The 57,671-nt window shown below is 46.2% G+C and carries 51 protein-coding genes and 1 pseudogene (1 of these 52 only partly in view); 28 read left to right on the forward strand and 24 right to left on the reverse strand.

From position 1 onward, the window contains the following. Both AC6I8U_RS06070 and AC6I8U_RS06075 read left to right on the forward strand, forming a co-directional pair. A protein-coding gene (locus AC6I8U_RS06070) for an efflux RND transporter permease subunit (protein ID WP_234495656.1) crosses the window boundary here: on the forward strand, positions 1-1,177 show its 3' portion. It extends 1,925 nt beyond the left edge of the window; only the last 1,177 of its 3,102 coding nucleotides appear in the window; the start codon falls outside the window, past its left edge; its stop codon occupies positions 1,175-1,177. A 459-nt stretch (positions 1,178-1,636) separates the two neighbouring features. Further along, positions 1,637-2,242, forward strand: coding sequence for a DNA-3-methyladenine glycosylase I (locus tag AC6I8U_RS06075; RefSeq protein ID WP_498018004.1), 606 nt, complete (start codon positions 1,637-1,639; stop codon positions 2,240-2,242). On the opposite strand, the gene AC6I8U_RS06080 is transcribed toward AC6I8U_RS06075, so the two are convergent. After that, entirely contained in the window at positions 2,234-3,037 is an 804-nt protein-coding gene (locus AC6I8U_RS06080) for a fumarylacetoacetate hydrolase family protein (RefSeq protein ID WP_498018006.1), read from the reverse strand. The two genes, AC6I8U_RS06075 and AC6I8U_RS06080, sit on opposite strands and share 9 nt — an antisense overlap. A 112-nt stretch (positions 3,038-3,149) precedes the next feature. On the opposite strand from AC6I8U_RS06080, the gene AC6I8U_RS06085 reads away from it, so the two are divergent. Beyond that, complete coding sequence (locus AC6I8U_RS06085) at positions 3,150-3,830, forward strand: DNA-3-methyladenine glycosylase I (protein WP_394151484.1); 681 nt, start codon at positions 3,150-3,152, stop codon at positions 3,828-3,830. A 69-nt stretch (positions 3,831-3,899) separates the two neighbouring features. Here the strand turns inward: AC6I8U_RS06085 and AC6I8U_RS06090 are convergent, their stop codons facing one another. Continuing rightward, positions 3,900-4,415: a glycine cleavage system transcriptional repressor gene (locus tag AC6I8U_RS06090; protein ID WP_128648560.1), complete on the reverse strand. Its 516-nt coding sequence runs from the start codon at positions 4,413-4,415 to the stop codon at positions 3,900-3,902. A gap of 289 nt (positions 4,416-4,704) precedes the next feature. Here AC6I8U_RS06090 and AC6I8U_RS06095 point away from each other — a divergent pair, with 289 nt between their 5' ends. The 9 genes from AC6I8U_RS06095 to AC6I8U_RS06135 all read left to right on the forward strand — a co-directional run bounded on the left by AC6I8U_RS06095 (position 4,705) and on the right by AC6I8U_RS06135 (position 13,858). Further along, the gene (locus AC6I8U_RS06095) at positions 4,705-6,120 is read left to right on the forward strand and encodes a coniferyl aldehyde dehydrogenase (RefSeq protein ID WP_498018007.1); all 1,416 of its coding nucleotides are present in this window, start codon (positions 4,705-4,707) and stop codon (positions 6,118-6,120) included. Between the two features lie 19 nt (positions 6,121-6,139). Then, entirely contained in the window at positions 6,140-7,321 is a 1,182-nt protein-coding gene (locus tag AC6I8U_RS06100; RefSeq protein WP_498018323.1) for an iron-containing alcohol dehydrogenase, read from the forward strand. A gap of 105 nt (positions 7,322-7,426) precedes the next feature. After that, positions 7,427-7,831, forward strand: a complete 405-nt coding sequence (locus AC6I8U_RS06105) for a hypothetical protein (RefSeq protein ID WP_498018008.1) — start codon at positions 7,427-7,429, stop codon at positions 7,829-7,831. A gap of 9 nt (positions 7,832-7,840) precedes the next feature. Further along, the gene (locus AC6I8U_RS06110; RefSeq protein ID WP_498018009.1) at positions 7,841-8,263 is read left to right on the forward strand and encodes a tetratricopeptide repeat protein; all 423 of its coding nucleotides are present in this window, start codon (positions 7,841-7,843) and stop codon (positions 8,261-8,263) included. Between the two features lie 29 nt (positions 8,264-8,292). Further along, the gene (locus tag AC6I8U_RS06115; protein WP_498018010.1) at positions 8,293-10,035 is read left to right on the forward strand and encodes an arylsulfatase; all 1,743 of its coding nucleotides are present in this window, start codon (positions 8,293-8,295) and stop codon (positions 10,033-10,035) included. 103 nt (positions 10,036-10,138) lie between these two features. Next, positions 10,139-11,380, forward strand: coding sequence for an anaerobic sulfatase maturase (locus AC6I8U_RS06120; RefSeq protein WP_498018011.1), 1,242 nt, complete (start codon positions 10,139-10,141; stop codon positions 11,378-11,380). Between the two features lie 12 nt (positions 11,381-11,392). After that, positions 11,393-11,860, forward strand: a complete 468-nt coding sequence (locus tag AC6I8U_RS06125; RefSeq protein WP_498018012.1) for a hypothetical protein — start codon at positions 11,393-11,395, stop codon at positions 11,858-11,860. A 75-nt stretch (positions 11,861-11,935) separates the two neighbouring features. Then, positions 11,936-12,337: a DUF4345 domain-containing protein gene (locus AC6I8U_RS06130; protein WP_498018013.1), complete on the forward strand. Its 402-nt coding sequence runs from the start codon at positions 11,936-11,938 to the stop codon at positions 12,335-12,337. Positions 12,338-12,355: 18 nt separating this feature from the next. Continuing rightward, the gene (locus tag AC6I8U_RS06135; protein WP_498018014.1) at positions 12,356-13,858 is read left to right on the forward strand and encodes an arylsulfatase; all 1,503 of its coding nucleotides are present in this window, start codon (positions 12,356-12,358) and stop codon (positions 13,856-13,858) included. Positions 13,859-13,917: 59 nt separating this feature from the next. Here the strand turns inward: AC6I8U_RS06135 and AC6I8U_RS06140 are convergent, their stop codons facing one another. Then, positions 13,918-14,493, reverse strand: coding sequence for a TetR/AcrR family transcriptional regulator (locus AC6I8U_RS06140; protein ID WP_498018015.1), 576 nt, complete (start codon positions 14,491-14,493; stop codon positions 13,918-13,920). A 162-nt stretch (positions 14,494-14,655) separates the two neighbouring features. On the opposite strand from AC6I8U_RS06140, the gene AC6I8U_RS06145 reads away from it, so the two are divergent. The 4 genes from AC6I8U_RS06145 to AC6I8U_RS06160 all read left to right on the forward strand — a co-directional run bounded on the left by AC6I8U_RS06145 (position 14,656) and on the right by AC6I8U_RS06160 (position 18,440). Then, positions 14,656-15,897 (forward strand): CinA family nicotinamide mononucleotide deamidase-related protein, encoded by a 1,242-nt coding sequence (locus tag AC6I8U_RS06145; RefSeq protein WP_498018016.1) that lies wholly within the window; start codon positions 14,656-14,658, stop codon positions 15,895-15,897. A gap of 191 nt (positions 15,898-16,088) precedes the next feature. Continuing rightward, complete coding sequence (locus AC6I8U_RS06150; protein ID WP_042472241.1) at positions 16,089-16,328, forward strand: hypothetical protein; 240 nt, start codon at positions 16,089-16,091, stop codon at positions 16,326-16,328. 212 nt (positions 16,329-16,540) lie between these two features. Continuing rightward, positions 16,541-17,560, forward strand: a complete 1,020-nt coding sequence (locus AC6I8U_RS06155) for a DUF2804 domain-containing protein (protein WP_498018017.1) — start codon at positions 16,541-16,543, stop codon at positions 17,558-17,560. Positions 17,561-17,594: 34 nt separating this feature from the next. After that, entirely contained in the window at positions 17,595-18,440 is an 846-nt protein-coding gene (locus AC6I8U_RS06160; RefSeq protein WP_498018018.1) for a sterol desaturase family protein, read from the forward strand. Positions 18,441-18,464: 24 nt separating this feature from the next. Here AC6I8U_RS06160 and AC6I8U_RS06165 read toward each other — a convergent pair. The 6 genes and pseudogenes from AC6I8U_RS06165 to AC6I8U_RS06190 form a co-directional block, all read right to left on the reverse strand. Then, a pseudogene (locus tag AC6I8U_RS06165) lies at positions 18,465-21,164 on the reverse strand (cation-translocating P-type ATPase). 110 nt (positions 21,165-21,274) lie between these two features. After that, positions 21,275-22,114: a magnesium transporter gene (locus tag AC6I8U_RS06170; protein ID WP_498018019.1), complete on the reverse strand. Its 840-nt coding sequence runs from the start codon at positions 22,112-22,114 to the stop codon at positions 21,275-21,277. Between the two features lie 5 nt (positions 22,115-22,119). Then, a complete protein-coding gene (locus AC6I8U_RS06175) occupies positions 22,120-22,524 on the reverse strand; it encodes a hypothetical protein (protein WP_234495675.1) in 405 nt (134 codons plus the stop codon). A gap of 160 nt (positions 22,525-22,684) precedes the next feature. Next, positions 22,685-23,014, reverse strand: coding sequence for an SMR family transporter (locus AC6I8U_RS06180; RefSeq protein ID WP_252011912.1), 330 nt, complete (start codon positions 23,012-23,014; stop codon positions 22,685-22,687). 9 nt (positions 23,015-23,023) lie between these two features. Then, complete coding sequence (locus AC6I8U_RS06185; RefSeq protein WP_252011913.1) at positions 23,024-23,422, reverse strand: DMT family transporter; 399 nt, start codon at positions 23,420-23,422, stop codon at positions 23,024-23,026. A 98-nt stretch (positions 23,423-23,520) separates the two neighbouring features. Next, entirely contained in the window at positions 23,521-24,453 is a 933-nt protein-coding gene (locus AC6I8U_RS06190; protein WP_498018020.1) for a LysR family transcriptional regulator, read from the reverse strand. A 219-nt stretch (positions 24,454-24,672) separates the two neighbouring features. Here AC6I8U_RS06190 and AC6I8U_RS06195 point away from each other — a divergent pair, with 219 nt between their 5' ends. The 3 genes from AC6I8U_RS06195 (at position 24,673) to AC6I8U_RS06205 (ending at position 26,869) form a co-directional block, all read left to right on the forward strand. Beyond that, positions 24,673-25,755, forward strand: coding sequence for a baeRF10 domain-containing protein (locus AC6I8U_RS06195; protein WP_498018021.1), 1,083 nt, complete (start codon positions 24,673-24,675; stop codon positions 25,753-25,755). Between the two features lie 121 nt (positions 25,756-25,876). Continuing rightward, positions 25,877-26,116: a hypothetical protein gene (locus AC6I8U_RS06200; RefSeq protein WP_498018022.1), complete on the forward strand. Its 240-nt coding sequence runs from the start codon at positions 25,877-25,879 to the stop codon at positions 26,114-26,116. Between the two features lie 108 nt (positions 26,117-26,224). Then, positions 26,225-26,869 carry a Crp/Fnr family transcriptional regulator gene (locus AC6I8U_RS06205; protein ID WP_498018023.1) on the forward strand — a complete coding sequence of 215 codons (645 nt, stop codon included), beginning with the start codon at positions 26,225-26,227 and terminating at the stop codon, positions 26,867-26,869. Between the two features lie 14 nt (positions 26,870-26,883). Here AC6I8U_RS06205 and AC6I8U_RS06210 read toward each other — a convergent pair whose 3' ends face one another. Then, on the reverse strand, positions 26,884-28,416 hold the full coding sequence (locus tag AC6I8U_RS06210; protein WP_498018024.1) for a phospholipase D-like domain-containing protein: 1,533 nt from the start codon (positions 28,414-28,416) through the stop codon (positions 26,884-26,886). Between the two features lie 331 nt (positions 28,417-28,747). On the opposite strand from AC6I8U_RS06210, the gene AC6I8U_RS06215 reads away from it, so the two are divergent. Beyond that, positions 28,748-29,299: a metal-independent carbonic anhydrase family protein gene (locus tag AC6I8U_RS06215; RefSeq protein ID WP_498018025.1), complete on the forward strand. Its 552-nt coding sequence runs from the start codon at positions 28,748-28,750 to the stop codon at positions 29,297-29,299. Positions 29,300-29,396: 97 nt separating this feature from the next. Here the strand turns inward: AC6I8U_RS06215 and yfaE are convergent, their stop codons facing one another. From yfaE to ubiG, 4 genes are all read right to left on the reverse strand, one after another. Beyond that, positions 29,397-29,672, reverse strand: coding sequence for a class I ribonucleotide reductase maintenance protein YfaE (gene yfaE / locus AC6I8U_RS06220; protein WP_498018026.1), 276 nt, complete (start codon positions 29,670-29,672; stop codon positions 29,397-29,399). Then, on the reverse strand, positions 29,672-30,805 hold the full coding sequence (gene nrdB / locus AC6I8U_RS06225) for a class Ia ribonucleoside-diphosphate reductase subunit beta (RefSeq protein ID WP_234495685.1): 1,134 nt from the start codon (positions 30,803-30,805) through the stop codon (positions 29,672-29,674). Before nrdB ends, yfaE begins: the two co-directional genes overlap by 1 nt. Before the next feature lie 89 nt (positions 30,806-30,894). After that, positions 30,895-33,183, reverse strand: coding sequence for a class 1a ribonucleoside-diphosphate reductase subunit alpha (gene nrdA, locus AC6I8U_RS06230; protein ID WP_446567525.1), 2,289 nt, complete (start codon positions 33,181-33,183; stop codon positions 30,895-30,897). 507 nt (positions 33,184-33,690) lie between these two features. Then, the gene (ubiG, locus tag AC6I8U_RS06235; protein WP_128648901.1) at positions 33,691-34,401 is read right to left on the reverse strand and encodes a bifunctional 2-polyprenyl-6-hydroxyphenol methylase/3-demethylubiquinol 3-O-methyltransferase UbiG; all 711 of its coding nucleotides are present in this window, start codon (positions 34,399-34,401) and stop codon (positions 33,691-33,693) included. Positions 34,402-34,727: 326 nt separating this feature from the next. On the opposite strand from ubiG, the gene gyrA reads away from it, so the two are divergent. Further along, positions 34,728-37,361 carry a DNA topoisomerase (ATP-hydrolyzing) subunit A gene (gyrA, locus tag AC6I8U_RS06240; RefSeq protein ID WP_498018027.1) on the forward strand — a complete coding sequence of 878 codons (2,634 nt, stop codon included), beginning with the start codon at positions 34,728-34,730 and terminating at the stop codon, positions 37,359-37,361. A gap of 269 nt (positions 37,362-37,630) precedes the next feature. Here the strand turns inward: gyrA and AC6I8U_RS06245 are convergent, their stop codons facing one another. The 3 genes from AC6I8U_RS06245 to AC6I8U_RS06255 form a co-directional block, all read right to left on the reverse strand. Continuing rightward, positions 37,631-39,415 (reverse strand): ABC transporter ATP-binding protein, encoded by a 1,785-nt coding sequence (locus tag AC6I8U_RS06245; protein ID WP_498018028.1) that lies wholly within the window; start codon positions 39,413-39,415, stop codon positions 37,631-37,633. Beyond that, complete coding sequence (locus tag AC6I8U_RS06250; RefSeq protein ID WP_498018029.1) at positions 39,409-41,172, reverse strand: ABC transporter ATP-binding protein; 1,764 nt, start codon at positions 41,170-41,172, stop codon at positions 39,409-39,411. The genes AC6I8U_RS06245 and AC6I8U_RS06250 overlap by 7 nt, the downstream gene beginning before the upstream one ends. Before the next feature lie 136 nt (positions 41,173-41,308). Continuing rightward, positions 41,309-41,935: a DsbA family protein gene (locus tag AC6I8U_RS06255; protein WP_498018030.1), complete on the reverse strand. Its 627-nt coding sequence runs from the start codon at positions 41,933-41,935 to the stop codon at positions 41,309-41,311. Positions 41,936-42,081: 146 nt separating this feature from the next. Here AC6I8U_RS06255 and AC6I8U_RS06260 point away from each other — a divergent pair, with 146 nt between their 5' ends. Then, positions 42,082-42,717 carry an SDR family NAD(P)-dependent oxidoreductase gene (locus tag AC6I8U_RS06260; RefSeq protein ID WP_498018031.1) on the forward strand — a complete coding sequence of 212 codons (636 nt, stop codon included), beginning with the start codon at positions 42,082-42,084 and terminating at the stop codon, positions 42,715-42,717. 76 nt (positions 42,718-42,793) lie between these two features. On the opposite strand, the gene AC6I8U_RS06265 is transcribed toward AC6I8U_RS06260, so the two are convergent. The 3 genes from AC6I8U_RS06265 to cls all read right to left on the reverse strand — a co-directional run bounded on the left by AC6I8U_RS06265 (position 42,794) and on the right by cls (position 45,967). After that, entirely contained in the window at positions 42,794-43,108 is a 315-nt protein-coding gene (locus AC6I8U_RS06265; RefSeq protein WP_234495694.1) for a DUF6693 family protein, read from the reverse strand. Positions 43,109-43,162: 54 nt separating this feature from the next. Then, on the reverse strand, positions 43,163-44,368 hold the full coding sequence (locus tag AC6I8U_RS06270) for a cystathionine beta-lyase (protein ID WP_394151467.1): 1,206 nt from the start codon (positions 44,366-44,368) through the stop codon (positions 43,163-43,165). Between the two features lie 144 nt (positions 44,369-44,512). Further along, positions 44,513-45,967, reverse strand: a complete 1,455-nt coding sequence (gene cls / locus AC6I8U_RS06275) for a cardiolipin synthase (protein WP_498018032.1) — start codon at positions 45,965-45,967, stop codon at positions 44,513-44,515. 472 nt (positions 45,968-46,439) lie between these two features. Here cls and AC6I8U_RS06280 point away from each other — a divergent pair, with 472 nt between their 5' ends. The 3 genes from AC6I8U_RS06280 to AC6I8U_RS06290 all read left to right on the forward strand — a co-directional run bounded on the left by AC6I8U_RS06280 (position 46,440) and on the right by AC6I8U_RS06290 (position 49,525). Continuing rightward, entirely contained in the window at positions 46,440-47,783 is a 1,344-nt protein-coding gene (locus AC6I8U_RS06280) for a sodium-dependent transporter (protein WP_498018033.1), read from the forward strand. 105 nt (positions 47,784-47,888) lie between these two features. Then, complete coding sequence (locus tag AC6I8U_RS06285; protein ID WP_394151464.1) at positions 47,889-48,575, forward strand: TIGR01621 family pseudouridine synthase; 687 nt, start codon at positions 47,889-47,891, stop codon at positions 48,573-48,575. Positions 48,576-48,592: 17 nt separating this feature from the next. Continuing rightward, complete coding sequence (locus AC6I8U_RS06290) at positions 48,593-49,525, forward strand: class I SAM-dependent methyltransferase (RefSeq protein ID WP_498018324.1); 933 nt, start codon at positions 48,593-48,595, stop codon at positions 49,523-49,525. 64 nt (positions 49,526-49,589) lie between these two features. On the opposite strand, the gene AC6I8U_RS06295 is transcribed toward AC6I8U_RS06290, so the two are convergent. Continuing rightward, entirely contained in the window at positions 49,590-50,459 is an 870-nt protein-coding gene (locus AC6I8U_RS06295) for a patatin-like phospholipase family protein (RefSeq protein WP_498018034.1), read from the reverse strand. 192 nt (positions 50,460-50,651) lie between these two features. Next, positions 50,652-51,110, reverse strand: a complete 459-nt coding sequence (locus AC6I8U_RS06300; RefSeq protein ID WP_498018035.1) for an META domain-containing protein — start codon at positions 51,108-51,110, stop codon at positions 50,652-50,654. A 268-nt stretch (positions 51,111-51,378) separates the two neighbouring features. Between AC6I8U_RS06300 and AC6I8U_RS06305 the strand changes: the two genes are divergently transcribed. Beyond that, positions 51,379-51,633: a DUF1289 domain-containing protein gene (locus tag AC6I8U_RS06305; RefSeq protein ID WP_252011953.1), complete on the forward strand. Its 255-nt coding sequence runs from the start codon at positions 51,379-51,381 to the stop codon at positions 51,631-51,633. A 39-nt stretch (positions 51,634-51,672) separates the two neighbouring features. Here the strand turns inward: AC6I8U_RS06305 and AC6I8U_RS06310 are convergent, their stop codons facing one another. Together AC6I8U_RS06310 and AC6I8U_RS06315 are read right to left on the reverse strand one after the other, a co-directional pair. Then, entirely contained in the window at positions 51,673-54,138 is a 2,466-nt protein-coding gene (locus tag AC6I8U_RS06310; protein ID WP_498018036.1) for a hypothetical protein, read from the reverse strand. 92 nt (positions 54,139-54,230) lie between these two features. Beyond that, positions 54,231-55,427 (reverse strand): helix-turn-helix transcriptional regulator, encoded by a 1,197-nt coding sequence (locus AC6I8U_RS06315; RefSeq protein WP_498018037.1) that lies wholly within the window; start codon positions 55,425-55,427, stop codon positions 54,231-54,233. 280 nt (positions 55,428-55,707) lie between these two features. Here AC6I8U_RS06315 and AC6I8U_RS06320 point away from each other — a divergent pair, with 280 nt between their 5' ends. Together AC6I8U_RS06320 and AC6I8U_RS06325 are read left to right on the forward strand one after the other, a co-directional pair. Further along, positions 55,708-56,670 (forward strand): response regulator, encoded by a 963-nt coding sequence (locus tag AC6I8U_RS06320; RefSeq protein WP_498018038.1) that lies wholly within the window; start codon positions 55,708-55,710, stop codon positions 56,668-56,670. Continuing rightward, the gene (locus AC6I8U_RS06325) at positions 56,667-57,620 is read left to right on the forward strand and encodes a sensor domain-containing diguanylate cyclase (RefSeq protein WP_498018039.1); all 954 of its coding nucleotides are present in this window, start codon (positions 56,667-56,669) and stop codon (positions 57,618-57,620) included. The genes AC6I8U_RS06320 and AC6I8U_RS06325 overlap by 4 nt, the downstream gene beginning before the upstream one ends. Positions 57,621-57,671 lie beyond the last annotated feature (51 nt).

A 57,671-nucleotide genomic window follows, 5' to 3' on the forward strand; every position in this document is an offset into this window, starting at 1 on the left:
TAACTACGAAGAGTTGAACTCTTTGATGGAGCGATTCCGCGAGTATTTGGATGCGACGTTCCCAGAGATTAACTACAAGTTGAAACAGATTGAGTTAGGTCCTGGCGGCGGTGCGAAGATTGAAGCGCGTATTATCGGCTCTGATCCAACGGTGTTACGTAGTATTGCATCTCAAGTGATGGATATTATGTATGCCGATCCTGGTGCTTATAACATTCGCCATGACTGGCGCGAGCGCACTAAGGTACTAGAGCCAATCTTCAACGAGAGTCAGGCAAGACGTTACGGCATCACAAAATCCGATGTGGATGATGTACTCATGATGTCTTTCTCTGGTAAATCGGTCGGTCTGTATCGCGATGGTACGACTCTGATGCCAATCGTCGCACGCCTTCCAGATGCGGAGCGTGTCGATATTCGTAACATCGAAGGCATGATGATTTGGAGTCCTGCACTGAGCGAGTTCATTCCATTCCAACAAGTTACTCAGGGTTATGATACTCGATGGGAAGACCCGATCATTGTGCGTAAGAACCGTAAACGCATGCTAACCATCATGGCAGACCCTGATCTACTTGGTGAAGAGACGGCAGCTACGCTTCAAAAACGTCTGCAACCTCAGATTGAGGCCATAGAGCTTCCACCGGGTTACTCGTTGGAGTGGGGTGGCGAGTATGAGTCTTCTGGCGATGCTCAAGAGTCACTGTTCCAGACAATGCCACTTGGCTATCTGTTTATGTTCTTGATCACCATCTTCTTGTTCAATGCGGTGAAAGAGGCGCTTATCGTCTGGCTGACAGTGCCGTTGGCTGTCATTGGTGTAACGACAGGCTTGCTTGCCTTAAATACACCATTTGGTTTTATGGCACTGCTTGGCTTCTTGAGTTTGTCGGGTATGCTGCTGAAAAACGGTATCGTACTCCTGGACCAGATTGAGATTGAGATGAAGTCAGGTAAAGAGCCCTATTTGGCGGTAGTTGATGCGGCTTTAAGTCGTGTTCGTCCGGTATGTATGGCGGCGATTACCACGATTCTTGGTATGATTCCGCTATTGCCTGATATCTTCTTTAAACCAATGGCCGTAACCATCATGTTTGGTTTGGGTTTTGCGACAGTGTTGACGTTAATTGTTGTGCCGGTGCTGTATCGTATATTCCACCGTGTGAAGGTGGTATGAGGTTGAAGAGCCTTACCCCTCCCAGCCTCCCCTTAGCAGGGGAGGAGCTATTGCTCGCTATCGCGTAGCTTTTTGAAAAGGCGATACGACGACAGGAGCTAGCCTACGGTTCTCCCCCTTGATAAGGGGGAGTTAGAGGGGGTAATGCGGACTAACAACGACCGACTAACTATCGATTCATACTCGGCGTTTCACCCCTCCCAGCCGGCCAACTACGCGCCCCGCTTGCAAGGAGAGGAGCTAATGCTCGCTATCGCGTAGCGTTTTAAAAAGGCGATGCGACGAAAGGAGCTAGCCAGTAGTTCTCCCCCTTGATAAGGGGGAGTTAGAGGGGGTAATGCGGACTAACAACGACCGACTAACGCTCGATTTATACTCCGCGTCTCACGCCTCCCAGCCTCCCATTAGCAAAAGAGGGAGGCTCAACATTACAACCCCAACAACAAGGAGCCAACCCCAATGTCCACCCGCTGCCCATGGCTAGACGAAACCAAACCAGACTACGTCGAATACCACGACAAAGAATGGGGTGTCCCCGTCCTTGATGACAAAACTCTGTTTGAGTTCCTGGTCCTAGAATCCGCTCAAGCCGGTCTTAGCTGGTACACCATTCTCAAAAGAAGAGAAGGATACCGAAACGCGTTTGCAGATTTCGATGTTGAGAAAGTCGCCGCGTTTACCGAACAAGATGAAATTCGATTGCAGCAAGACACAGGCATTATTCGTAACAAGCTAAAAATAAGCTCAACCATTACCAATGCCCAGCACTTTATAGAGATTCAAAAAGAGTTTGGCAGTTTTCGCAGCTATCTTTGGTCTTTTACCAACAACAAGGTATTAGTGAGCAGTCACGAAACGCTAGAAGACTATCCTGCGACTTCGCAGGTTTCCGATGTATTAAGCAAAGACCTGAAAAAACGCGGCTTTAAGTTTGTGGGCTCAACCATAGTCTATGCGTATCTACAGGCCGCTGGTCTTATCAACGACCACAGCCTGGACTGTTATCGACGCCAAGAAGTCATCGATAGCTACCAAGCATTAGGTCTGGAATACGAGTTAGTTTGAGCTTTGGATGGTGTTGGTGACTTCACCAATACCTTCTATTGCTACGCTCACCACATCCCCAGCTTTAAGAGAGCGAGTTCTGCCAGGCGTGCCAGCGAAAATCAAGTCACCAGGATGTAGGGTGATATAGGTGCTAATGTAAGAGACAATAGCAGGAACATCATGAATCATGTTGGCGACACTCTCTTGCTGCATAACATTGCCGTTAAGTGTTGTTGTGATGACTTGGTCTTTAATGGCGATGTCACTCACGATAAAGTTAGAAACCGGCCCAAATCCTCGAGCTCCTTTCGCTCGCCACCATTGCAGATCTTGCCCTTGCCAGCTGCGCTCTGTGAGATCGTTACCCGCGAGATAGCCGAACACACATTCCAGTGCTGAAGATTTACTGACCTCTTGGCACTCCTTGCCAATCACAATGACGAGTTCACCTTCAAAGTGCACATTGCTGGCGCCCTTAGGGAAGGAAAGATCGCCACTTACTCGTACTGAGTCAACGGATTTAAAGAATATCTCTGGCTTAGCTGCACCAGAGTTTCCAGCATGGCTTCTAAAGTTGAGCCCAACAGCGTACACGCTGGCACTGGTTAGCGGGGCGATGAGCGTTGCTTCGGAGGCTTTGATGGTCTCTAGCGTTTTAGGGTTATCGAAAGGAGCATCAGACAAGATATCGTAGAGCTTTTGGTTTTCTTCGGCGACTTTGATCCAATGCTGGCTGCCTTCATAGTCAATCCGACCAAATTGTGCGGCTAGAACATTTAGCGGCAGTAGAACAAAAATTAAAAGCGCTCTCATAAAGGCTATCCTTAGCTAGATTCCAAGTGTCAGTAACGAGTATAGTTACGAAATGCATCTTTTTTGGTTCAATTTAGTCGTTTGCTATTTTGGCATTAGGTAATGGAAATATATGGAAAAGTTTGATTCGATTTATGCGAGAGCTGCAGAACGCAAAGGGGGAGAACAAGGACTTGAGTCTATCGTATCTAAGCCTCTTACTCGTGACGAAGTTGCCGCTATTCCGGAGGACCGTTGGTTGTCGGCGTTTTCTATGAAGGTGTTCCAAAGCGGTATCTCTTGGAAAGTCGTGCGCAACAAATGGCCGAACTTTGAGGAGCACTTTTTCCAGTTTCGTATCGACCCATTGTTGATGCTTTCAGAAGAACAGTGGGAGCAGAAAGCGCAAGATCCAAAAATTATTCGCCATATGACCAAGGTGATGTCGATTCCAGCCAACGCTGCGATGATCCAACGTGCGCGATTTGAGCATGACTCTTTTGCTCAAATGGTGGCAGATTGGCCAAAGGAGTCGATAACGGATTTGTGGGCGCATCTTAAAAAACATGGAGCGCGCTTGGGTGGAAATACCGGGCCTTACGCCTTACGACAACTTGGCGTTGACACCTTTATCTTGTCGAATGATGTAGAAGGGTATCTGCGTAATACCAACATCATTGATTCTGGTAGAGGCACAAAGCGTGCGATGACAGCTGCAAACAAAGCGTTTATGGAGTGGCATCAAGAATCAGGTCGCTCGCTGTCTGAGATTAGTCAAATTATTGCTTATGGGTTTGGCGATAATCGCGTCTAGTGGTTCTGAATCCGAAAAAAGGGCAAACAGTGTTTGCCCTTTTTTCGTCTCTGGTTGCTTAACTCCCGGTCACGATTCAAGAATCACACGAGTATCCTCACTCAGTGCTTCAAGTTCGCTTGCCACATCTTCAATTTGCATGGCTGACGGGATTTTCAGGGCCATGTTTGCAGTAAACAGGCTTGAACCAATACCACCGCCGCCTGCGATAAACACACGGTGGCAATCCATATCTAAAATGCGGATATCTTGACCATCTAAGAATTGGGTAATTTCATTGACGATACCTGCTCTGTCATTGGCGTCGAGTCGGAGCTGGAAAACCGTTTCTTGGTCATGTCGATGCGGGTCAGTATCTGAAATCTGAACGAGCAAACCTTGTTGGTTGTTGAAGGCATCTTTGACAACTTGCTCATTTTCGCTCGGAAGTTCGACTTTGATGACGGCTGCGACATTGTCTTCAATGAAGTTCACTTTACTCACCAGCCATTTCCCGCCATTTTCGTGGGTAACGGATGCAAGGTTTTTGATGGTGGCTGGGGTAGCTTGGCCAACAAAGTTGACGATAAAGGTACTACTGCTCATACGTTTCCCTCCACAGGTATAAAACCGATAACTAATTGATTAGTTAATTCCAGTTTAGATCTAAAACGGTGGTCTCGCATGACCAACCTCAAGGTTCACACCGAAAACAGCCATGAGTTTATTGAAGTGTAATTGGCCGCACAAAATTCAAGGTTTTTGCTTTGCTGACAACAAGTTATTGAGCCGATCTTGTATTTCGTGTTTTCAATTGACAGATCTCTGACATTTATTTACTAGACCGACCGGTTTGTTTTGTTTAGTGTGTAACCACTTCCAGAGGAGAAATGACATGCAAACCATATCGAATGAACAACTTGTCGCGATTCATAAAAGACTGAAAACGCACTATCAATGTACGCCAATGCCAAGCTTTGAGCAGCGCGTAGCAAAACTCAAAGCGCTTAAAAGTGCTCTGCAGCAATTCAGTCAAGATCTGTGTCTGGCTCTCGACAAAGATTATGGAAGACGCAGTCATCAGGACACCTTAATTGCTGATGTACTGCCATGTATCGGCAATATTGATCACACTCTGTCTCAACTGGACAGCTGGATGGCACCTTGTAAACGCAATCCGGGGCCGCTGCTCTCAAGTTCGACGGTTGAAGTGGTTTATCAGCCTAAAGGTGTCGTGGGTATTGTGACGCCTTGGAATTTTCCTGTGATGCTATCAATTGGTCCGCTTATCTCAGCTATCGCTGCGGGTAACCTAGCAATGATCAAGCTTAGCGAGTTTACGCCCCACACCAACCAAACCATTAAAAAGATGCTGGCGAGCTGCTTTAGTGAAAATGAAGTGGTTGTCATCGAGGGGGAGGCTGATATCGCAGCCTGCTTTACTAGTCTGCCTTTTGATCACTTGCTGTTTACTGGCTCTACTGGAGTTGGCCGCATGGTAATGAAGTCAGCAGCTGAGAACCTTACTCCACTGACGTTCGAACTGGGTGGCAAGTCCCCGGTGATTGTTGCTGATGATGTCGATATCGAGATGGCAGTTGAGAGGATCATTTACGGCAAGAGCCTCAATAATGGACAAGTTTGCGTCGCACCAGATTATGTGTTGCTTCCAGAGGGCAAAGAGCAAGCGTTCGTAGATGCATACTGCAGTCACTATCAAAAGCTGTACACCAACGGAATCGACTCCGACAGCCTGACAGGGCTTATCAACAAACGACAGTTTGATCGCGTTCAAACACTACTAGAACACGAAATTGCTGTAAACAGCAAAGTCGTCGCGTGTCACAGCAACTCGATATCAACAGACAGACAAATAATGGTCACTCATCTCATTGTGAATCCGAAGGTGGATTCTCCGGTTATGAGCGAAGAGATTTTTGGTCCTCTGCTTCCAATTATTACCTATTCAACGGTTGAACAAGCCATAGCGTTCATCACGGCAAGACCGCGACCTCTTGCGCTGTACCTAATGTCTGAGAATGAATCGCTACAGCACAAGGTATCTACTCAGGTTCATTCCGGCGGAATGTGTATCAATGACTGCGTGTTCCATTTAGCTGTCGATGATGCTCCGTTTGGCGGCATCGGTGAGTCAGGAAAAGGGGCGTATCACGGCAAAGAAGGGTTTCTTACCTTTTCTCATGCAAAGACCGTGATGAAAACGGATGCCAAGGCTCATAACGTGAGTCAGCTGCTAGGCCCTGAAGACAACGAATTCAAACGTGCAGTGCTCGCTTCACTGTGCGCCTAATTATTAGTTTGGAGATGAAATCATGAACAACAACTTTATGTTTAACATGCGTACCGTGGTCCTATCGGGTGAGGATTCAATCAGAGATATTCCGGCTCAGTTGGCAGCAAAAGGCGCACATCGCGTGTTGCTACTCAGCGATGTGGGACTTGAGAGCGTTGGTCTTGTTAACCAACTCATTGGTGTTTTCGAGGGCAACAAACAAGTCGAACTCGTTGGCGTGTATACCGATATAAAACCCGATGCGAGTTGCGATGACATCAATAAGGCCGTTCAATATGCCAACAAGGTTCAAGCGGACAGTATTGTGGCCCTCGGTGGGGGCAGCGTGATCGATGCATCGAAAGGCATCAAGTACTCACTTGAGCACCAACTCGATGATATTCGCGACGCGATTCGTGGCGGTGGACATATCGATGTAGGTCCTCACGTTAAGCCATTTACCGTTCCTCATATTGGCGTACCGACAACAGCGGGTACGGGCGCAGAAGCATCGCCGATTGCAGTGTTCTTTAATGATGTCGAGCAAGTGAAGGCGAGTTTAGTAGTGTCTGGGCTTGAGTGTGATATTGCGGTATTAGACCCGACTTTGACACTTGGGTTGCCAGTTTCACTTACGGTCTCTACAGCAATGGATGCATTGACTCACGCGATCGAAGCCGTTGCTTCTCCCATGAGTAACTGCTTTACCGACGCTTATGCTATTCAAGCCAGTCGTTTGATATTAGACAACCTTCCCAAAGTGGCATCAGACCCGAGCAACGTCAACGCGAGATCTGAACTGCTTCAAGCCAGCACCATGGCCATTTCGGCATTTTACTCCTCGTTAGGCGGTATACCGATTCACAACTGCGCGCATGCGTTTGGTGCCATTGCGCATATTCCGCATGGTGACGCAAACAGTGTATTGCTACCTGTGGTGATTGAGACGCTACCAGAGTTCTATCTGCCGAGTATCGATAAGCTAGCGGGGATTTTTGATGTACCTCAATCGCTATCGGCCGAGGAAAAGCATCGCGAAGTTGTGCTGTCACTGCGTGCTTTCCAAGCCCAAGTGAAGGCTCACCAGACTTTCACTAACTGGTGTCTAAGTGAAGACACGCAGCTTGAGATTGCACAGGGCATCGCAAAAGACATGAGCTATCAGTTTTATGCCATTCCAAAACAGAAGATAGAGCAGATCCTAGCGGCAGCGTGCTAGGTCTTCCATAAATGCGGCGCCAAGGATGGCTAACTTAACTGGGTAATCAAAAAGTGCGTTCAACAACTCATTCCAAAAACGCACCTAGCTCCTTGGAGATTAATTATGTTCTTTACTAAATACGTCGAAAAAATGTTGCTAATTACCGGTATCGGTACTGCCGCTGCACTCGCCTATGCGTTCTTCCCACAGTGGGCAGTGAGCAATATCGGTCAGCTACCTTACCTAGAGCAAGATTTCGTTTTCTATCAGCACTGGGGAATCATGGTAGGCATGATGGGTGTCATGATGATCGGCGCAGCCTTTAAGCCGCACTGGCGTGAAAGCATCATGCTTTATTCAGCGATTGAGAAGAGCTTTATGGTGATATTGCTGCTAACCAACCTAGGCAACCCCCATATCAATGGTTTTATATTGGCAGGCGTCATGGATACTGTGGTTGTACTTTGGACTTTGGGTTATTGGTGGGAGCAAAAAAGGGCAGCAGACGTTTCTATAGCGATGCGTTAGGGGGCTGAAATGGAGAACGCTAACCGTATTTCAATACTCAGTGTCTTTGCATTGTTAGTAGTAGGCATGACCTTTTTTGTTCACGCAAGAGACGATACGCCCCCCATAGATTCAAGCCTTGGCGTCAAATTTCAAAGCGGATATCAAGGTGACGCGAAAGCCCAGTATCAAATTGGCATGCACTATCTAAATGGTTTCGATAGTGGCAGTGCGTACCTAGAGCAGAATAGTGAGCAGGCGAGGGCTTGGTTGTCCCAATCAGCCCACAATGGTTATGCGGACGCTCAGCTGCAACTCGGTTTGCTTTACGCTTCTGGTACGGGTGGTGAGCAAGATGCCTCAATGGCAGTCAGTTGGATCGGCAAGGCTGCAGATCAAAATCATCCACAAGCACTGGACTTGCTTCACTGGATGTCTCAAAGCGCTCATTAATTGAGAGCTTATTATTCAAAGGTAACTCAATGAACAGTAACAAAACTCTATTGTGTACTGCAGTTGCCGCTGCGATTTCGCCAGCGGTAAACGCTTCTCAAGAACAACCGAATATCTTACTGATTGTCGGTGATGATGTTGGTTTCGCTGACACCCAGCCGTATGGCTCTGAGGTTGATACACCGAACTTGGTTGAATTGGCTGAAGAAGGGGTTAAATTCACCAACTTTCACGCCTCGCCAACATCATCGGTAACCCGCTCTATGATGCTCACTGGCGCAAACAGCCATGAGGTGGGGCTTGGTACGTTTGACTATGCCGTCTATCCCCCTGCAATCGGTAAACCGGGTTATGAGGGTTACTTGACCCACAAAGGTGTCACTGTCGCCACATTATTGCGAGACAATGGTTATCACACTTATCTATCAGGTAAGTGGCATCTAGGGCATGAGGATGGTTATCTACCTGATGATAGAGGCTTTGAAAGCAGCTACGGCATCTTGGCTGGTGGCTCAAATCACTTTAACCGCAATATGATGTTTCCTGCCAAAAATGAAGCGACGGCACTGGCGATTCAAGAGGGGAGAATGCCGGGTGTTGAACCTGAGCCTATTTATGAGAACGGGCAACGAGTGAAAGATAAGTACCCTGGGGAATACTCAGATCAAGGCTACACAGAAGAGTTGATCAGCATGATCGACAAGAATAAAGACTCTGGAAAACCCTTCTTTGCTTACCTTCCATTTACCGCGATTCACCTTCCACTTCAAGCGCCAAAAGAGTCGTTTGAAGATAAGGTCGATTATTACGTCGAAAATGGTTGGGATGTCGTGAGAAAAGATAGATTTGAACGTATGAAGGACATGGGCGTGATTCCTGAAGAAGCGCAAATTTCTCCACGGAACAGCCTAAGCCGACCATGGGATAAACTGACCAAAGAAGAGAAGGCGTGGTACGGCAAAAAAATGGCTGTTGCGATGGGGATGATGGAGCTCCAAGATCAACAAATAGGTCAGGTCACCGACTATCTGAAGAAGATTGGTGAGTATGACAATACTTACATTATCTACCTTGCCGACAATGGTCCCGAGGCGACAGATATTACAGGAGAAAATGTGAGTGATTTGATTCGCTCTTGGACTCATCACCATTTCGACAACAGTACTGAAAACTTAGGTAATGCGAACTCAAGTGTCTCTTTAGGCCCAGAATGGGCGAGCGCTTCAACCGGCGGCCTCTCGTGGTTCAAGGCATATACTGCCGAAGGCGGCATCCGTGTACCACTGATTATCAAGCCGGCCAAAGATGTGTTGGACAGCGAAGGGACGCTCGAGTCAGGAACATCAACCAATGAACTTGCTCAAGTGAAAGATCTCGCAGCGACCATCCTTGACGTCGCTAACGTTAATCATCCTGGTACAGAGTACAAAGGTAGAGAAGTTGCTCCAATGAGCGGGCAGAGCTTAATTCCGTACTTTAAGGGACAAAGCGACACCATTCATTCGGATGGCAATCCGATCCCGTTTGAACTCTTTGGTAGCGGCATCTTGCTGCAAGGTGATTACAAGATCATTCGAATCTCTGTTGGAATGGGCGGTGATAATCAATGGCATATGTACAACACGAAATTCGACCCAGCAGAAACAAACGACGTGAAGGCTCAGTATCCTGCTCTGTTCAAACAGATGCTGGCATCGTACAAGGAGTATGAAAAAGCGATGAATATCGTGCCAGTTGATGAGCAATGGAATCCGTTTGAGAACGTGAAATAAAAATTTTACGTCGTCATCATACCGACCAGTAGGTCTTGTGTTTGGCAAGGACGCCGTATTTTTAACAGGATGTCGATTCACCGTTTACTTGCAGGAGTGTTCTATGATTGAGCGCAACCACGTGTCGTTATCCGTACCCCAGTTTCGAGGCAAAGCGCACAGCAAATTTCAGGCGTTGGCTAAGCCGATTGGTGCTATCTGCAACATCAATTGCGACTACTGTTACTACCTTGATAAACAACAGCTACTCGCCTATCCAAAAGGTGAGGCGTACCGAATGACGGATGAGTTACTAGAGCGCTACATCAGGCAGTACATTCAAGGACAAAATACTGAGGAAATCATCTTCTCTTGGCATGGAGGCGAACCTACCCTCCTAGGGTTAGGCTACTTCGAGAGGATTGTTGAGCTGCAGAGAAAGTACGCACCTCAGGGCGTCAAGATCGTCAATGATGTTCAAACTAACGGCGTTTTGGTTGATGACAGGTGGTGTCAATTTTTCAAACAACATGACTTCTTTGTAGGCTTGAGTATTGATGGTCCCGAACATCTTCACAACCACTACCGGAAAAACCGCAGTGGGCGAGGTACGTTTGAAAAGGTGATGCGGGCGGTTGAAAAGCTAAAGGTCCACAAGGTTCGATTTGCGACCTTAACCTGCGTGAATAACCTAAACGCGAACCATCCGCTCGAGGTGTATCGGTTTCTAAGAGATATTGTGGCGCCGTCTCAGATCCAGTTTATACCGGTTGTCGACCCCAACGAGGAGGCAAGTTGGCTTCGTTATTCCGAGGCTGCGATTATTCCCGTCCCTTCAGCTACAACTCGATGGAGTGTTGAGCCCAAACAATGGGGAGCGTTCCTGACTAAGGTATTTGACGAGTGGATGGCACATGATTTTGGGCGCGTTCATGTTCCGTACTTTGAGAATTTCTTTGGGATGTGGATGGGTAAACCAAGCACCATGTGTACCCTTAATGACATCTGTGGAAAGGGCATTGCGGTTGAACCAAATGGTGATGTGTATGCTTGTGACCACTATGTACATCCTGACTTTAAAGTGGGCAATATCAATGATAAGTCGTTGGCTGATATTGCGTTCTCGAAACAGCAAATGGCCTTTGGTTTTGCAAAGCAAAAAGCACTGCCAAAGCAGTGTAACGAGTGCCAATATCGGTTTGCTTGCCATGGTGAGTGCCCAAAGAACAGAATAAAAAACGACCGGTACGGTAATCCAGGTCTGAATTATCTGTGTGAGGGCTGGCAACAAATATTTCATCATATCGACCCAATTATTACGCATATACTTGCGTTAAATGGGCTTGAAATCTCTGCTAACCGCTAAAGAGAGACTGTGATGGAAAGTTACCTGCTATTAGGTTTAGCCATGGCGTTATTGAGTATCTGGAAGACCTATTCCGGTCCGGCATTGGCAGCTTTTGTCGGTTTTAGCTACCCGGAAATGTTGCTGTTCAATGCGCTACCAGCGTTTCTTGCGGGTTACTTTGGTTGGTTTGCTGGGAGATATTCGTTTGTTCTTTACTCGCGCAGAAATCTACGACCCTTCAGACCTAGACTGCGCCGCTTTGTTATGGCTTGGAAGCGCTATGGCAACGTGACCATGGCGGTACTCGCACCCGTTCTGGTTGGCATCCCTCTTTACACATTAATCGCTAAACGGCTGCGCCAATCCCACAGTGCCACATTTGCCCTGCTTATCGCATCCATAATTTGGTGGAGTGGCTTGAGTTATGGGTTAGTGAGTGCATTTGACCTTGGGCAACAGCTAAATCTTCAGGGCTTACTCGACAAAGTTAGCCTTTAACCGACTGGTATGTATTTAGAAATTTGAATTTTTGGCTACAACTTCTAGTCTCTTAATTAACAGAGGAGGCGCAACATGACGCATACGCAAAAGTTCTTGTTACTAGCCGCTGCAGGACTTACGCCAATCGCACTTTCTTACGGCTTAATGCCTAATCTTTCTCTACCCTTTTTGTTCGACATCGATGCGAGTGCGACCAATGTTAGTCATATCTTCAGGGCGGTGATGGGGCTCTACTTAGCCTTGGTTATCTATTGGCTAATGGGGGCGTTTGGAAGTCAATTATTAGCTCATTCAGCACTTCAAAGTCTGGTTGTCTTCATGCTGGGGCTTGGTATTGGGCGAGTAGTAAGCATAGTTGTTGATGGCATGCCACATTGGCTACTCGTGTTGTATTTATTGTTGGAGATCGGCTTTGGTGCAGTAGGTCTAATTCTTCTCAGAAGTAGCAAACCGGCAACACAGTACGCAGGATGAATGTATAAAGGAGGCAGGATGCATCGTCATATCATTAGGTTTCTATTGGTCACATTATTGGGGTTTAGTGCGCTAGCAAATGCAGAAGATAAGCCACCGAACATCTTTGTTATTTTTACTGATGACATTGGTATCTCAAATCTTAGCGCCTATCACCGTGGGGTGATGAGCAGTGAGACGCCTAATATCGATAGTATCGCCGAAAAAGGCATGCTGCTCACCGACTACTACGCACAGCCATCTTGTACCGCAGGACGCTCGGCTTTTATTACCGGGCAGTTTCCTGTACGAACAGGCATGCACACTGTCGGTCTGCCGGGAAGTCCAGTAGGGCTTAACCCGGATACACCGACTTTACCAGAAATCCTCAAAACACTTGGCTATACAACAGGTCAGTTTGGTAAAAACCATCTTGGTGACCTTGATGCGGTACTGCCTACTATGAATGGCTTTGATGAGTACTGGGGATGGCTGTATCACCTAAACGCAATGGAATACACCGAAGATCCTGACTGGCCGAAAGACGAAGCGTTTCAGAAGTTTGCCCCTCGAAATGTGATTCATGCGAAATCTGATGGCAAAGGTGGGCAAACCATTACCGATGATGGTCCATTAACCACAGAACGAATGCGCACCTTAGACGACGAAGTGAACAAACACGCCATCAACTTTATTGAGCGTGCCGTCAAAGAAGATAAGCCATTCTTTACTTGGTATTGCCCATCAAGGGGTCACGTATGGACGCATTTATCTCCAGAATATGAAGCCATGCTTGGGCAAAATGGCTGGGGATTGCAAGAAGTAGTGATGAAAGACCTTGATGATCACGTTGGGGAAATGCTCACCAAGCTCGAGGAGTTGGGTGTCGCAGACAATACCATAGTGATTTTCACGGCGGATAATGGCCCAGAGATCATGACTTGGCCTGACGGTGGTATGACGCCATTTCACGGTGAGAAAGGTTCAACCTGGGAGGGGGGGGTGAGAGCGCCGCTGCTTGTCAGTTGGCCTGGAAAAATCCCAGCGGGGAAAGTTCATAACGGCATGTTTGATGGTATGGACTGGTTACCAACGCTTGTTGAAGCTGCTGGTGGACCAAGTGACCTCAAAGAGCAGATGTTGACGGGCTATGAAGGCTACAAAGCGCACTTAGATGGCTACAATCAAATGTCGATGCTTACAGAACAGGGACCTTCAAATCGTAAAGAGATCATCTACTATGAGCGTGATAGGTTGCAGGCAGTGCGAGTAGGTGACTGGAAGGCGCACTTTGTGGTGCAAAATCACGGCTGGAGTGGACCAAAAGAAGAGCTTAACGCGCCATTGCTGTTTAATCTTCGACGAGACCCTTACGAGCGAGCTGCAGAAGAGTCCGGGATGTACATCAACTGGATGGGTAAAAAAATGTGGGCATTTGGTCCTGCGCAAGCTGCAGTTAAGCAGCACCTAGAGACGTTCAATGAGTGGCCGCCACTGACGTTTGAGCCTGAAGCTGTCGATGCATCGGGAATAGGGCGTTAAATGAACGAAGGGCTGGAAACAGCCCTTTTTTACAGCAAAAGTATGAGTGTTTGATAAAACTAGTTGCTACCGACCAACTGCGCGGTTTCACGCATCGCTTGCTCTAAATGAGATCTATCCTTTTGAACCGCACAAAGTAAAGTCGCGCCTAACCACTTAGCGTAAAGCGAGCGAGAGGCCGCATAAGGTTCAGAGATAGACATGACACCTAGCGTATTCCCCTCATTAAAGTAATCCGCCATTCGATTAATGACTTTTTCACCGCCCTTATCGAGTTCGGCTTGCATGCTTGACGATGTTCCTGCGATCTCACCGGAAAGTTTGACCACTAAGCATTTAATTTGAAACTCGTCTGTGACTTTTGATTCAGACCAGAACTCGAAGTAATTCAAAACGCGATCGGCAAACGGCACATCTTCATCGCTGAGGTATGAGATGACAGTGGCGAGGTGATCCTCGAAGTAGTCCTCGAGCAGTTGGCGCCCGAAGTCTTCTTTCGATTTGAAGTGATGGTAGAAAGAGCCTTTGGTTGCGTTTGCTTGTTGGATAATCTTCATGATGCCGATACCAGCAAAACCATGCTCGCTGATAAGCTCAAAACCTGCATCCAGTAGTGTTTGTTTTAAATCTGCCATAGTTCACTTCCCATGAGTAGATTGACCATTATAACCATGCCCATACCGACCGTACAGTATGGTTAGGTAAAGGTTCTGCTAATCCTATGATTTGCTTAGTTGTCGCTATTGCTATTTCTTTAACTCATGTCATTCTTAAAGAAAAACAAATAAGGAGAGATCATGCCTAAAATAGCGATGCTGAGTACTGGAGAAGAGGTTCTATATGGTGACATTGTGGACACCAATGCCGCTTGGCTCAGTCGTGTCTTTTATGAGCATGGGTTTTCTATGTATAAACGCTCGACGGTTGGTGACCAGCGAGCGTCTTTGCTGCAAGAGTTGGTGATGTTGAGTCTCAACCTAGATGTCGTCATTGTGAACGGTGGTTTAGGTCCTACATCGGATGATCTGAGCGCTGAAGTAGCGGCGGAAGCAGCGAACGAGCCTTTGGTATTGAATCAAGGATGGCTCGATAACCTAAAATCCTTCTACGCGAAACGCGGTAAACTCATGCCTGAGAGCAATATCAAGCAAGCAATGTTGCCCGCTAATGCCTCGGTAGTGGATAACCCAATCGGTACCGCTTGTGGCTTCAAAATGATGATCAACGACTGCTTATTTTACTTTACACCGGGCGTGCCCAGTGAGTTTAAGAAGATGACCATTGAGCAGATCATCCCCGACCTAAAAGCTCAGTTCCCGAATCAGCAGGGCCGAGTATGTCGACGTATTTATACCTTCGGTCTGTCTGAGTCTGGTATTGCTGACACGCTATCGAACTTACAGCTTCCCGCCGATTATGAGCTTGGCTACCGCTCTTACTTACCGTTCATTGAAGTAAAGCTATTTGGTCCGTCTGACGACTTAGAAATCGGTGCTCGCGTACTTGCCATGATAGAGAAACTGCTGCATAGCAATGTCGTCAGTGTCGATGAGCCTATGTTGGAGCGTATTGGACACCTAGTTGAAGTGCATAAGCCGACCATTGCCATCTCGGAACACTCCACCAAGGGTTGTTTGGCGTCTTGGTTGCAAGACAGTGAGAAAGTATCGCAGTGTTGCGGGGCGACGTGGATCTTAGGTTCCAAGACCGCATCTCCGTTAGACCGTGATAGCGAACAGTTGGGTGCTACATTGGCACTGGCAGGAGCAACGAAAGGAAACTGTTCGGCAGACATCGCTATCTCGACCGGCAAATTAGAAAATGAGCAGTTCTCTGTTGCGATCTCAACACCAAAAGGAGAGTGGGGGCAGACGCTTAAACTGCAAAGAAGCTATAACGAAAAGAGTGTCAAAACCGTGATCAGTACGGTTGCTGGCGACATGTTGCGCCGATATTTAGACAATCAACCGATGTTTCCTGACTACGGGTTCTTAACGAGAACTCATGATATATTCTTACCGCTTGAGAAGTTATCTTGATTCATTTGCGTTGAAATGCGATTGGTTGAATATGCTTTTTAGTTATTTATATATGAAAATTGGATCTAGTTCACAATAATCTGATCTCTAAAGGGAATTTCAAATTCTCATTTTTGAGAGTAGCTGTTTTTCTCCAATTGATTAAAATCAATGTTCACCCTAAATATAGTGGTGTGCAGGAGGGGGGAGATATGATCCAACAATCTAAAATAAGAGTGTTTTATCAAGTAGCTAATGAGCAAATCATGCTTGGTGAAGCGTTCAGTAAAAAGTGCGGTGATATAGCAGCTATGTGGTTGAAGGCTCCTATGGAAGAGATCCTGTCTGACGATGGTTTCCGAATCTCGCTTTATGACGACGGTGGTCGTCATGTAGCTGATAAGAGCGTATCTATGGGTACCGCCGATTCAATTTTGTCGACAGTCGATTAAACCAAAATATTCATTCCTTTTGGGCTGACCTATGCGTCAGCCCTTTCTTTTTGTGCCACATTATTTACGTAGTTCTTAACGGGCTTCACGTAGCTCTTAACGGAATTTATTGAAACTGTGATCACTTTGGTGCTTTTGCTCTAACCCTCGTCGAGTCCATAAAATCTGATTCATACTTGTACAATCTATGACCACGCTATGGGTGCTCGAGTATGGAACTCTCGTCAATTCAGCAAATTAAAACCTTAATCGATGAGACTGGGCGTCCGTTGCAGGGATATCTCACCTCTATACCAGAGCAGCTGGACGTAGAGAGTTTTCGCTATTTCTCGACCATGGACAAACAGCGCAGTTCGGTTGCCAAGTACTTCCACTACAAACAGTTCCAGTTCATTAGCGTGTTTACGCCAGATTATGTCATTGGTTTTGCGATCGCTGATATACGTTATGTCGGCAATAGCTTTTGCTACCTCTACGACATCAAGCGAAATGAGCTGCTAGAGCAAAGCTGGCTTCGACCATTAGGGCTTGGCTATTTCATGACGCCGTCGCCTTGGCAAGGGAAAGCCGTGTTCAACGGCGGCGCACTGACGTTACAAATCGAAGAAGGTGTCTGGAGCGCTGTGGTTAAATCTAAGCACTTCTCTATGGATATTACACTGACGCCACCGAGTCATGACAGTGCCCCTATTATGGTCAGCTCGCCTACTGGCTATTCGGGCTGGACCTACACTCAAAAGCATAATGCGCTCAATGTCTCTGGCAGTTTGAAGGTTGCTGGTAAGTCGGTTTCGCTCAGCAACGCGCGGGCAGGCTATGACTTTTCTGCGGGATTTATGCGCCGTGAGACAAGTTGGCGCTGGGCGAGCATCAGCGCAGATTTTAAAGGAACCCGAATAGGGTTAAATCTCGCGGCAGGCGTGAATGAAACTGGGGTGAGCGAGAATGCCTTATGGGTAGATGGGCAAAGAGTGCTGCTTCCGGCCGTGCTGTTTGAGTTTGAACGGCACGATCCCGATTCTGCTTGGAGAATTTACGACTCTAACGGGTTGATAGACCTTCGTTTTTCCCCTAAGAATGTGCGCAAGGAGCGACTCAACCTTTGGCTACTTAAAAGTAACTTTCGCCAATTTGTGGGCACGTTTTCTGGGACGATTTCACTATCGAATGGACGTAGCTATGAGCTGGAGAATGTACTGGGGTTGACGGAAGATCATTACGCCAAATGGTAAGCATTGACTAGGTAAAATAGGAACAAGGACAAGTATGGAAACCCTCGCGGATAAACCTGAACTGCTACTGATTGCGTTAGCCCCCATTTTTCTGCTCATGATGGGGTTGGAATATTGGTTTGGGCAAAGAAGCAACAGGCTACCTGCTTCGGCGCGATACTCTTTCAAGGAATTGGCCTGTAACTTTTCTCTTGCGGGATTGCATCAACTGTCTGATTTATTGGCAGGTTTATTCATCGCTAAGCTTTATCTACTCGTGTTTGGATGGAAGCTATTTGACATTGAAATGTCGCTTCCGATGTTCCTGCTCCTCATGCTGCTGCAAGATTTCTTTTATTACTGGTTCCATCGCGCCAGTCATCGAGTGCGTTGGATGTGGGCAGCGCACGTTGTTCATCATAGCTCGGAGAACATGAATTTCAGCACTGCATTTCGCCAAAGCCTAATGTATCCGCTCGCTGGCATGTGGTTATTTTGGATGCCCCTTGTCATTATTGGCTTCGAACCCAAATGGGTGGTGTTCGTGGTTTTACTCAACTTGGGGCTTCAGTTCTTTGTGCATACTCAATGGATTCGAAAGATCGGGCCATTCGAATGGGTGTTTAATACGCCCTCTCACCACCGTGTGCATCATGGGGTCAACGCCCAATATATCGATAAGAACTACGCTGGCGTGCTGATTATATGGGATAGGCTATTTGGCACCTTTGAGCCTGAGGTTGAGACAGTGCGGTATGGTATTAGTAAGCCGGTCAATAGTTTTAACCCTTTAATTGTGACCTTTGCAGAATGGAGAGATATGTTGAGGGCACTGAAAAGAGAGCCCTCAATGGTTGGCAAAATGAGAGCGGTGCTGAGACCGCCCTCTGATGATGATTAGTTTGTGATTAACGGTGAATCGACGTTAGAGCCATTTCGTTTTGGTGAGCTCTTTCACCGATGACAGTACGAGTGTCAGACCGCCCGATACGATCACAATCCAAGATAGGTGATGCAGAGCGAGTGGTTCGGTGCTAAACACATATTGACCCATTGAGGTGTAGACCACACAGAGTGATAGTGTGGCTGACAATGCAATAGCGCCCAGTAGATATAGGTTGGTAAACGGATTCTTTCTAAACAGCGTGGTAAACGTTCGGCTATCGAACAGATGCCAAAGCTGTGCAAAAATCAGCATCAAGAACGCAATAGTCTGAGCATATTGCGTACTAAAACCACTGTTCAGTGCCCACGCAAACGAGACATAGCTGAGCGCACCCAGCGCCAAACCACGGGTAAGAATTCTCACACCTAGACCATCAGAGAAGAATGGCTCGTTACGTTTACGAGGCTTTCTATCCATTAAATCATGCTCTTGAGGCTCCATACCCAGCGCTAAAGCAGGTAGGCCATCGGATACCAAGTTCACCCATAGAATCATCAATGGCGTCAGTGGCAAAACGGTTTCAGGTCCCATCGCAAGGAAAGCGAACAGAATGACCGATACTTCTGCGACGTTGGCTGTCAATGCTTGTCGCATGAACTTTCGCAGGTTATCGAAAATCTGACGACCTTGGCGTACTGCCTTAACAATGGTGCTGAAGTTATCATCAAGCAAAATCATATCACCTGAATCTTTAGCAACGGATGTCCCCGTGATACCCATGGCGACACCGATATCCGCTCGCTTGAGCGCAGGAGCATCGTTAACGCCATCACCTGTCATAGAGGCAACCTCGAGGTTCTCTTGCTGCGCTTTGACGATTCTTAGTTTGTGCTCAGGCGTCACGCGCGCAAACACGGCGACCGAAGGACAAATTGCTCGAAGCTGATTATCGTCCATATGATCAAGCTCGGTGCCCGTCACCACTTTGTGCTCTGGTCTACGTATGATGCCAATTTCTTTCGCTATAGCCTGTGCTGTCGCTGCGTGATCACCAGTGATCATCACAGTACGAACACCTGCGCGGTAGCATTGCTCGATGGCTTCTTTCACTTCTGGTCTTGGTGGATCGATAATGCCAAACAGTGCCGTGAGACAAAAATCTTGCTCTAAATCGCTCGCTTCGAGATCAAGCTGATTTGTTGAGAGTGGTTTAAAGCCAACAGCGATAGTGCGAAGTGCTTGATTGGCGAAACGATCAATCGCGGTTTCGAAGGCTTGTTTTGCGTTGTCGAATTGAGTCGCACTCATACCCGCGAAGTTAGTTCCAGTCTGGAAGCTAGATGCCTTGGTTAGCAGCACATCTGGCGCGCCTTTGACTGCAAGAAAGTAATCACCATTCGGAGACTTCACTACAGCTGATGCCATCTTGCGAGTAGAATCAAACGGGAATTTCTTGACGATTTGGTAGCCACCATCACATAGCAGAGCATCTTTGACAAAACCTGCCTTCGCTGCCGCCACCACCATTGCGCCTTCAGTAGGGCTGCCTTGTACGACTAACTTACCGTCTTGTTCTATGACTTTTGAGTCGCTACATAGTGCAGAGATCAGCAGTCCTTGATTCAGGCTTGACGCATGTACAAGACGATTGTCGTGACCGTCTGCGACAAACTCGCCCTTTGGCTCAAAGCCTTTACCTGTTACGTCCCAAAAGTGATTCGTGGTGTCGTAGGCTTTAACCACTTGCATCTGGTTTTGAGTAAGCGTACCGGTTTTGTCCGAACAGATAACCGTCACTGAGCCTAGCGACTCGATAGCAGAAAGCTGCTTCGCAAGAGCGTTGTTTTTCGCCATGCGCGTCGAGCCCATCGTGAGTACAATAGTCACAACAGTCGGCAATCCCTCTGGTATGGCGGCAACAGACAATGAAATACCTGTCGTTAAAATATCGAGAACAGGCATACCATGATAGAAACCGACACCACAGACTAGGGCCACGATGCCAAGTCCAACAAACAGCAATAGATGCGCAAGGTTGTCCATGCGAACTTGCATTGGCGACTTAGTCAGAGGTGTCTGGTTCATCATCTCAGCGATGTGGCCCACCTCAGTTTGCATGCCAGTGGCAGTCACAACGCCAAGTCCAGTACCTGTTGTGACCATAGTTGTCATAAATGCCATGTTCTTTTGGTCACCCAGCGCTACGTCTTGGTCGCCAATTGTATCGACGGACTTGGTCACGGGCTCGGATTCACCGGTGAGCGCAGCCTCGTCGATAGCAAGCTGATGCGCCTCCAAAATACGGACGTCCGCAGGCAGAATATCACCGGTGTTGAGCTTGATAATATCGCCAGGTACCAGTTCTTTTGCCGGAATCATTTGCCAATTCGAATCACGAATTACCTCGGCTTGAGGCGCAGCCATCTCTTTAAGCGCTTGCATCCCCTTATGGGCTTTACGTTCTTGCCAGAAAGAGATGCCAGTATTGATCATAATGATCACCGCAATCGCAATCGCGTCAACCATATGACCTGTCATTGCTGACACAATCGAACCAATGGCCAGAATGAATACGAGCGGGTTTTTGTACTGCTCTAGATAGAGTTGCCACATTGGCTTTGCAGCCGCTTCTGTGAGGGCATTCTCGCCATAGTGTTCAAGGCGAGATGCCGCTTCAGCCGAGCATAATCCTGAGCTCTTAGTGGTCTAAAGGTTGTTGATTGCACCAGCTGTACTGATGTTGAACCATGGTGTTTTCACATTGATATCTCCAATGTTTAGCCAGTCCGTTGAAATGAATTACATCCATTTGGGGAAGTGAATATAAAAAATAAAATGTCTGTGTTTTCTCATCGAATGCCGAGGTAGTGGCTGACGATGGTGAAGTAAATCCAGATACCCGAGATGTCGACGATAGAGGCTAGTACTGGGCTCACGAGTACGGCTGGGTCAAGCTTAAAGACCCTGGCAACAATCGGTAGGACACCACCTAAGACAGTAGAAATAACCACCTGAATAAACAGCGCCACTGAAATAGCAAAAGCGATGTCTGTAAGTGCGAATCCGGAGTGGCTTGTTGCGCCACTGAATATGAGCACACGCGCCGCGATGATGACTGCCAGCACAATGGCGATGAGTGTGCCAACTCGTAGCTCTTTCCAAGCAACCTGAAGCCATTGCTGTTTCTTTAGTTCACCTGTGGCAAGCGCCCTAATAACTAGTGTTGCTGCTTGGCTGCCCGTGTTACCACCAGCAGCTGCAATCACCGGCATATACACAGCAAGCAAAACTAAGGTGCTTAAGGTATCTTCATATTTCGCAATGATCAGGCCGGAAACAATACCAAGCAGTGCCAACGTAATAATCCAGCCTATTCGCTGGAATACATGCTCTCCAACGCTGGTGGTTAGGTAGTCTCGGTTGGTCTCTGCTTCCGAGTGAATGATGCCGAGCTGCATCGCGATGTAGCGAACCTTCTTGTCATGTCCAAGCATTTCTAGCTCTTCAAGAAGATGCTGAACTTGACCATGAGGGCAGTGTTGCAAAACAAAAACGCAATGCTCGACATCATTGAGCATCAGAAACTGCAGTTGTCTGTCATCACTACTGTGAACAAACTCGTCAATGTATTGGTCCTGGTAGTTCCTTGAATAGGTGTAGTCTTCCAGTTCCTGAACGTTGAGATTCATAGTGATTAGCCTTTTAGCGATGCGCTTAGATTGAAATCGACTAAGATCGGTAGTGAGATTTCATTTTCTATTAGCCAGTTGCCAATTTTTTCTTTTATTTTTGGAGTGATCTGATAGGCAGAGATTTTCTGTAGGCATCTAGATAGAATCGTATTTTGCTTGTGAATAATGCTCTTGCGTACAAGTGAATCAAGTACTTCACGCTCTATTGTATAAAATCCAAGTCCATTGTTATCAGGAAGTTGAACTTGGAAGGACAAATCGCTCAGCCATATGCCAATGTCTCGATTAAATAGGTATGCGCCTTGACCAAACTGAGTGCTGACACTGTACAGTGCAACGACTGCAGATATTTCTTCATCACTTAGTTGTGATAACAGTGCTCTTGGAGGATTCTTATAAAAGTTCATAATATTCAACTGTGATAGCGATTATTAATTGTGAAAATATTGGGGAAAAGGTGGCGGAGAAAAGATGGCTCATCATGTTATTATTATTCAGGCATGGATGAGCCCCCCAAATATCCTTTCTCCGCGCTAACTTATAGATTCAGTGTTTTTAAAAGCGAGATTAAGCTGTTTTCAATACAATGATTGCCGCAATAACTGTAAAGATGCCCGCCCAACCAATTTTCTTAAGCTTTTGGTTAAATAGTAGGTAGCCGCCTAATGCCGTACCGAGAATACCGATTGCCCCCCAGCTTGCGTAAGCGATCGCAAGGTCAATACCTTTTACCGCCTGCGCCAAAAGCGTGAACGCAAGTAGTACCAAAGCGATAGCAGAGAAGCCCCATTTGCGCTTCTTAAAACCTTCAGACTTTGACAGCGCCATGTTAGCGGCAACGTCTAACAGTGCTGCAAGCACTACGTATCCAAAATAGATGTTTAGAATAGAGTTCATGTTTGCTTCCTACCTTAACTTAGCGGTTCGAATCTTTGGTTTAGTAACGCTCTTTACTTTTACTGGCTCAGGCTGTTCTGTGTGGTGTTCTTCACCAAGTGTCACCATAACAACACCAGCGACAACGAGTACTAATCCGAAAATTTCTTGCATATTGAGTGTCGCGCCAAAATAGAAGATGGACACTAAAGTAATCAGAGCAATACCCAAACCTTCCCAGCAAGCATAGGCGATACCGATTGGGATCTTTTTAGCTGCAAGAGCAAGAAAGTAGTAAGAAACTGAAATTAGAACGTACATTAATACGTAGTTAAGAATGTTTCCTCCTTGACCAGCAACATTCATTGAGCTTGTACCTGCTACCTCAAAGAATATAGCCATCATTAAGAAGAATCTTGCGATAATCATTATTACCTCTATTGAAAATTAGTTTAACGCGAGTCTGCCGCGCTTCGATATTCAATATACATGAATAATTTGTTTCGACATTGCATATCAGCTATTCATTATTGAAACGGGAATTGCTTGTTTCTAAACGCTCCCTGAATCACACTATGAATATGTTGAGTTAACGGGTTATTTCTTTTTATTTGGCTAAACCCACCATATATATCGTAGTGAGGAAGGTTAACGTTAATCTTACTAATAGAGTAAGTTTCAATGCCTTGGTAATGCATTGCCGACGAAGGGCTACCAAACATAATAGCGTCACTATTTTTTAGATAGCTGGCGGCTGAGCGTAAATTAAGTGTTTGCATAACAATATTGGGTTCCAATTCGGTATTACGATACAGACCTTCAATATTGAATGTTGATTTGTGTCCATCGGGAGCAGGAATGGAGACGATTGGCAAACCTTGTATATCACTTAAATCAAAAGGAGCAGAGAGGATAGGGTGATGCTCACGAGCAATGATCACCGCAGACTCCTCGTAAAGCTTCTCTTGATATATCGCTTGAGGTAGCACGATGTCTTGGTCGGTAATGCAATAGTGGTAATCACCTGATTTAAGCCCCTCAGCGGCATTAGGGTGCCAAATGTCAAAAGAGAGCTTGGCGTTAGGAAAAGCGTCAGCACAGGCTTTGGTCAGTGCATCCGCTTGTTCTTCAAGGATGTAAGGGTCAATGACCAAAGAGACGTCACCAGAATAGAGAGTGGCATCAAATTCAGACAACTCGTCGAGCGCATTTTGAAGCGGGGCTAACATTTGGTCAGTCACACTCGCCAAACGCCTAGCAAGAGGTGATGCCTCCATGCCATGGGCGCTACGGGTAAAGAGATTTTGTCCGAAGGCTTGATTTATTTTGGCGACATTACGGCTGACGCTGGCTTGAGAGATACCTAGATGAAGAGCCGTTGCTTTAGTGCTTTTGTACTTTACAAGGCTTCTAACAACAGGAAGTAGGCTTAGGTCGAAGTTATCAAGATTTGGGGTCATGACGAGTGCTCTTTGTTAAGGGTAAAGACAGGGTGCGTGACCAAAGTTGGTCATGAGTCCTTACGCTGGCATCTCGTCCTTATTCAGCGATTTAACTATCGCTCGATAATGCTCGTGTCTGTCAGATGTGCCAAGAGCTTAATTCAACAGTTCGCAAATCCTGTGCACTAAGAGTGCGTGCAGGAACAGTTAAACGTATTCAATCAATGAGAAAACATTATGAACAATACAATTCAAGACCTGTTTGTGTCACTTCGTAGCTACATCGATGACCACCAAGAAACTAAGTCAAACATGATGACTGTGTACGCTAACTTGGATCCAAGCGATTACACCAACCAGCGTGAACGTCCAGCTTGGATGATTGAATTAAAGAACCAGTTCGACATGCTAACGCCAGAGCAAAAGGCAGATGCAGAGAGCAAAGTAGGCACTGCACTGACTTGGGAATACATCGAAGAAAAAACGCTAGAAGCATTTATGCAGCACGAGCCACGCGGCAAAGCAGCAATGATTCTTACTGACTTTGTAGACGGTATGATCGTTGACTTGCCGCTTCCTGTAGAGAACAAGGTGCACTTTGGACTACCTCAGGTATCTGAACTACTTTCTCAACTGCACCGCTACGGTAAATACCTAGTGGTACTGTTCTCTGAAAAAGAGCACCGCGTGATCTCTGTAAACCTAAACACAAACGGCAGTGAGCAACTTGTTGATAGCGGTGTTGAAAGCGGTGTGTTCTTGCGACCAGGTGGCAAAAAGTCGCGTACTCAAGCTTCAGAGCGACGCGACCTTGATACAGAGAGACGCATCTATGGCAGTGCAGCTGAAGAGATCAATGCTCACTTTATGGAAGACACGGATTTCGATCGCATCATTTTAGGTGGGAACCTAAAGATCGCTAAGCAGGTAGCGAATGAACTGCACCATACAGTAGCAGAGCGTTTGGTATCCATTGAGCCGATTCCATTCAAGGTATCAGAGCGCGACCTAAAGCGCATGGTTCGAGTCATCGCAGATGAGTATGAGCAGGTGCAAGATACGTCTTTGGTACAAGAACTACTGATTCGTCAAAACACTTGTGACCGCAGCGCGTTTGGTCTGGATGCGGTAATGACCGCGCTGGATAACGGCCAAGTACGACGTATCTACTTGCCGCACCCAGTGAACGCTCAGAAGTTCAACATGGTATTGGTAGAAGCAATGACGAACAATGTCGATGTGGAAATTCTCCACGGTGATGCAGCAGAGCGATTAAACGCGCTGGGCGGTGTTGCAGCAACTTTGTACTACGCGTTCTAACGATTTAACGGTTTGCCCCACCTAGAGCGGACTCCAAGGATGGTCTCTTGATTCGGGTGGGGCACTTTTCTTATCAAATATCTTTATCAATTATTAACTCAATTAATAGAAAGGTGACAGCATGCTTATTGTTGTGTTTGTAGCGATCGCAGTAATGGTTTTCTTGAGTGTGTTTTTAAGAGTCAAAGCAGAAAAGGGAATTGTCAAAAAAGTGTGTGACAAGGGCAACGAGCTAAAAGAAGTCTGTATTAGCGTCTGTTGCGGTAGTCTGGGAAGTTACGGTCCGGTACTGCCAAAGAATGTGCAAGAGTTTATCAAAGCTCGTAATCAAAAAGCGGATCAAGAGTTGGAAAATGACTAACGTCACGCGTAACAGTCTTGGTCGATGCTTTTCAAATCAGATGTTTGAGTCGCTAGGTGCATGCAGTCTATAATCAACGGCAGTGTGTCTAACCAAATACGGCGACGAATGACAACAGCATTGGAAATAGCGAAACTATTTAACATTTCGATAGACTTAGCTGACCTTTTCCTTGAGGTGGGCACGGTACAGACTGTTCAAGCTGGCGACTATCTGGGAGTCAGAGGGCAAGAGCCGACGCATTTTGCCTTAGTGATGGATGGGGTGTTTGGCGTAGAGCGTGTTGATCATGATGGCGTTAATAGGCTTGTCGGTTTGCTCGGTAGTGGTTTGAGTATTTTCGAAAATCCGATCATCATGGCCAATAAGGTCAATACTGTCATTCAATGCTGGTTCAAGGCGCGGGTTGTGCTTGTCCCTGTGGCAAACTTTAAGTCCTTGCTGGATGAAAATTTGGAACTGAATAAATTATTGGTTCGAACACAAGCGAAAAAAACCATCTACTTTGCTCAGCTGCTCTATTGGAGTCATGAGAAAGACATGGATAGGAAAGTACATTTAGCGCTCACGCTACTTGGTGATACCGTGAATAGCTCGACGCTCATCCTTTCCAATGAGCAGTTATCATCGATCTTAGGTATGTCTCGTAACTCGGTGAGTCGATCATTAAAAGCGCTTACCGAAGCGGGTTCAATAGACGTTGAGAAAGGTTCGATTACTTTACTGGAAGAGTTGCGAGATCCCGTCGAATAGCGGATCTCGCTTTTTTATAGCTGCGATTCGACAGGTAAAAAACGCATCAAGTAATTAGACGTGCGTTTCCACCAATTTGCTCCAGGCTCTTTGTCGAAGTGTTCCTCGCCTTTCGTCCACATTAATTCGCCGTGAGCGTCTACAATCACTCGGAATGCGTTTAACGTGACTACATCTTTAAGTGCTTGGTTTAGCTCAATTGCCATCTCTGGAGAGTGTATTGAGACACCAATTTCTGTGTTCTCATAGAAAGAGCGCGGATCAAAATTGGGGCTGCCAATAAACACCGTTCTTTCGTCAAAGATGAATAGCTTAGCGTGTAGGCTTGAACGAGATGCGAACCATGCGTTTAAACTGTCTTTGTCGAGCTTCTGTTTTTCCCGCCCATCGATTTCATACAGAGTCACACCCATATCCAGCAGCTGTTTTCGATATCGTGAATAACCTGAATGAACGATAGCAACATCGGTCGACTTCAAAGAGTTGGTAATAACGGTAACTTGAATACCTCTGCGTCGCAAGCCAGCGAAAAAATCCATCCCTTTTTGGCCGGGAACAAAGTAGGGCGTGACTATGGTCAATTGATGTTCGAGCTTATCGACCATGTGACTGATCTGTGAAGACCACATAAGATCGTAGCGATCTCGTGCAACAGTGACTTTACTGGGCGAGTCGTACTTTACCTCAGAGAATGCCCACGAGAGCTGTAACTCTTCGCTATTGAGCTTGGCGCGAGCGAGTTTCTGGCTAACAGCTTCTATGTAGCTTCTTGTTTCCGGTATTGTAGAGGTGCTCTGTAGGGCGCGGGTTTTCGCGACGATGTCTTTGTCTAAGGGGACTTTTCTAATTAGGCTACTCGCAGGCTTGGCTCTTTCGTGATTCCAGAACTCGTCAAAGGATGTCGATATTTGGTTGGTTGCTGGGTTGGTTAAAAGCACATCAATATCTTCAAATACGATGTCTGGGTTCGCACCAAAATATTCATCTCCTATGTTGCGTCCTCCAATGATGGCGACTTGATTATCGATGATGAGTGCTTTGTTGTGCATCCGCCGTGTCGTGTGGCCAAGTCCAAAAGTGAGCTGGCCAATGAGGGTTCGGTTTCTTCGAAAGGCGTTGAAAAGGCGCACTTCGATATTTGGATGCTGGTCGAGAGTGATGAGGACGTCATCGATACCAAAGCTACCAAAATCGTCGAGTAAAATTCTAACCCGAACGCCCCGTTCTGCTGCTTTCTTAGCTTCGTCCAGCAACAAGGCTCCGCTGAAGTCATTTTTGTAGATGTAGTATTGGATATCGACAGAATGTTCAGCTCTGCTAATCAGTGCCGCTCTGGTGACCAGTGCATCGACAGGATCATTTAGTAGACGAAATCCACTCTGTTCACTGGGCTGAGAGCGTCTAGCGATTTTTATCACAGAGGCGATATCACTTTCAGCTTGCTTGTTGACACGAATACTACCTGACGTGTGGTGATAGTGCTGGGGCTTGGTGACACAGCCGAGTGCGGAGGCAATCACAGCAGCGAGAAAGAGATATTTCATCATAGAGACACCACTTTTGCTCATTAGAGCGCTTGGTTGACGTTTCACACTTGCCTGTGCTGTTGACTCTCCATAGCGAGCGGTTTTGAACCGTAAAATAGTAAGCGGTCAAGCCCGCAATGCCATGCACTGAGAGTGCTCAGAGCTAATTATTAACACTTTATGGCAAGGCGAGACTTCGCATATCTGATATGCAGCTTTGAAGGCAGGATTCGATATCTTTAAAACGCCAAGCTGATAGATTTTTAGTTAACCAAGTTCGCAAGACCGAAGCTTTAGTGCTTTTTATGTGAGTAAAAGATCATTCGGTCGGCAAGTTTAAAAAGGAACTAGTATGAAAGTTAATTCTCTATTTGCGTCGTTGTTCGTGTTGCCTATTTCTACTGCCGTGTTTGCAAGTGGGGCAGGGAATGTCATTAGTATGGTGGAAGTGATTTCTGCCCAAGAAGATTGGTGTAATGCGGTTGTGCATATCAGTCAAACCTATGAAGAGAAGGGACACCAAGCAGCAGAGATGCTGGCACGTGAGGTTATAGACAATGCCTACGGTTATGAGATGGGTTCAGTGCTGTTTAAGCCTACACTTACAGTTAATCCACAGACGTTTAGATTGGATAGCGAAGGTGCGTTATCTTACTTTGTCGGAGGCAATGACACGTATCCCCAGGATTCAGGCTTTGCGCTAAAAAACTGGACGGAATGTCGCATTGATAACGCAGGTATTTTGGTTGCTGGTAACAGTGTGAATACCATGGGTAAAGTTCACTTCACCAATGCCGCGGGCGAAGTCACCTCGGTGGATAAAACTTGGACGTTCGTGAGAGATGATAAGGGACAGTTGAGAATTACGCTTCATCACTCGTCTCTAGAGTATGTCGCTAACTAATTCTGCTAAATACAGATACAAAAAACGGCTCATAAGAGCCGTTTTTTACTAGAGGAGATAGCACTCTTTTAATAAAGAGCCCTCTATCAATAAAGCGCTATGCTCGCTTCTTTAACTGATGCGCAATATTGTTGAGCTCAATATCGGTTTTCGCTCGACAAATACACGGCAAAATTTCATTTGCTTGTGTATAGGCCATCGCAAACCCTACGTACTCCACTTCGCCTGAAACCAGTGTGCAGCGACACGCGCCGCAGTGGCCATCTCGGCAGTTGTATTCGGGCTCTAACCCAGCTTGCTCCATTGTCTCAAGGACGGTGTTGGAAGGGTTAGACTCGATCGTGGTGATAGAGTTTATCTTAATGGTCGGCATTAAAGTTCGAAGCCCTCGAAGTCGTCTGCGCTTACTTCGTTGTCAATTTGACCAACAAGGTATGAGCTGATTTCTGCTTCTTGTGGTGCAACCTGTACGTTGTCTGAAGACAGCCAAGCGTTGATCCAAGGGATTGGGTTCGATGTTGCTTCAGGGTAAGCGGCATCGAGACCAACCGCCTGCATACGTACGTTAGTGATGTACTCAACGTACTGACAAAGGATGTCTTTGTTCAGGCCGATCATAGAGCCATCTTTGAATAGGTACTCTGCCCACTCTTTCTCTTGTTCAGCGGCTTCTTTAAACAGGTCGAAACACTCTTGCTTGCACTCTTCAGCCACCTGCATGAATGAGAAGTCGTCTTGACCGTTACGAAGCAGGTTAATCATGTGCTGAGTACCGGTTAGGTGCAGCGCTTCATCACGAGCAATAAGCTTGATGATTTTCGCGTTACCTTCCATCAGCTCACGCTCTGCGAATGCGAATGAACAAGCGAAACTCACGTAGAAACGAATCGCTTCTAGTGCGTTTACTGACATCAGACATAGGTACAGCTTCTTCTTCAGGTCGTACAAGTTAACTTTAACTTCTTCGCCTTTGATGTTGTGCGTACCTTCGCCGAAGCGGTGGTAGTCGTTGGTCGCTTGAATCAGGTCATCGTAGTAATGTGCGATGTCTTTCGCACGCTTAAGGATGTGCTCGTTTTCAACGATATCGTCAAAAACCACACCCGGATCGTTCACGATGTTACGGATGATGTGCGTGTATGAACGAGAGTGGATAGTCTCAGAGAATGACCATGTCTCGATCCATGTTTCTAGCTCAGGCAGAGATACAAGCGGTAGCAGAGCGACGTTCGGGCTACGACCTTGAATCGAATCTAGAAGCGTTTGGTACTTCAGGTTACTGATGAAGATGTGCTTTTCATGCTCTGGAAGCTTGTTGTAGTCGATGCGGTCGCTTGACACGTCCACTTCTTCTGGACGCCAGAAGAAAGAAAGCTGCTTTTCGATCAGCTTTTCAAAAATTTCGAATTTTTGTTGGTCGTAACGCGCAACGTTGACTGGTTGACCCAGGAACATTGGTTCTTTAAGCGCGTTATTCTTAGTTTGGGTAAAAGTACTGTAAGCCATGATGCTGCAATCCTTTTTAAGCCCTTCCTTCACAAGGAAGGGCAGAGAAATCTAATCTTAAATGCTGTAGAAGTTGTGTGCTGAGCACATTAGATCTTACAGCCACCGCCTGCACAATCGTCGTCTTGCTCAACAACTGCCGCTTTGTCGTTCTGGTCATCTTTCGCGCCGTCACGAGTATTATGGTAGTAAAGTGTTTTCACACCAAACTTATACGCAGTTAGCAGGTCTTGAAGCAGTTTCTTCATTGGCACTTTGCCACTATCGTAGACGCTAGGGTCGTAGTTAGTATTCGCAGAGATAGCTTGGTCAACAAACTTCTGCATGATACCAACAAGGTGCAAGTAGCCATCGTTACTGCCGATGTTCCACAGTAGCTCGTAGTTCTCTTTTAGGTTGGCAAAGTCTGGCACAACCTGCTTCAGGATACCGTCTTTCGACGCTTTCACTGATACGTAACCACGTGGTGGCTCAATGCCGTTCGTTGCGTTAGAGATCTGTGAAGAAGTCTCTGAAGGCATTAGCGCAGTCAGTGTTGAGTTACGTAGACCGAATTCCATGATTTCTGCACGTAGCTCATCCCAATCGTAGTGAAGTGCTTCATCACAAACGAGATCGATGTCTTTCTTATACGTGTCGATTGGCATCAAGCCTTTCGCGTAGTTTGTCTCATGGAACGATGGGCAGCGACCTTGCTCTTTTGCTAGCTCTACAGATGCTTTCAGTAGGTAGTACTGAATCGCTTCGAACGTGCGGTGAGTCAGGTTGTTTGCAGAACCATCTGAATACTTAACACCGTTTTTCGCTAGGTAGTAAGCGTAGTTAATCACGCCCACACCCAGAGTACGGCGGTTCATAGTAGAACGGTATGCCGCTGGTAGTGGGTAGTCTTGGTAATCAAGCAGTGCATCAAGTGCACGAACCACTAGGTCAGACAGATCTTTAAGGTCATCAAGTTCGTTAATTGCACCCAGGTTGAATGCAGACAGCGTACATAGCGCAATCTCACCAGACTCGTCTTCAACATTCGCTAGTGGCTTAGTTGGAAGCGCGATTTCTAGACATAGGTTAGATTGACGAACCGGTGCAACTTTCGAGTCAAACGGGCTGTGAGTGTTACAGTGGTCGACGTTCTGGATGTAGATACGACCTGTAGACGCACGCTCTTGCATCAGTAGTGAGAATAGCTCAACTGCTTTGACCGTCTCTTTCTTGATTGACGGATCGTTCTCGTACTTAACGTATAGACGCTCGAATTCGTCTTGGTCTTCGAAGAATGCATCGTAAAGACCTGGAACATCCGATGGTGAGAACAGCGTAATGTTGCCGCCTTGAACAAGACGTGCGTACATCAGTTTGTTTAGCTGAACACCATAGTCCATGTGACGTACACGGTTCTCTTCAACACCACGGTTGTTCTTAAGAACCATCAGTGACTGAACTTCGCCGTGCCACATAGGGTAGAACACAGTCGCCGCACCGCCACGTACACCACCTTGAGAACAGCATTTAACCGCTGTTTGGAAGTATTTGTAGAATGGGATACAACCAGTGTGGAACGCTTCGCCGCCACGGATCTCAGAACCCAAGGCACGAATACGACCAGCATTGATACCGATACCTGCACGTTGTGAAACGTAGCGTACGATAGAGCTTGCCGTCGCGTTAATAGAATCTAGGCTGTCACCACACTCAATCAGAACACACGAGCTGAACTGACGAGTAGGCGTACGTACACCAGACATGATTGGTGTCGGTAGTGAAATCTTAAATGTCGATGTCGCATCGTAGAAACGCTTGATGTAGTCAAGACGCGTCTCTTTTGGATACTTGGCAAATAGACAAGCCGCAACAAGGATGTATAGGAACTGCGCACTTTCGTAGATTTGACCGCTTACACGGTTTTGTACGAAGTACTTACCTTCCAGCTGTTTAACCGCAGCGTAAGAGAAGTCGTGATCGCGAGTGTGGTCGATGTAATCGTCCAGCTCGTCTAGCTCAGCTTTTGTGTAGTCTTCAAGCAGGTGCGCGTCATACTTACCCATTTCAACCATTTTAGAGACATGATCGAACAGCGCTGGTGGCTCATACTGACCGTACGCTTTTTTGCGTAGGTGGAAGATAGCCAAGCGAGCTGCTAGATATTGGTAGTCTGGTGCGTCTTCAGAGATAAGGTCTGCTGCAGACTTGATGATAGTTTCATGGATGTCTGACGTTGTAATGCCATCATAAAACTGGATGTGAGCCTTAAGTTCCACCTGCGACACAGAAACGTTGTCTAGGCCTTCAGCAGCCCATGCGATAACGCGGTGGATTTTTTCGAGATCGATACTTTCTTTGCGGCCATTACGTTTAGTAACGGAAAGTTGCTGGTTCATTCTGAGGTGTTCCCTAACAAAACAATATGAAACCTCGCTTTTATGAAATTTTGTTGAGTCTTAGCGAAGGCTTCGTGATCAATGTCACCCTATAAAAATTTGCTTCCAACACAAGATATAGGGGTCATTTGGTTTACGGGTTACAAGATAGTGCTATAGGGCGAGATTTTCAAGTTCGGCGATTTGAGGAAACTGTGGATAACTAGGGGAAAGAAAAAAATCAGTTAGTGGATACTTACCATTGAAGTTAGACCCGACTTAGTTGTGAAAATTACGTGCTAGCAGATCGGTTTTCTTTTAAACAAAGAGAAAAAAAATTCCTTGATCTTTGGCAAGTTTTGGCAGTTATTGATGAGGTGATTAAAAGTGCGATATCAGCACACAAAACCGACGAAAGTGTCTTGTTTTTGTAAACAAACTGTGTGTGACAGTTAACGTGAGTTGTAGCACCAATTTGGCGTGTTTGCGTGGCGAACCAGATTGGTGCTTTCACTATATCTTGTGTTTCTACAGCGCTTTTTCTGTAAACACGATGTAGTTAACATCTACGCGCTTGCCAAGCTTGTAGGTGTCGGTCAGTGGATTGTAGGAAAGGCCAGTAATGCCTCTCTCAATCAAATCCGTTGCATCAATCATCTTAATGAGCTCAGATGGCTTGATAAACTTATCGTGAGTGTGTGTCCCTTCAGGCACAATCTTAAGCAGTTTTTCTGCACCAACAATCGCGAACAGGTAGGACTGCAGATTGCGGTTTAGAGTAGAGAAGAAGACTTGGCCACCCGGTTTAACGAGTTTGGCACAAGATGCGATGACCGATGCCGGGTCCGGAACGTGTTCTAGCATCTCCATACAGGTTACAACATCATATTTACCTGCATTGTCTGCCGCGTGCTCTTCGACCGTGCTTTGAACGTAATCGAGTTTGGTGCCAGTCTCTAGTGCATGCAGGCGTGCCACTTCCAATGGCTCTTTACCCATATCGAGACCTGTCACGTTAGCGCCTTGCTTCGCCATGCTTTCGGCTAAAATACCGCCGCCACAGCCAACGTCAAGAACCGTTTTGCCAAACAAACCGTTCGCATTATCTAATACATAGTTAAGACGAAGTGGGTTGATTTGATGTAGGGGTTTGAACTCGCCCTCGAGATCCCACCAACGACTTGCCATCTCTTCAAATTTTTTGATTTCGTCTAAATCGACGTTCTGTTGCTTATCCATATTTGCCAATTCTTTGTTCCGACTTGTCTTCGTTCGACATTGGGCAGGAGTATACCGCAATTTAGAACGCGAAAACGCCTTCAGTGATCATTAATGGTGCATTTGTAACTTTTATCTTAGTTTCGTTCAATTGGTTGGGTGTTTTTTCGCCGCTTTTCAGAGTCATAGATTCAAAATGTGCAAATTGTGGACGTTTGAATCACAACCAAGGTCACAACCTGATAAAAGGGCAGGGAAAGTGATGCCGAACCCACTATTCTTGTGTTATATTTTGTCACCTTATACGTATCGAATATACGATCAAACTATAGAGGGATATTGGCTCTATGAGCGATCTAGCTAAAGAGATCACGCCCGTAAACATTGAAGATGAGCTGAGAGGCTCGTATCTCGACTACGCGATGTCAGTTATCGTGGGTCGTGCTCTTCCAGATGTGCGTGATGGCCTAAAACCAGTACACCGCCGCGTTTTGTTCGCGATGAATGTACTAGGTAATGATTGGAATAAACCATATAAAAAGTCTGCCCGTGTTGTCGGCGACGTAATCGGTAAATATCACCCACACGGTGATAGTGCTGTATACGACACTATTGTTCGTATGGCTCAGCCGTTCTCGCTCCGCTACATGTTGGTAGATGGTCAAGGTAACTTCGGTTCCATTGACGGCGATTCAGCGGCGGCAATGCGTTATACCGAAGTCCGCATGGCTAAAATCGCTCATGAGCTGTTAGCAGACCTAGATAAAGAAACCGTTGACTACGTTCCTAACTATGATGGAACAGAGCAAATTCCAGCGGTTCTGCCAACTAAGATTCCAAACCTACTAGTAAACGGTGCTTCTGGTATCGCGGTAGGTATGGCGACTAACATTCCACCGCATAACTTAAATGAAGTTATCGATGGCTGTTTGGCATACATCAAGAACGAAGACATCACGATTGATGAGCTCATGGATTACATCCCGGGCCCAGATTTCCCGACAGCGGCACTGATTAGTGGTCGTAAAGGCATCATCGATGCTTACAAGACGGGTCGTGGTAAAGTCTACATGCGTTCTAAAGCCGAGATCGAAGAAGACAAGAATGGCAAAGAAACCATCATTGTTACCGAGATCCCTTATCAGGTGAACAAAGCTCGCCTAATCGAAAAGATTGCAGAGCTAGTTAAAGATAAGAAAGTAGAAGGCATTAGCGCACTACGTGATGAGTCTGATAAAGACGGTATGCGCATTGTTATCGAATGTAAGCGTGACGCTGTAGGTGAAGTGGTTCTCAACAACCTGTACTCACAGACTCAGCTACAAACGACATTCGGCATCAACATGGTTGCCCTAAACAATGGTCAGCCACAGCTGTTCAACCTCAAGGACATGCTGAAGTGCTTCGTTGATCACCGCCGTGAGGTTGTGACTCGTCGTACTATCTTCGAACTTCGTAAAGCAAGAGACCGTGCTCATATCCTTGAAGCGCTATCTCTGGCACTGGCGAACATCGATGAAGTTATCGAACTTATTAAAAACGCACCAACACCTGCTGAAGCGAAGGTTGGTCTAGTTTCTCGTGGTTGGGAGCTAGGTAGCGTTGCATTAATGCTAGAGCGTGCGGGCACTGACGCGGCCCGCCCAGATTGGCTAGAAGACCAATACGGCATCCGTGACGGTCTGTACTACCTAACTGAGCAACAAGCTCAAGCGATTCTAGAACTTCGCCTACACCGTCTAACTGGTCTAGAGCACGAGAAGATCCTAGATGAGTACAAAGCACTTCTAGAAGAGATTGCAGAATTAATGCACATCCTTGCAAGCACAGAGCGCTTGATGGAAGTGATCACCGAAGAGCTAGAAGAAGTTCAAGCGACTTACGGTGACGAGCGCCGCAGTGAAATTACTGCTGCCGTTCATGACATTGATATGGAAGAGCTGATCGCTCGTGAAGACGTAGTAGTCACTCTGTCTCACGAAGGTTACGTGAAGTATCAATACCTAAGCGACTACGAAGCTCAGCGTCGTGGTGGTAAAGGTAAGAGTGCGACTAAGATGAAGGATGAGGATTACATCGAGCGTCTGCTTGTTGCTAATACTCACGACAACATCTTGTGCTTCTCAACTCGCGGTAAGACTTACCGTCTGAAAGTATATCAATTGCCACAAGCGAGCCGTACTGCACGTGGTAAGCCTATCGTTAACATTCTTCCACTAGAAGAAGGTGAGCGTATCACGGCTATCCTGCCAGTGTCTGAGTTCAGCGCTGACAAGTACATCTTCATGGCGACTGGCGACGGTACAGTGAAGAAGACATCACTAGACCAGTTCTCTAACGTACGTGCTAACGGCCTAATCGCTGTGAACCTACGTGACGATGACTCGCTAATTGGTGTGGATATCACCAACGGCGACAGCGACGTGATGCTGTTCTCGAAGCAGGGTAAAGTGGTTCGCTTTAGCGAAGACAAAGTCCGTGCAATGGGGCGTACTGCGGCAGGTGTTCGCGGTATGAAGCTGGCTGACGATGACCAAGTTGTGTCTCTGATTGTTCCTTCAAACGAAGGTGACATCCTAACTGTGACGCAAAACGGTTACGGTAAGCGTACTGAGCTTGAAGAGTACCCAACTAAAGGTCGTGCAACGCAAGGTGTGGTTTCAATCAAAGTCTCTGAGCGAAACGGTCCTGTAGTTGGCGCTGTCCAAGTTGAAGAAGGCGACGAAATGATGATGATCACCGATGCAGGTACGCTAGTACGTACTCGCGTTGCAGAGGTGAGCCAAGTCGGTCGTAACACTCAAGGTGTCACGCTAATCCGTACCGCTTCTGATGAGTCTGTAGTGGGTCTACAACGCATCGATGAAGTGGAAGAGCTAGCGGAAGTTGAAGGTGAAGAGGGCGCAGAAGGCACAGTCGCTGATGCTGCAGCAACTGATACTCCTGAAGCACCTGCAGCGGATGACGCTTCTGAAGAGTAATCTGATATTCGAATGATAGAAAACCTGCCTGATGGCAGGTTTTTTTTTGCTTCAAGAAAGGTGCCAGATATTTGGTTTCATTTTAAACCCTCATACCCCGTCATCTCCTTGAAAAAGGAGATGTTATTTAGCGCGTGGTGCGCTAAATAACATCATTCTACTTACAGTAATTGATTATCATCACTCACTCGCTTCAGAAGATCCTCGATGTCTCGAGGATGACGACAATTTTTGGTTTGTTTGTGGAGCGATAAAATGAGAGATGGGCTCTAGCTCGCTGCTTTTTGCTCACCTTTCGTCTGTTCAATCGAATCATTCAACAGTCCCGCGTACAAACCATTTTGCGCTACCAACTCACGATGGTTACCCCTCTCGACGACTTCCCCTTTATCGAGCACCAAAATAAGGTCGGAGTGTCGGACGGTACTTAATCTGTGCGCGATGGCAATGACGGTCTTCTCTTGGTAGAGCCGGCTCATCGCCTTTTGGATGAGGTCTTCGGTGATTGAGTCAACGGAGCTGGTGGCTTCATCAAGCATCATAATTTGCCCACCTTGCGCGATGGCACGAGCAAACGAGATAAGCTGAGTTTGCCCAACAGACAGATTGGCGCCATTTTTGTCGAGCTTAAAGTCATAATCTCTTGGAAGCTGTTCTATAAATCGGTCTGCGTAAACATAGCGCGCGGCTTCGACGACTTCTTCTCGGCCTACACCTTCTTTACCTAGCGCGATGTTGAAGTGAATGCTCTGCTCAAAGAGATGAACGTCTTGCATCATCATTGAGAAAAGGTGCGCGCAGTCATCGGCTGCAATTTGTGAAAGCTCGATACCGTTAAGCAAGATACTGCCTTCATAGTGTCGATATGTCTTGGTAATCAGTCGCATAATTGTCGACTTACCAGAGCCAGTGGAGCCAACTAGCGCGATTTGATGACCTTTGTTAAGAGTAAATGAAACATCCTTCAGCACGTAAGGTGCGTCTTTCTTGTAGCGAAAGCTCACGTTACGAAACTCCAAACTTTTAAACACCTTAAGCTCTGGCTCAACTTGCTGTTTAGCGAGTAACTGATGACCTTCCTCTTCCAGAGGTTCAACGAATAGTTCTTCAATATGGTCGAACGCAGCAAATGAGCTCTGAATCGACGCAATCTGAGAGGTAAAATCGCGTATTGGCACGAATACTTTCTCAAGTGTATTGATGAAGGCAATAAGTACGCCGAGCGTCAAGGAGGCTTCCAGCACCTGACCAGAACCAAACCAGATCATCAGTGCGATGGTAATAGAGGTGACGCCGGAGATAAAGGCAAACAGAATAGCATCGTATTTATTGACCTTCATTTGAGCCGCCAAAAACTCATCCGTGTAGCTTTTGTATCTCGCTTCTACTTCCTCTTCCGCGCGGTAGAACTGCACAGTTTTTACGCCCAGTAGCACCTCTTGTAAGTAACCAATGCCTCTCGCGAGTGCTGAGCGTGTAATCTGATGCATTTGGCGAAGTTTATTACGGACAAAGACAGTCAAGTAAATGACCGGCGGCATGACCACAAGTACCACCATGGTCAACTTCCAATCGATAAACAGCATCATGATGAGCAGTGCGATGGTGTTTAACGAGTCCCGTACCAACCCAACAACGGATTGCACAAACGAATCACCAATAGTTTCGAGATCGCTTGTTAAACGTGACAAGGTAATACCGATAGGCGTGTTATCGAAATAACTGCGCGGAAGCCTAAGCACGCGAGAGACCAATACCGAGCGCATATCCGTGATGGTGTGCTGGCCAGTTTTTCTTAGGTTATAGGCATAAGTTGTATCGACGATATAACTGATGATAAGGACGATAACCAAATAGAAGATATGTTGTAGTAACCCATCCATGTTGCCTTGCGATAGGTAGACATCGATGACTTGGATAATTAACCAGGGAAACAATAAGCTGGTAGCAATGGAAAGAGGCAGCATTGCGATGCCTATTATCGCTGTGCGCTTGTACTTATTCGCGAATTGGAAGAAGTGCTTGAGGTATTTTACATCCATACCTTTTAACATGAGCCCACCTCCGCTTCAGTTTGTTGCAGTTGCCACGTCTCTTTGTAGTATGGCGATGTTTCTAACAGTGTTTGATGATCACCTTTGGCAATGACTTTACCTTCATTGAGCACGATAATTTCGTCCATATATTCGAGCGCATTGACTCTGTGAGAAACAACCAGTACTGACTGATTCTTTAGTCTTTCAAATAGCCCTTCAAGAATCTTGCGTTCGGTTTCGTAATCGACGGCAGATAGCACGTTATCCATGATGATCAGATCGCAAGGCTCTAACAGTGCTCTGGCGATGCTTAAACGTTGTTTCTGACCCCCAGAAAGCATGACGCCTTTCTCACCAACGACCGTTTGGTCACCTTGTTCAAAGCGGTCAATGTCAGTGGCGAGCTGGCTAAGCGCCAAAACCGCTTTGACATCCTTCTCATCAATATCTGAATTGGCACTACCAAATCGAACGTTTTCCTCGATAGTGGCAGAAAACAGATAGGGGTCTTGAGTGATGGTTTTGACATAGCGCCTTAAATCACTTCGAGAAAATGCCGTTATATCTTCGTCCCCAAGAAAAACACTGTCACTGGGGACGTCGAGGTGGTGATTTAGGCAGTTAACTAGCGTGGTTTTGCCCGCGCCAATACTGCCTAGTATGCCAACCTTTTTGCCTGGTGGAATATCAAAGCTGATGTTATTCAAAGTAAGCTTTTCGTCATCCGGGTAGCGATAACTTAGATTTCGAACGGATAAAGTCTGCCCTTTAAGTGATTCGATTTTTGAAGAGGGTAATGTTTGAGTGTCAATCTCCGGGATGTCTGCATTGAGGATGGTTTGCACACTTGTGATACCAACCATACCGCGTTGATAAATGGTTGCGATTCTGCCAAGCGCCATTAACGGCATCGACAGCAGCACTGAGTAGGTCAAAAAGGCCGTAATCTCACCCAAGGTTAGCTCTTGCTGCATCAGCATGTATCCGCCAAGGCCAAGTATGAGGATCTTCATGACGTTATTGGCGTAATCGAGCACTGGCATGTAGAAGACCTGAATGCGTGTGAGCTTCATTTGGCAATTAAGTAGCTTCTTATTGAGCTGGTCGGTTTCCGCTTGCACCCATGCGGACATTTGCTGGCTTTTGATCAAATCGATCGCTGACAGGTAGCTCATCAACTGGGCAGAATATTTTTGTAGACGACGCATATGCTCCATATGCAGATCTTTCATTCGCGTGAAACCAATGCGAAAAATCACGAAGGCAATCGCGATAGGAATGACGGAATAAAGCGTTAGCTCAGGCGAAATACGCCACATCCAAAGTGGTGTCATCGACAGCGCAAGCATAGTATTGAAGAGCTGCAAAAAACCCACCCCAAACATGAGTCGAATGCCCATCAAGTCATTGTTTACAATGGAGATAAGGCGACCAGAAGCGAACTTGCTATGAAATTGATTGGGCAAGCGATTGAGTCTATTCAGAAGAATGTTTTTTAGTTCTGCCTCGGTAATACGCCCTGGGTTGAGTCCATAGATACGCGAGAGGATACGCGTGATGATCATAGCAATCGCCATCACGACGACAATGGAAACGTAATACTGCAACTGGCTATGGCTTTCAGCGCTGATGTCATCGAGAAGGTCGATAGCCAATTGTATGTAGCGTGGGATCTCAACCTGAAGCCAGTTGACGAGAAAAATGAAGACAATCGCGAGCAAGTAAGAGGTGCGATTCATACGCAAAAAATGCGCGACAAACTGGGTTTTGGTCATTAGACACTTTCTTATCGGGTGAAACAGTAGTTCAAGGAAACCGTTTGATAAGTCGGTTTGTTTCCTGAATAAGTGTATACGGCAGCTTTATAAATAACAGTAAACAGTGAATATTTTAGCTACCAAGTAGAAACGTTTAACTAGTACGAGCTATTGAACGCACTTGAGAAAGGGTCACTTCAGGCCGCTGATAATCCACAGGTAACTCAATAACAGAGGTTCCTCTGACTAAAAACAGAGATGGGAAACTGTTTCCGCCGATACTGCGTGCAAAGTTTATCTCTTGAAGTAGTGCTTCATGGGTCTCAGTAGCGGTGAGATCCTGTTCGAATCTAACTCTATCAAGGCCAATGTTTTCGGCAAGCTGTATAAGTACCGGGTTGTCACTCGGGTTTTTAGCTTCAAGATAATAGGCTCTTTGTATCGCCGCGTACATTTCCAATTCTGCACCTTGAGTTCGAGCGGCGACTACTGCGCGACACGCAGGATAAGTGGAGCGTCTCGGTTCGTTCAGCGTCCAAAAATCATGGTTAAACTTGGTACCAAGATAAGACTCGATCTTGCGCCAATATTCAGCAATTTGGGCTCGCATGGGTACCGGCATGGGTTGGTCAGTATCTTCGGCTAGACCACCTAACACATATTGAATCTCTACTTCATCACTGAGCGATGCTCGAATCGAGTCCCAAACGGGTTTGTAGCCCCAACACCACGCACACATAGGGTCGTATACATAGTAGAGAGTAGGGGAGGTGGCATTCATATGATTTATCCTAATCGAGACATCCATGTTTTAATTCATAACTTTAGCATGGATGGAGTATTACCCAAAGGTACGTTCTTTGACGCAGATTATAGAATTTTCTTATTGATGATGTAAATTGTTCGCATTATCAAAGAGGGCGTTAAATGAAAGCAATTGTAATTTTTGGAGCGAGCAGCGGCTTAGGCCTTGCAGCGGTGCGCTATTTTTCAGACCAAGCTATTCCTGTCATCGGCGTGGCAAGAAACCCGGAAAAAGAACCAGATCTAAAGTCTTTGTGTCAGACTCTCATCACATGTGATGCGACCGATAAACAGTCCGTAGAAGAAGCGGTTGGACAGTTGCTAAAAGATGCCGTGGTGCTATCAACCATGGGCAGTTTCCGTTCAGATAACCCCGTTGATTACATCGGACATCGCTACCTGGTGGATGCGCTAGAGCTTAATGGAATTCGTCGCTTCGTTCTCGTGACATCGCTGGGGTGCGGCGATTCGTGGCAGTACCTTTCTGAAAGGGCGAAAGCGGGCTTTGGTGGGGCTGTGCGTGAGAAGTCACTGGCAGAGGCTTGGTTATCAAGCAGTACTCTCGATTACACCATCTTACGACCTGGTGGTTTGAAAGATGGGGACGTGACCGAGCAGGGAGAATTATCGCAACAGGTTGAAGTTCATGGTGCCATACACCGTAGCGAAGTTGCTCGTATTCTCCATCAGTTAATAACCAATGATGAAAGTATTGGTCAGATCTACCAATGCGTGGACCCTACAGTCAGTTACTACTAATAACAAAGGCAGGTATAAACCTGCCTTACCACTTCGCTTCAACGTCAATTGATGCGTGTACTACTCAATTCGTGTGCTATTCAACGCGGGTATTATTCAAAGCATAGTTCCAGACGCGGTAGAAATAGAAGATATAGCCAATACCTAGCGTCAAAATTGAAATCACGAACCAGAGCAGCACGTGCCCAAGATCACTGAATAGATCGATGTCGCAATCCATTTTTCTCTCTCGTCCCATGTCATCGATGACGTAGGTTCGATTAAGGATGAACTTTGAAAACGAATAAGGGAAAAAGAACAGCGCGATACCAAAGGTAATGAAGCTCAGTATCAACCAAATTAGTAGATGCCCTAGGATATCTAGGATAGCGACGTCTGCTCTAAGTCTCATGTATATGTCCTTATCTGATAAAAAATGGCTTTCATTTAGAAAGCCATTAAACGTTTATTGAGTAACGGTTTTTTCTTGTATAACCGAATTATAGCGCTCAAAACCCGCTTTCAAATCTTCAATCAAATCTTCGACACTCTCTAGTCCAATATGAAGTCGTACGAGTGTGCCTTCAAAGTTCGGGTTAGCGACGGTTCGGAGAGAGTTAAAGCTCTTTGGCTCGTTCGCTAAGATCAAGCTTTCGAAGCCACCCCATGAGTAGCCCATGCTGAAGTGCTTCATCCCATCTAACAGGGCAGTCGTTGCTCGCGGGTAGCTGGTTTTTAGTACGAATGAGAATAGACCGTTGCCGCCAGTAAAGTCGCGGTGGAAATATTCGCTCCCCGGACAGGTTTCTAGGGCTGGGTGTCGAACGTGATCAACCTCTGGTCGTGTTGCCAACCATTGTGCGACCTTTAGGCTGTTCTCGGCATGTTGACGAAGTCTTACGTCAAGGGTTCGGATGCCACGAAGACCTAGATACGCGTCGTCAGGAGACACACATTGTCCCATTAGATAGCTTTGTTCACGAAGTTGGTCCCAGTATTTCTCGTGAGTGACCGCAGTACCGAGCATGACGTCTGAGTGACCCACAATATACTTAGTAGCAGCCTGAATCGAGATGTCTACTCCGTGCTCAAATGGAGAGAAGTTAACGCCAGCTCCCCAAGTGTTGTCGAGCATCACAATGATGTCGTGTTCATGAGCGATTTTCGCCATTCCAGGAACATCTTGGATTTCCATCGTAATAGAACCAGGAGACTCCAAAAATAGGATTTTCGTGTTGGGTTGGATTAGCTCTTTAATGCCTTCGCCAATCAGCGGGTCATAATAGGTCGTTTCTACACCCATTTTCTTCATGATGCTGTCACAGAAATCGCGAGTCGGTTCGTAACAAGTATCCACCATAAGAATATGATCACCAGTCTCTACAAATGAAAGAATGGCATTAGAAATCGCAGCTGTGCCGCAAGGGTATAGTGCACAACCCACACCGCCTTCAATCTCTGTCATTGCATCTTGGAAAGCAAAGTGTGTGTTGGTGCCGCGACGGCCATAAAACAGAGTCTTGTTTGCTCGGTTGACGGTCGCGTGATGTTTTTCCGCTACGGTATCAAAGACGATAGTAGAGGCGCGCTGTACTGGCGGGTTAACGACACCATTGGTCCATTTTTTATCGCGACCAGCGGTGACAAATTTGGTGGTTTTGCTTTCTGACATCAAGAATCCCTGTCTGGACCCAAACACGAATGTGGTTGAGGCTACAATTTTATTGAGTTGATAACAGCAATAAACCATGAAGGCCAAAGAGTTGCAAGTCTTTGGCCTTCATTAAATAGGTCAGTGTTTCGATATACGCTATGGTCAGAGCAGAGGATTGAACAGATAGAATAGTCGTTCAAAGAAACGATGATAAATGCTGCGCTGTTTCCATACGTTGGAGTCTACGAGGTCGCTGCTCTCGATATAGTGACTTTGTAATTGGTGCATCTTGTGAGTGAACTCAGGATCTTCCACTGCGAGCGTCACCTCAAAGTTCAGCCATAGACTGCGCATATCCATATTCACGGTACCCACGAGGCAGAATAACTCGTCAATGACAACGGATTTGGTATGGAGTAAACCGCCATCAAACTCATGGATCTTAACCCCAGAGGCGAGTAGCTCAGAATAGAAGGCACGTGATGCCCATTTCACCATCACTGAGTCATTGTGCTTTGGAATGATCAATTCAACATTGACTCCGCGTTGAGCAGTGGTCTTGATGGTTTCCAAGAGGTCTGCACTTGGTACAAAATAAGGCGTTGTTATTCTTACCGACTTTTCCGCTTGGTGCATGGCAATGGTGAGCACTTGACCTATCAACTGGTCCGGCATACCAGGTCCAGACGGTACCACTTGAACGGGTTTTGAGTCCTCTGGAATACTAATTTGGCATTCTGGTTGAGCGGGTAGCTGTCTGTCTCCGGTCTCTACTTCCCAATCCCAGCAGTGAATGGCAGATAGCACGTTGACTGTTGGCCCTTCTACTCGGACCATGATATCGATCCACTGACCAACCCCTGAGTTTTGCTTGAAGTAAGCGGGGTCGACCATATTCATAGAGCCTGTATAGGCAACGTCGTCATCAATAACGATGATTTTGCGGTGCTGTCTGAGATCCAGCCTTCTTAGGAAGATACGCCAAGGAGAGACTTCGAGTCCTTCAACCAACTCAATACCCGCATCTCGCATCATGGTTGCCCAATGGCTTCGAAAGAATGTAGGGCTGCCAGCGGAATCTAGCAAAACCTTCACGTTTACACCACGCTTCGATGCCTGTATTAACGCTGATGCGACAGAGTCGGCAAGACCACCTGGATACCAAATGTAAAACACCATGCGAATGCTGTGTTTGGCGTTTTCGATATCTTCAATGACGGATAGGAGAATTTCTTGAGGCGTGGTCTGTAGCTGCAGTTCGTTACCGCATAGCGCGGGGATCCCCATGCGTTTGTTGCACAGGTTATCGATCTTTGAAATGTGAGTACCCATATTGTCGGGAACGTGGGCATTACAGTCGTTTAATTGGTGAAACCACTCCTCAAAAGGGTGGTACATGACCCGCGCTCTTTCAGCTCGTTTTCTACCGAGATTGAGCTCGCCAAACATGAAATAACAGATCACCCCGACGACAGGGATGATATAAATCACCATAAGCCAGGCAAGTGACACGCTAACGGCACGCCTTTTAAGCACGACTCGAAGTGTGACACCAGCTACCAGAACCCAGTATAAACCGATGCCCGCGAGCGTTAGAAAGTGATAGACCTTGTCCATTTAGCCTCAATAGAAAGACGATTTCGCAAATAATAATCTCAGAATCAAGTATTTGGAATAGTTAAGTGTCTGTCAAATACAAAGAGATACAGATGTGAGCGAAAGGCGCGACACTTAGGCAGACTGACACTAAGTTGAACGAGATTATAGCGACTAGAAGGCGTGAAATACCGAATAGAATAGGTTTACAATTGCTGATAAGTGCAGCAAATCATGGGTAAATTGAATGGAAAATAATCAGCCAAGAGTCTTGGGCTTCCAATTGTAAAGATAACCTGTTTTACTTGCCACCCGCTTGTGAAACTCTCCTTGTTTTTGGTGTGTAAATTTAAATATACACTTCTATTCTAGAGTCACATGACTTCGCACATGGAATAACGGTTCAACATTGAATGGCCGTTTGCGTTGATATTGGTATCAGGGAAAGCCATTTTCAACACAGCGTCGAACATCGACGTGCTGGTACAAAATAATGACAAGTTCCAATAGAGGACAATTTACTTCCCGCTTTGGCTTTATTATGGCTGCCGCTGGTAGTGCAGTGGGCTTAGGTAATGTTTGGGGTTTCCCAACTCAAACTGCCACAAATGGTGGTGCCGCTTTTCTTTTGGTCTATCTGTTAATGATGGGCTTACTTGCCTTTCCTATGTTGATTGCTGAGCTGACGATTGGTCGCTACGGTCAATCCAACCCAATTGCATCGCTACGTAAGATTTGGACCAAGAACAAATCGCTTGCCGCTACATTTGGTGTAATTGCACTGCTTACTGCGTCAATGATACTGAGTTTTTACGCTATTCTAGCAGGTTGGTTGATCGGGTTTGGTGCAGCACCGATTGCTAAGTTTATCGGTCTAGATTCTGTCGCTGAATGGTTGGTGACCTTTAGTAACGGACGCAATGTGAGCTTAACGGTTATCTTTATGCTTATGACGGTGTTCGTCGTTAAGCGCGGAGTCTCAGATGGTATTGAGAAATGGTCATCTCGACTTATGCCTGTGCTGTTTGCGCTATTCATCCTTCTCATCGCTTATATCTTTACTCAAGATGGGGCAATGGATGGGCTTGAAATGTACTTAGTCCCTGACTGGAGTCATGTTGATGCAAGTTTGGTCGTGAATGCGATGGGGCAAGCATTCTTCTCACTCTCCCTTGGTGTGGGCGCGATGATGGTGTACGGCTCTTATCTAAGTAAAGACATCAACATCCCTAAGACAGCCGGACAGGTCGCTATTATCGATACCGGTGTCGCTTTCATGGCTGGTTTGCTGATCCTGCCTGCGATGTTTGTTGCCAAACAAAATGGCGTTCAGATCTTTAACGAACTAGGTGAGCTTATCAGTTCAGGCAACTTAGTGTTTGTTGTACTACCAAGCTTATTTGAGTCTATGGGACTAGCGGGAGAGCTGATCGGTATCGCGTTCTTCGCCCTCATGGTGATTGCCGCTCTAACCTCATCTATCGCAATGCTCGAAGTCCCTGTTTCGTGTCTACAAGAAGAAACCAAGATGTCACGTGATAAGGCGACGCTGATATTAGGCGGGACTATTCTCCTTTGTAGCGTATTGATTGCGGCAAACTTTGATACCTTGTTTGACCTAGTAGCGACTGCGTCAACCGTTTACATGCAGCCTTTGCTTGGTGTGGTTTGGGCAATCTTTATCGGTTGGATTTGGAGTCGTAACTCTCTACTGAACGAAATTAAGCAAGGTAATCCAGAAATTGAACAGTCTTGGTTCTGGGAGATATGGCCTTGGTATGTAAAGTTTGTTTGTCCAGCCGCGATTCTTATCGTATTTGCCTATCCATTCCTGTAACGCTTAACCTTATTTAGATGAACCAAAGTTTAAGCCAACCAAAAGCTGCCCTTGAGGCGGCTTTTGTGTATCATCCAGTCCACAAATTCTAATCTAGCGCTTTTCATGTTCGATATTCACTTTGAAAACGATGATTTCGTGGTCATCAATAAACATCCAGGGGTAAGCGTCCACAAAGACGATGGCGATACCATGCTGGTTCAAGATGTGGCGGGTCATCTTGGCGTTGAGTCACTGTATCTGGTTCACCGCCTCGACAAAATGACATCAGGTTTGCTGATTCTAGCGAAGCGATCAGACGTCGCCGCGGAGTTTGCTCGATTATTTAAAAACCGAGAGATTGAAAAGTACTATTTAGCGATTGGCTGTAAAAAGCCCAAGAAAAAACAGGGTACGGTTTCTGGAGATATGGAGCGTTCGCGCCGCTCATCTTGGAAGTTGGTTGCGACGAAACAGAACCCAGCGATTACTCAGTTCTTCTCTCTAGCCGGTGAAAACGGTGAGCGAGCATTTTTGTGTAAGCCTTTAACAGGTAAAACCCACCAGATCCGAGTGGCATTGAAATCCGTCGGATCGGCTATCGTTGGCGACCCTATTTATGGGCAAAATGCTAACGAAGATAGAGGGTATCTGCACGCATATGCATTGAGGTTTTCACTCCTTGGTCACGATTATGAGTTTAAGTGTGACCCGAGAATGCCATCCCTAGGATGTAAATGGAACAGCGCAGCATTGAGCAGTGCATTAGAACAATGGTCTCAACCTTGGGAGTTAACATGGCCGAAGAAATAATCTCAGAAAGCCCAATGATGCAAGCCAGTCAGCTTGTGGTGTTTTTTCAACAAATTGAGACCAAGCTTGATCATAAGCCAACGGAAGTTTGCCGTCTGTTTCACGGGCGTGGTAAGTGCTGGCCAGGACTGGAGCAACTGACTTGTGATTGGGCAGCAAACCAGTTGCTGGTTAATTTGTTTAAGCCTGTAGATGACGCTTTTCTCAGCGCTCTAAAACAAGGGTTGGCCGAGCTCGCGCAATCTAACCGATGGGAACAAGCTGGTGGTAAAGCCATCGTGCTTCAACATCGTTACAGTGACGGCGCTCCTTCAGAAGTGATTTTCGGTGAGTTGGATGCGAAACCTGTCGTGGAAGAGCTGGGGTGTAAGTATCAACTTGATATTGGCCGTAACCAGAACTTCGGTTTGTTTTTAGATATGCGCAATGGACGCGAATGGGTGAAATCCAAGTCGCAAGACAAGCGGGTGCTTAATTTATTCGCGTACACCTGTGGCTTCTCTGTCGCTGCAATAGAAGGCGGGGCAGAGCATGTTGTTAACGTCGATATGGCACGAGCGTCCCTCAACAAAGGCCGCGACAACCACAGATTGAATGGTCACGATCTGGGCAGTGTTAGCTTTTTGGCCCATGACATCTTCAAGTCTTGGGGCAAAATTAAGAAATATGGTCCGTACGACATTATCGTTATCGACCCGCCTTCATTTCAAAAGGGCAGTTTTGCATTGACCAAAGACTACAAGAAGATCTTACGTCGCTTGGGTGACCTTATGACCGACGGTGGTGAAGTGATGGCGTGTGTTAACTCGCCGACGGTGACTCCAAACTTTCTTATCGAGAGTATGGCGGAAGAAGCTCCGCAATTAACCTTTGTTGAGAGGTTAGATAACCCAACAGAGTTTGCCGATATTGATCCAGAAGCAAGCTTGAAAGTTCTTCTCTTTAAGTAATGACACGGCACTCATCGAGTGCCGTTTTCTTTTCGATATATTCGTTCTTAATAGAGAGGGTTACTCAACAAAAGTGACACTCTTCCTGCTGATATAATGACTCTCCTCTAATCCTAATCAGATGCTGGCGGCCTTCCTCAACCCCCATCTGATAACCGATATCAAGTAATGCTTTCTCCATCGTGAGTCTTTGGACTGGAAAGCTTTCCTGCGGTGTAATAACACGCACGACGCAGTCTTTGGGCGGGTTACGAATAAACGCCAAAGACTCATTATAGTTTTTCGCGCGCTGTGCCATCGCTCGCCCAACGTTGGGGTGTTTTATGAATAGCTTTTTCATCAGCCACCCCGCTTTAGGTTTTGGCATCTCATAACTCAGCGGGTGAGAAAGAATAACAGTAATATCACGAGCTCCGCGCCGGTATGCCTCACGGACAGGAATAGAGTCGGCGACGCCGCCATCTGTATAACAACCACCATCAAAACAAGGAGTATCTTTATACGCCAACGGTAGAGACGCCGTCGCTTCAATCGCCTTCGCGATGTTGTTTGGTGTCACCTCGTAATAGTCTGGTCGACCAGTGGCAACATTCGTGGCGGCTGCAATAAATGGTGTGGAACTAAACACGGTGTCTAAATCGAGTGGAAAGCGACGATTGGATTCTTCAAAAAGCCATTTAACATCGACTAGGTGGCCACCTGCGACAAACCGTCGACGATTGTAAAAAGATTTGCTGGTCGCGAGTTCCGTGATGACTTGGTAGCTTCGCTTTGGTGCATTTCCCAAATAGCCAAGTAGGTTGGAGGCTCCTGCGGATACGCCAAGCACAAAGTCATAGGGTTTATGGTTTTGCTCTAGAAATGCATCGAGCACCCCGGCCGCAAATATTCCCCGCATTGCGCCGCCTTCTACGATAAGTGCGTTGCTGGTCATGCTAGTTTCTCTTGTGTTTTAACTTGGGATAACGATAACGGGGATTTCCCAACAGAGAAAATGGGAAGTGTTTATTTCATTGATAGGCAAAAGCTATGTGGTGTGCTCTGAAGGAGGGGCAGTAAGCTAAAAAAACGGCACTCACTGAGTGCCGTCTACAAACTTGGTATCACCAATCGCTCACGAGGGAGGTTATTTGACCCAGTCTTTTAGCTCAAACGTTAGCGTGTGTATTTCACCTTTAAGCTCAAGGCCGTTTTGAGTCACAGTGATTTCACTCCAGTCTGAAAGCGTTTGTGATACGGTACGTTCAATATCCATCGCTTCACCAGGACACATCTTCATCGTCATGCCCATTTTTTCGATGCGGAACTGACCGTCTTTTAGCTCACCTTGACCGAAGAAGTTATTACAACCTGCGTTGCCGTTCGCTGTCATTTTCTCGCCGATCTCTAGGCGCGGCACTTGGTTCTGTTCAGTCACGGTGATTGGGTTACCGTCGATCTGTACTAGATTCCAATTGTGGTGTTGAAGATCCTGAGCAGTTACTGCTTTCATCGGCTCCTCCTGTTTTGCGTCATTAGCGGCACATGCCGTCATAAGAACCGGAAGCGCAACTGCTGCGAGTACCTTCTTAGAAAAAATCTTCATATACATTGCTCCAACTGAATGAAATTATTGACAAGCCTAACTAATAAAACACTGTTTTTTGTCAGGAGTAGGTTATCTTTAGTATAGTGGGATTTCAACACAGGATGTGGAAGTTATTGCGTAACACCTTCAATAAGTACCATTAATTTGGTCGAGTCAGACTATTCTTACTCAGTTGCGCTTGTCACTGGGAGTGGCAAGTAGAGTAGGTCTGTGAAGTTTAATTCAAGCTCATTGTATAAGATTGAATTATTTGCAAGGGGAGCCAATGGAACAATTAGAATTTTTTACCGTGCCCAGCCCTTGTGTCAGGGTGTGCACTGTGGACGAAAAAGGCTATTGCCAGGGATGCATGCGTAAACGTGAGGAGCGCTTTAATTGGTTGTCATACACTGCCGCTCAACAGCTGCACATTATTAAGCTTTGTCGTATGCGTTATCGACGCAAACTCGCTCAAGGTAAGGCAACCGTGCCCAATGAAGTATTACAAGAAGAGTCTAGCCCACAGCAGGATTTGTTTTGATACTCCGCCCGAAGGCGGAGTATGTTGATTGAAGTTACTCTATTCTGTTATTGGTGTTTCGGGTATGTAAGCATCATCTTTACCGGCGAAGTAAGAACTCCAAATTTCACTTTCATCACCTTCACCGCTGTCAAAGACTAGTACGCCTGCTCCATATTCGCCTTTACTGTAGGCTGCGATAACACGAGTGAAGTCGCCGACTTGAAGTACCAGGTGTCCATCATCATTTATCGACCAAGAGTCCCACTCACCTTGTTTAATGCCATCAACAGTCCAAGTTTCCTGTAGCGGTGGTTCACCTTCATTCAGTGTCCAATAACGAACTTCGGTACCGCTGTTTTTACGTCTCATAATCGTAGAGTCGGTTAAGTCATCTGAGGTGAAGGCTTGCGTTCCACCACACTGAGTCAGAGCAGTCGAGAACGCGGCGGCTGTCGCTCCGTCACCAATGATGTCGACTTCACAATAATCATAGTCGTGCTGTGTACCTCGAATGGACTCACCGATAACCCTTAGCCAAATAGCTTGTTTGCCAAGGTCCTCGTCAACAAGTTCATCGACGACTGTTGGTAAATCATCGATGAATTGCCCCCAGTACTCTGGGAAGGTTACCAACTCATCGTTAACCGTGGTTTGATATTTCTGCCCTGATTCTTCGCGAGTGAACTCATATCCATCCAGTGGGTAGTGATTCCACATCGTATGAACCCTTACATCGTTGTCACTGTAAACCACCGTCGTTTCTAGCCAGTCGTTAAAGACCATAAGCTCATCGTCATCGTCGGTTACCGGCATTGCGGTATCTTCATTCAAGATGGCTTTTTCACCGCCGCTGATGGTTTCTTTGTAGCCATCTGCATTAGTCGATTTCTCGATGTACGACGCTTGCCAATAGTTCAGTTGATATTCGTCACTGACTGATCCATCCCAATTCCAGATAGGCTCTTCTGTCGTGGCATACGATTCGCCATCAAGTGTTGATGCATTGGAAACGACGCGGTTATAGCTGCCATCTGCTTCCCAGTCACTTGAGATGACTTCTTCTGTACTACCATCGCTATTTTGCCAATATTCTCTTAGTTCTATATAAGTGGCGAAGTCTTTTGGCGAGGCTTGAGTATGGTCGTAGATGGTAAGATGTCTCGAATCATACATATACTCGCTAGTTTCTTTAGAGGTTTCAGCTAGCTTTTGTAAGCTATCTATACCTGAATAATCTTCAGCCTTTATGGCCGCTACAAACTCTTCAGCGGTATCGTAGTCAAGCTCAATACCCGTGTATTCAGCGATAATATGGTCGCCTTGTTCCAAAATCTGCTCGTCAAGGTAGCGTTCAAATGTTCGGCTGCTACCCGATTCGGTATCGGAGAAGGTACCCACATCGTAAGCATGATTAATGAATGTAAAGCTCTTATCGAAGTTGAGGTCAGCTTGGTAGGTGCCGTAGGAATAGAAACTGCTATCTGAACTATCTTCCACGTAGGTGCCGGAATACTTGCTGTACTCTTGTTTTTCACCTTCGTCATTAATGAAGTAGGTGGTTGAGGTATTTTCTATTGTGGTGATTGTGCCTTCCACAGATTCAACACTCGACCATACCTCAGTGACCGTAATAGGCAGGTTAGTGTTATCTGGCGTGAAGAACTTAGAGCTAGTGCCACCTTTTACGGTAGCGCCGGCATTGTCTTCAATGAGTTTTTGAATCTCTACTTCTTGATTAACCTTCGTTTCTACATCTCGCGTAGCAATCTTTTCGAGTTCTTTGTCAATACCCGCTAACGATGAAGGCAGATTTTGGGTATCGAAGAAGTCTTGTTGTAGTAATTCAGCTAACTCGTCTGAATCTAATCCTGAGCTGTCTTGGAGCTCATCGAGTATTTGAGCCGCAACATCATCAAATGCTTGCTGAATGAGCTCGTCGATTCGAGCTAGGCTTGCGGCATCGTCAGAGGTATCAAGTGCTTCTAGAGTCTCAGCAATAGACTCATTGGCACGTGTTGTAAAGGGTGTAATGACTTGACCCGAAACGGATTCATTGGTTTTGAGCGACTCGATATCGCTGGATCCTAGTGGTGGCATACTTAATGTGATTTTGTGAGCAGTGTTAGCTTCATCGAACACGCGTGCCAATGCACCACTCTCGAGATCTTGTGTGAGCGTTTCAACGTCTGAATAGGCATCTGGGTCGGAGCCTACATCGACAGAATCCTTGGTCAATTCGGCCAAAATAGGAAGACCGACGATCGCATCTACTTGCTCACTGGTGAGTTCTAAATCATATGAGCCATCCAAGTTGGAATAGGTACTAGGTTCTCCATCGTCTAAGGTGCCATTTTGGTTTATGTCTATCCAAACTAACGCGTTATAGATATAGCCATCGACAACTTCACCGCCGACTGAATAGGTGGTGGATTGTTGATTGGAGTCGGTACCATCATCGCTGCCTCCGCAGGCAGCGAGTGTTACCGCGATGGAAGCAGCAAGTGCGGTTTTGCAAAGTTTCATTGTTAAGCCTCATTTCCTTTGAAGGTATAATTGTTTGTTATCTAGCCAGACGCTGTAGCGAACGTATGTGCAACGGCTTACTAACAATTAAGTTACCTATCAATATTCGGCAACGCTGAAACTAGTTTTCCCCAAGTGGGGGGGGAGGGTAAATTGGTTGTTGTGAGAATTGTCACGATCAGTTCAGATTGTCGCCTTGTGCCAGTCTTGGTGAAAATAGACTTCAGGTGATCTTTAATGGTGTAAGGCGAGCGGTTAAGCTTATCGGCGATCTCTTGGCGATTGAGTCCGCGTAAACAGCACTCGCAGACTTTTATTTCCATATCTGAGAGGTTGTATAACTCCTTTAGGAGAGCGGTATTGGGATTGATTTCGATCTGGCTCGTGATTATGTAAACAAGTGCACCTTTGTTTTCATGATTAATGGTGATGGGAGAAATAATAAATTTGGCACCGCCGAAGGACATGGTTTCGAAGCTTTGTTGCTCCTTGAAATCTAAACAACACATCCTCAGCATCTTCGCAATGAACTGGCGTGCTTTTTGTGGGGATGAGAATCTTAACTCTTGGTCGATGACGTCTATATCGCTCTGTTTTGCAATAGTACGTTGCGCTTCTATATTCGCTTCTAATAGCTCCCCTCTTGCACCGAAGAGCATTGTCGCATGAGGGATGTGATTAATGACTTTACTCCAGCCGTCTATATTCCCATGGTGCTCTTTGTGCTGGTACAAAAGATAGGCTTGCTTAATGTGTGGCATTAGATTGTCGAGAATGAGTAGCTCTTTACTTTTGAAAGGACCTTGTTCAATCAACCGATGAGCCACAATGGTTGCGGTGGAATTATTATCACGGTGTATTACAGCACCGCACACGTCTTTAAATCCTTGCCCATCAAACCACTCTTCAGACTCAAGAGGAATGGGAGAACTCCTTCGTCCAATGTCTTGTTCTAGCGAGTAAAACCGGCTCATGGGGTGGCCTTGAATGTAGTCGACAACGTAGTCGTCTTTATCATGTTTTTGTTCAATATACTCCACGATCGCCGATGCCTTTGGACCCGAGAGCCAAGCGGAATAGATGTCTAGCGTTGCGTTCTTGGTAAAGAAAAGACAAACATCTGCTAGGTCAAACATCTCGACCATTTTATCGAGAAAGGCTTGAAAGCCTGTGGGAGATAGGCTCGAAGAGTAAAGTAACTCAAGGAGAACGCTATATTGTGAGAATAGGTTTTCTATATCCGCAGTAATTTCTTGCTCCTGATTGGGAGCGAGTAGTGACTTATCCATGTCTTACCTAGCCATTATTGTTAATGTTGTAAGTAAGGTTAGTAAATATCTTTGCGAAAACAACACGAAGTATGGTTAAGTCACCTCATCCTATTTTTGTGAGCGCAACATCATGTTTTTACGAACAAATGGGAGTGGGGTTTAACAGTTCTAAACGGGAACGGAGGCTAACTCGCAATTAACGATGAAAGTGTGATGTCGGTTCAGACTTTCTCTAGCTTCCGGAATGAAATTCTGTTTATATGGCGTAGGGTAATTTATCAATAAGTTGAATGGGTTCATGCGGATATTAATATGTGATGACTCGAAAGTCGCACGAAAGAGTATAGCAAACTGTATCGACGCAAGTTTTGCGGGGGATATTCTGTTTGCAACAAACGGACATGAAGCCATTGAAATTATTGATCTTCAGCCCGTAGATATCGTGTTCCTCGATATTACGATGCATGAAATGGATGGTTTTGAAGTGTTATCCATTTTGCAGCAAAGACGATGCACGGCAAAGATCGTAATGGTCTCCGGTGATATTCAAGAATTAGCACAAGCCCGTTGTTTTGAATTAGGTGCTTATGCATTTGTTCAAAAACCTCTCACATCTGAAGTTGCGATTCCGCTATTCAACGATTTGAGTATTCCTTATAAGCGCACTTCGACAGATCGCCAATACTACTCTAAAGCTCAGATGTTTGAGCGCTTTCAAGAAACATCCAATATTGCTTTAGGGGCAGGCGCAGCAACAATATCAATGTTGCTAAAAGAGTTCATTCTGCTGCCCGTACCGACGGTCGGGGAGTTGTCTTTTAGTGAACTGACCATGATGATTCAAGATACATTAACTCGAGAAAATAGCTGTGCTGCCGCTCAGCGGTTTGTAGGCGGCGGACTGCATGGCGAAGCGCTGGTTTGTATTGAAGGCGACTCTATTGCTCAGGTAGGTGAGCGCTTGGGTTTCGCCAGCGGTGAGGTGTCTAATGATGAAGTCGTGGTCAATCTGGTCAACGTTTTAGTCTCTTCATTCTTGGTATCGCTTTCCGAGCAATTGTGCTTAGAGTTTTCATTACGTGAGCCTCTGAGAATCAATGACTTTAGCCCAGAAAACTCGATGCTCAAGGATAACGAGCATGTATTCACCGTTGAATATACTTACGATGCAGAGGCGTTGGACTTGTTTTGTTCAGTTCTGTTTATGTTCGACGAGGAGTCAGTCGATATTATTCGTCGCCAAATGGAGTTATTGCAATGACGACCATGACACTGGATTTGTCAGACTTTCACTGGACCATGCAACTACTGGATACCCTAGATGCTGGACTTGTAGTTATTGACCGTGAATATCACGTATGTGCTTGGAATAGCTTCATGCAGAATTACAGTGGCATCAATGCCGAGTCAATCATGGGAAAAAGCCTATTTGATAGCTATCCGGAGTTACCAGAGAGTTGGCTGCGAGCAAAACTGGAATCTGCAAGTAAGCTAAAGACTAGAGGGTTCTCTAACTGGGAAGACAGACCTATCATCTTTGAGTTCAAGAACTTCTCTCCGGTTTCACAGGGGCTCATTAAGATGTACCAGAACATGGTCATCACACCTCTTAAATCACCGAAGGGCGAGGTGACTCACTTTGCCATCATGCTGCAGGACGTAAGCGACGTTGCTAAGAGCAAAATGCACCTCAAGCGCTCTAACGAGAAACTTACCGAAATAGGGCGTACTGATGGTCTGACAGGTCTCTTTAATCGCGCATTTTGGGAAACGAATTTTATCGATGAGTTTCATCATGTTCAAACTACAGGACAAACATCTTCATTAGTCATGTTTGATATCGACCACTTTAAAAAGGTCAACGATACCTATGGTCACGCCTGGGGAGATAAGGTTATTAAAGAGACTGCACGTCAGTTGATGAAGGCGGCTCGTGGGACCGACGTGTGTGGCCGCTATGGTGGAGAAGAGTTCGCGGTATTGCTAATTGATACGTCAGCTGATCAAGCGACATACTTTGCTGAGCGCCTTCGCAAAAAGATCGAAGAGATGGTTATTGTCATTGACGGAGAGGAACTCAAGTACACCATCAGTTTGGGTATTACCGAGGGACGAACCGATGATGCCAACCACCTTGAGTGGCTAAAGAGGGCGGATAAGGCGCTCTACCAGTCGAAGGAACTGGGACGAAATAGAACCTCTGTACTTTAATCTTCCGCAGCAAGTTGGGTTTGTTGATACTCAACTTGCTCTCTACTCCCG

The organism is Vibrio sp. KUL80 (genome assembly GCF_059725495.1).

Coding starts and splice junctions, on each gene's coding strand:
- AC6I8U_RS06325 (WP_498018039.1), top strand. CDS start 56,667: ATGACGACCATGACACTGGATTTGTCAGACTTTCACTGGACCATGCAA.
- AC6I8U_RS06200 (WP_498018022.1), top strand. CDS start 25,877: ATGCTTATTGTTGTGTTTGTAGCGATCGCAGTAATGGTTTTCTTGAGT.
- AC6I8U_RS06135 (WP_498018014.1), top strand. CDS start 12,356: ATGCATCGTCATATCATTAGGTTTCTATTGGTCACATTATTGGGGTTT.
- AC6I8U_RS06095 (WP_498018007.1), top strand. CDS start 4,705: ATGCAAACCATATCGAATGAACAACTTGTCGCGATTCATAAAAGACTG.
- ubiG (WP_128648901.1), bottom strand. CDS start 34,401: ATGGATAAGCAACAGAACGTCGATTTAGACGAAATCAAAAAATTTGAA.
- AC6I8U_RS06180 (WP_252011912.1), bottom strand. CDS start 23,014: ATGAACTCTATTCTAAACATCTATTTTGGATACGTAGTGCTTGCAGCA.
- AC6I8U_RS06080 (WP_498018006.1), bottom strand. CDS start 3,037: ATGAGAGCGCTTTTAATTTTTGTTCTACTGCCGCTAAATGTTCTAGCC.
- AC6I8U_RS06115 (WP_498018010.1), top strand. CDS start 8,293: ATGAACAGTAACAAAACTCTATTGTGTACTGCAGTTGCCGCTGCGATT.
- AC6I8U_RS06110 (WP_498018009.1), top strand. CDS start 7,841: ATGGAGAACGCTAACCGTATTTCAATACTCAGTGTCTTTGCATTGTTA.
- AC6I8U_RS06320 (WP_498018038.1), top strand. CDS start 55,708: ATGCGGATATTAATATGTGATGACTCGAAAGTCGCACGAAAGAGTATA.
- AC6I8U_RS06265 (WP_234495694.1), bottom strand. CDS start 43,108: ATGAGACTTAGAGCAGACGTCGCTATCCTAGATATCCTAGGGCATCTA.
- AC6I8U_RS06145 (WP_498018016.1), top strand. CDS start 14,656: ATGCCTAAAATAGCGATGCTGAGTACTGGAGAAGAGGTTCTATATGGT.
- AC6I8U_RS06195 (WP_498018021.1), top strand. CDS start 24,673: ATGAACAATACAATTCAAGACCTGTTTGTGTCACTTCGTAGCTACATC.
- AC6I8U_RS06090 (WP_128648560.1), bottom strand. CDS start 4,415: ATGAGCAGTAGTACCTTTATCGTCAACTTTGTTGGCCAAGCTACCCCA.
- AC6I8U_RS06215 (WP_498018025.1), top strand. CDS start 28,748: ATGAAAGTTAATTCTCTATTTGCGTCGTTGTTCGTGTTGCCTATTTCT.
- AC6I8U_RS06205 (WP_498018023.1), top strand. CDS start 26,225: ATGACAACAGCATTGGAAATAGCGAAACTATTTAACATTTCGATAGAC.
- AC6I8U_RS06310 (WP_498018036.1), bottom strand. CDS start 54,138: ATGAAACTTTGCAAAACCGCACTTGCTGCTTCCATCGCGGTAACACTC.
- AC6I8U_RS06315 (WP_498018037.1), bottom strand. CDS start 55,427: ATGGATAAGTCACTACTCGCTCCCAATCAGGAGCAAGAAATTACTGCG.
- AC6I8U_RS06270 (WP_394151467.1), bottom strand. CDS start 44,368: ATGTCAGAAAGCAAAACCACCAAATTTGTCACCGCTGGTCGCGATAAA.
- AC6I8U_RS06170 (WP_498018019.1), bottom strand. CDS start 22,114: ATGAATCTCAACGTTCAGGAACTGGAAGACTACACCTATTCAAGGAAC.
- AC6I8U_RS06260 (WP_498018031.1), top strand. CDS start 42,082: ATGAAAGCAATTGTAATTTTTGGAGCGAGCAGCGGCTTAGGCCTTGCA.
- AC6I8U_RS06290 (WP_498018324.1), top strand. CDS start 48,593: ATGCAAGCCAGTCAGCTTGTGGTGTTTTTTCAACAAATTGAGACCAAG.
- AC6I8U_RS06130 (WP_498018013.1), top strand. CDS start 11,936: ATGACGCATACGCAAAAGTTCTTGTTACTAGCCGCTGCAGGACTTACG.
- AC6I8U_RS06125 (WP_498018012.1), top strand. CDS start 11,393: ATGGAAAGTTACCTGCTATTAGGTTTAGCCATGGCGTTATTGAGTATC.
- yfaE (WP_498018026.1), bottom strand. CDS start 29,672: ATGCCGACCATTAAGATAAACTCTATCACCACGATCGAGTCTAACCCT.
- AC6I8U_RS06250 (WP_498018029.1), bottom strand. CDS start 41,172: ATGACCAAAACCCAGTTTGTCGCGCATTTTTTGCGTATGAATCGCACC.
- AC6I8U_RS06300 (WP_498018035.1), bottom strand. CDS start 51,110: ATGAAGATTTTTTCTAAGAAGGTACTCGCAGCAGTTGCGCTTCCGGTT.
- nrdA (WP_446567525.1), bottom strand. CDS start 33,183: ATGAACCAGCAACTTTCCGTTACTAAACGTAATGGCCGCAAAGAAAGT.
- AC6I8U_RS06285 (WP_394151464.1), top strand. CDS start 47,889: ATGTTCGATATTCACTTTGAAAACGATGATTTCGTGGTCATCAATAAA.
- AC6I8U_RS06120 (WP_498018011.1), top strand. CDS start 10,139: ATGATTGAGCGCAACCACGTGTCGTTATCCGTACCCCAGTTTCGAGGC.
- AC6I8U_RS06210 (WP_498018024.1), bottom strand. CDS start 28,416: ATGATGAAATATCTCTTTCTCGCTGCTGTGATTGCCTCCGCACTCGGC.
- AC6I8U_RS06295 (WP_498018034.1), bottom strand. CDS start 50,459: ATGACCAGCAACGCACTTATCGTAGAAGGCGGCGCAATGCGGGGAATA.
- AC6I8U_RS06175 (WP_234495675.1), bottom strand. CDS start 22,524: ATGAACTTTTATAAGAATCCTCCAAGAGCACTGTTATCACAACTAAGT.
- cls (WP_498018032.1), bottom strand. CDS start 45,967: ATGGACAAGGTCTATCACTTTCTAACGCTCGCGGGCATCGGTTTATAC.
- AC6I8U_RS06140 (WP_498018015.1), bottom strand. CDS start 14,493: ATGGCAGATTTAAAACAAACACTACTGGATGCAGGTTTTGAGCTTATC.
- AC6I8U_RS06305 (WP_252011953.1), top strand. CDS start 51,379: ATGGAACAATTAGAATTTTTTACCGTGCCCAGCCCTTGTGTCAGGGTG.
- gyrA (WP_498018027.1), top strand. CDS start 34,728: ATGAGCGATCTAGCTAAAGAGATCACGCCCGTAAACATTGAAGATGAG.
- AC6I8U_RS06160 (WP_498018018.1), top strand. CDS start 17,595: ATGGAAACCCTCGCGGATAAACCTGAACTGCTACTGATTGCGTTAGCC.
- AC6I8U_RS06075 (WP_498018004.1), top strand. CDS start 1,637: ATGTCCACCCGCTGCCCATGGCTAGACGAAACCAAACCAGACTACGTC.
- AC6I8U_RS06280 (WP_498018033.1), top strand. CDS start 46,440: ATGACAAGTTCCAATAGAGGACAATTTACTTCCCGCTTTGGCTTTATT.
- AC6I8U_RS06085 (WP_394151484.1), top strand. CDS start 3,150: ATGGAAAAGTTTGATTCGATTTATGCGAGAGCTGCAGAACGCAAAGGG.
- nrdB (WP_234495685.1), bottom strand. CDS start 30,805: ATGGCTTACAGTACTTTTACCCAAACTAAGAATAACGCGCTTAAAGAA.
- AC6I8U_RS06155 (WP_498018017.1), top strand. CDS start 16,541: ATGGAACTCTCGTCAATTCAGCAAATTAAAACCTTAATCGATGAGACT.
- AC6I8U_RS06150 (WP_042472241.1), top strand. CDS start 16,089: ATGATCCAACAATCTAAAATAAGAGTGTTTTATCAAGTAGCTAATGAG.
- AC6I8U_RS06255 (WP_498018030.1), bottom strand. CDS start 41,935: ATGAATGCCACCTCCCCTACTCTCTACTATGTATACGACCCTATGTGT.
- AC6I8U_RS06190 (WP_498018020.1), bottom strand. CDS start 24,453: ATGACCCCAAATCTTGATAACTTCGACCTAAGCCTACTTCCTGTTGTT.
- AC6I8U_RS06105 (WP_498018008.1), top strand. CDS start 7,427: ATGTTCTTTACTAAATACGTCGAAAAAATGTTGCTAATTACCGGTATC.
- AC6I8U_RS06245 (WP_498018028.1), bottom strand. CDS start 39,415: ATGTTAAAAGGTATGGATGTAAAATACCTCAAGCACTTCTTCCAATTC.
- AC6I8U_RS06185 (WP_252011913.1), bottom strand. CDS start 23,422: ATGATTATCGCAAGATTCTTCTTAATGATGGCTATATTCTTTGAGGTA.